The organism is Streptomyces sp. NPDC127106 (assembly GCF_042677605.1).
Classification (GTDB): Bacteria; Actinomycetota; Actinomycetes; order Streptomycetales; family Streptomycetaceae; genus Streptomyces.
Genome location: NZ_JBHXTC010000006.1, coordinates 34,715 through 89,537, shown reverse-complemented (window position 1 = coordinate 89,537; position 54,823 = coordinate 34,715). Strand labels below are relative to the sequence as shown.

Genomic DNA, 54,823 nt, shown 5'->3' with positions numbered 1-54,823 from the left:
CCGACCTGCTGCAGCGCGCCGCGTTCCAGCAGTTCGATCATCGGGTCGCCGGCGACCTGCTGGGAGAAGCGGGTGCAGCGGGCGCACAGCACGCAGCGCTCGCGGTCCAGCAGCACCTGCGTGGAGATCGGCACCGGCTTCTCGTAGGTGCGCTTCTTCCCCTCGAACCGGGAGTCGGCGTTGCCGTGCGACATCGCCTGGTTCTGCAGCGGGCACTCGCCGCCCTTGTCGCAGACCGGGCAGTCCAGCGGGTGGTTGATGAGCAGCAGCTCCATGACCCCGCGCTGGGCCTTCTCGGCGACCGGCGAGGTGAGCTGCGTGCGGACGACCATGCCGTCGGTGCAGGTGATGGTGCAGGAGGCCATCGGCTTGCGCTGGCCCTCGACCTCGACGATGCACTGCCGGCAGGCGCCGACCGGGTCGAGGAGGGGGTGGTCGCAGAACCGGGGGATCTCGATGCCGATCTGCTCGGCGGCCCGGATGACCAGGGTTCCCTTGGGCACCGACAGTTCGATGCCGTCGATGGTGAGGGAGACCGCGTCCTCGGGCGGCACCGCGGCCGCTCCGCCACCGGCGGGGGCGTTCGTGGCGACGGTCATGCGTTCACCTCCCTGTCGGCCCAGAGGGTCGACTTCCTGGGGTCGAAGGGGCAGCCCTTGCCCGTGATGTGCTGCTCGTACTCCTCGCGGAAGTACTTCAGCGAGGAGAAGATCGGGCTGGCGGCGCCGTCACCGAGCGCGCAGAACGACTTGCCGTTGATGTTGTCGGCGATGTCGTTCAGCTTGTCGAGGTCGGACATGACGCCCTTGCCGGCCTCGATGTCGCGCAGGAGCTGGACCAGCCAGTAGGTGCCCTCGCGGCAGGGGGTGCACTTGCCGCAGGACTCGTGGGCGTAGAACTCGGTCCACCGGGTCACGGCGCGCACGACGCAGGTCGTCTCGTCGAAGCACTGCAGCGCCTTGGTGCCGAGCATCGACCCGGCCGCACCGACGCCCTCGTAGTCGAGCGGCACGTCCAGGTGCTCGGCGGTGAACATGGGGGTGGAGGAGCCGCCGGGGGTCCAGAACTTCAGCCGGTGGCCGGGGCGCATCCCGCCGCTCATGTCGAGGAGCTGGCGCAGGGTGATGCCGAGCGGGGCCTCGTACTGGCCGGGGGCGGCGACGTGCCCGGAGAGCGAGTACAGGGTGAAGCCGGGGGACTTCTCGGTCCCCATCGCCTTGAACCAGTCCTTGCCCTTGGCGAGGATCGCGGGAACCGATGCGATGGACTCGACGTTGTTGACGACAGTGGGGCACGCGTAGAGCCCCTCGACGGCGGGGAAGGGGGGACGCAGCCGGGGCTGACCGCGCCGGCCTTCGAGGGAGTCGAGGAGGGCCGTCTCCTCGCCGCAGATGTACGCGCCCGCTCCCGCGTGCACGGTGATGTCCAGCTTCATCCCGCTCCCGAGGACGTCATCTCCGAGGTAGCCGGCCTCGTACGCCTCGCGCACCGCCTCGTGCAGGCGCCGCAGGACCGGCACGACCTCGCCGCGCAGGTAGATGAAGGCGTGCTCCGACCGGATCGCGTAGCAGGCGATGACCATTCCCTCGATGAGGGAGTGCGGGTTGGCGAAGAGGAGGGGGATGTCCTTGCAGGTTCCCGGCTCCGACTCGTCGGCGTTCACGACGAGGTAGTGCGGCTTTCCGTCGCCCTGCGGGATGAACTGCCACTTCATCCCGGTGGGGAAGCCCGCGCCGCCGCGTCCGCGCAGGCCGGAGTCCTTCACGTACGCGATGACCTCGTCCGGGGTCATGGCGAGGGCCTTGCGCAGGCCCTCGTAGCCCTCGTGGCGCCGGTAGGTCTCCAGCGTCCACGACCGCGGTTCGTCCCAGAACGCAGACAACACGGGGGCCAGCAGCTTCTCCGGGCTGGTGCCGTTCTCGTGCATGGCAGTGGTCAACGTCATCACTCCCCCTCCTCGCCGGTCGCCTCGCCGCGCGGGTGCACGACCTTGCCGTGGTGCGGGGTCTCGCCGCGCGCGATGCGCAGCCCGATGAGGGAGGCGGGGCCGGCGCCGCCGCTCGCCTCGACGGCGCCGGGCCGCTCGTCGGGGAAGCCGGCCAGGATCCGGGCGGTCTCCTTGTACGTGCACAGGGGCGCGCCCCGGGTCGGCTCGACGGGGCGGCCGGCGCGCAGGTCGTCGACGAGGGCCTTGGCGGACTCGGGGGTCTGGTTGTCGAAGAACTCCCAGTTGACCATCACGACGGGGGCGTAGTCGCAGGCCGCGTTGCACTCGATGTGTTCGAGGGTGACCTTGCCGTCGGCTGTGGTCATATCGGGCCCGTCGTTGCCGACCCCGAGGTGCTCCTTGAGCTCCTCGAAGATGGCGTCGCCGCCCATGACGGCGCACAGCGTGTTGGTGCAGACGCCGACCTGGTAGTCGCCGGAGGGCCGGCGGCGGTACATCGTGTAGAACGTGGCGACGGCGGTGACCTCGGCGGTGGTCAGGCCGAGCGTCTCGGCGCAGAACCGGATGCCGGTGGGCGAGACGTGGCCCTCCTCGGACTGGGTGAGGTGCAGCAGCGGCAGGAGGGCGGAGCGGCTGTCGGGGTAGCGGGCGATGACGTCCGCGGCGTCCGCCGCCAGCCGCGCGCGGACCTCCGCCGGGTAGTCGGGGGCGGGCAGCTGGGGCATGCCCAGGCTCACCTCTCGACGGGCGGGATTGGCTGTCATCGGTCGACGCCTCCCATCACGGGGTCGATGGAGGCGACGGCGACGATGACGTCGGCGACCTGGCCGCCCTCGCACATCGCGGCCATGGCCTGCAGGTTGGTGAAGGACGGGTCGCGGAAGTGGACCCGGTAGGGGCGGGTGCCGCCGTCGGAGACGACGTGGACGCCGAGTTCGCCCTTGGGGGACTCGACGGCCGCGTAGGCCTGCCCGGCGGGCACCCGGAAGCCTTCGGTCACCAACTTGAAGTGGTGGATGAGGGCCTCCATGGAGGTGCCCATGATGTTCTTGATGTGGTCGAGCGAGTTGCCGAGCCCGTCGGGGCCCATCGCGAGCTGCGCCGGCCAGGCGATCTTCTTGTCGGCGACCATGACGGGGCCGGGCTCCAGCCGGTCCAGGCACTGCTCGACGATCCGCAGGGACTGGCGCATCTCCTCCAGGCGGATCAGGAACCGCCCGTAGGAGTCGCAGGTCTCGGTGGTCGGCACGTCGAACTCGTAGGTCTCGTAGCCGCAGTACGGGTCCGCCTTGCGCAGGTCGTGCGGCAGGCCCGCGGAGCGCAGGATCGGGCCGGTGGCGCCGAGGGCCATGCAGCCGGTGAGGTCGAGGTAGCCGACGTCCTGCATGCGGGCCTTGAAGATGGGGTTGCCGGTGGCGAGCTTGTCGTACTCCGGCAGGTTCCTCTTCATGGTCTTGAGGAAGTCGCGCAGCTGGTCCACGGCGCCGGGGGGCAGGTCCTGGGCGAGGCCGCCGGGGCGGACGAACGCGTGGTTCATGCGCAGGCCGGTGATCAGCTCGAAGATGTCGAGGATCAGCTCGCGGTCCCGGAAGCCGTAGATCATGATCGTGGTGGCGCCGAGCTCCATGCCGCCGGTGGCGATGCACACCAGGTGGGAGGAGAGCCGGTTGAGCTCCATCAGCAGCACGCGGATGACGGTGGCGCGGTCGGGGACCTGGTCGGTGATGCCGAGCAGCTTCTCGACGCCGAGGCAGTACGCCGTCTCGTTGAAGAACGGCGTGAGGTAGTCCATGCGCGTGACGAAGGTGGTGCCTTGCGTCCAGTTCCGGAATTCGAGGTTCTTCTCGATGCCGGTGTGGAGGTAGCCGATGCCGCAGCGGGCCTCGGTGACCGTCTCGCCGTCAATCTCCAGGATGAGGCGGAGCACACCGTGGGTGGACGGGTGCTGGGGCCCCATGTTGACGACGATGCGCTCGTCGTCCGCCTTGGCCGCTGACTGGACGATCTCCCAGTCGCCGCCGGTGACCGTGTAGACGGTGCCCTCGGTGGTTTCGCGGGAGGCCGCATGGTTTGAGGTGTTGGACATCAGCTGTACGACCTCCGCTGGTCGGGAGCCGGGATCTGGGCGCCCTTGTACTCGACGGCGATGCCGCCGAGCGGGTAGTCCTTGCGCTGCGGGAAGCCCTGCCAGTCGTCCGGCATCATGATCCGGGTGAGGGCCGGGTGCCCGTCGAAGACCAGGCCGAAGAAGTCGTACGTCTCGCGCTCGTGCCAGTCGTTGGTCGGGTAGACGGGGACGAGCGAGGGGACGTGCGGGTCGCTGTCCGGGGCGGACACCTCCAGGCGCACGGTCCGGCCGTGGGTGATCGAGCGCAGGTGGTAGACGGCGTGCAGCTCGCGGCCCCGGTCCTCGGGGTAGTGGACGCCGCTGACGCCGGTGCACAGTTCGAAGCGCAGGGCGGGGTCGTCGCGGAGGGTCGAGGCCACCCGGACGAGGTGCTCGCGGGCGATGTGGAAGGTGAGCTCGCCGCGGTCGACGACCGTCTTCTCGATGGCGTTGGCGGGGAGCAGGTCCTGCTCCTCCAGGGCCCCTTCGAGCTCGTCGGCGACCTCGTCGAAGTAGGAGCCGTACGGGCGGTGGCTCGGGCCGGGCAGGGCGACGGTGCGGACCAGGCCGCCGTAGCCGCTGGTGTCGCCGCCGCCGCGGGCGCCGAACATGCCCTTGCGGACGCCGATCACCTCGGGGCCGCCGGCGGACTCCCGGGGGGCGGGAACGTTGTTCCCGTTGCCGTTGCCGTTCCCGTTCCCGTTCCCGTTGCCGTGGTCTGGGGTGGTCTCGCTCACCGGAGCAGCCCCTTCATCTCGATGGTGGGGAGGGCCTTGAGGGCCGCGGCCTCGGCCTCGCGGGCCGCCTCTTCCCGGTTCACCCCGAGCTTGGAGGTCTGGATCTTCTGGTGGAGCTTGAGGATCGCGTCCATCAGCATCTCGGGGCGCGGCGGGCAGCCGGGCAGGTAGATGTCCACCGGGACGATGTGGTCGACGCCCTGGACGATCGCGTAGTTGTTGAACATTCCGCCCGAAGATGCACAAACCCCCATGGAGATAACCCATTTGGGAGCGGGCATCTGGTCGTACACCTGCCGCAGCACCGGCGCCATCTTCTGGCTGACCCGGCCGGCCACGATCATCAGGTCGGCCTGGCGCGGGGAGCCGCGGAAGACCTCCATGCCGAAGCGGGCCAGGTCGTACCGCCCCGCACCGGTGGTCATCATCTCGATGGCACAGCAGGCCAGGCCGAAGGTGGCGGGGAAGACGGAGGCTTTGCGCACCCAGCCCGCGGCCTGTTCGACGGTGGTCAGCAGGAAGCCGCTCGGCAGCTTTTCTTCCAGTCCCATGGGAATTCAGTCCCTCAGTCCCATTCCAGGCCGCCGCGCCGCCAGACGTAGGCGTAGGCGACGAAGACGGTGAGCACGAAGAGCAGCATCTCGACGAGCCCGAAGATCCCCAGGGCGTCGAAGGTGACGGCCCAGGGGTAGAGGAAGACAACCTCGATGTCGAAGACGATGAAGAGCATCGCCGTCAGGTAGTACTTGATGGGGAAGCGGCCACCGCCGGCCGGCGTGGGGGTCGGCTCGATGCCGCACTCGTACGCTTCGAGCTTCGCCCGGTTGTACCGCTTCGGGCCGATCAGCGTGGCCATGACCACGGAGAAGATCGCAAACCCTGCGCCTAGGGCGCCGAGCACGAGGATGGGCGCGTAGGCATTCACGCTCCTCGCTCCTTCCAGTCGTCCTTGACCGTTGGACCGCTGCGCCGGCACCACTGCCCTGCCCCGCGAAGACCGCGCTTCTCGATCGAGCGCTTGCATGTGAGGCAGTTCACAAGCCGGGCTGCTGCGCATCCTATGCCCGCCGATCTGTGATCTGCGACACGGGTGACAACACCGAGTTTGTGATCTCCACCACCAGGCGAACGATCATGAAGTCCGATGAGTGGTGATCTTCATACGCAAGGCATCCACTTGATCACCAAACGTGACATCCGCCCCCGTTACCCCAGGTAGGAGGGGTCTCGCCCTATCAAACGATGAGGGGCGCAGGCAAATTTGGCTGAATTCAGATGTCCATGGTAAGGGGATTCGCGTCGCCCGGTCGGGGGAGCCCGCGGGGACGGAAGTGGACACGTGCATCCGTTCACGATCTCCAGCGGCTCCGGAAGGGGCCCTCGGGCGGCCCACCGACCATCACGCGGGCCGTCCGCGCCGGCGATCTTCCGACCGCTCGCGGCCGATCTTTCGACCGCTCGCCGCTGATCTTCCGACCGCTCGCCGCCGATCTTTCGATCCCTGCGTCGCCGATCTTCCGGTCCCTTCGCCGGCGATCTTCCGGCCACCTCCCGGCGGCATTCCGGCCATCCGCCCGCCCGCCGTTCCGGCCGTCCCGCGGACCGCCTCGGACGCGAGTCGCTCACGACGAGATCACGGACCGGCCACGAGGACCTCACGGCGCGCCCCTCGTGTGACCTGCGTCACCCCGAACCGACCCTTCCGAAGCGGGGCTTGGCCAACTGTCCGCGGGAATGGTAGGCGTGGGACCAAATAGGACTTATTGCGGAAACCCCATGATCACAGCCCTGTGAAGGGGTGTCCGATTCGTCCGTTACGGCGTCAATAAAAGCCGCGCCACGCCCGGTTGACTCACTTCCCGCGCAACTGTGGCGCACACCACGTTTCTTGAAGCGAGCCGCACCCCCCTGATAGCGGTTGTTCTCATGTCCCACACCGCTCACATACCCAGCCACCGGAAGCCCCGTCGCAGCGCCTCGAAGCTCGCGGTACGCGCCGGAGTCGCCGGTGGCGTTCTCGGCACCCTGGCGATGGCAGGCACGGCGAGCGCGTCCCCCGCCGCCGAGCCTGTGACCGAGACCCTCGAAATGCCGGTCCTCAACCTGGACCTGGCCTCCGAGGTCTCCTCCGCCGTCACCACCGCCGCGGAGAACAGCCGCGCGGCTGCCATCAACGGCGAGCTGCAGGCCGAGGAGGAGAGCGCCCGCAGCGGCGCCGCCGCCGAGGCGAAGCAGGCCAAGGAAGCCGCCGAGAAGAAGGCGAAGCAGGAGGCCGACCGCAAGGCCGAGGCCGAGCGCGCCACCCGCAACGCCGAGCGCACCTCGCTGAAGACGGCCTCCGCCGCCGGCTCTTCCACGGAGCAGGGTGTCGGAACCGTCACCGCCCCGAAGGGCTCCGCGGCCGCCATCGTCAACTTCGCCCGCGCGCAGGTCGGCAAGGCCTACGTCCTGGGCTCGACCGGCCCCTCCGCGTACGACTGCTCCGGCCTGGTCCAGGCCGCCTACCGGCAGGCCGGCATCACGCTGCCGCGCACCTCGCAGCCCCAGTCCTCGTACGGCACCTCCGTCTCGCTCAACGCCCTCCAGCCGGGCGACATCCTGTACTGGGGTGCCAAGGGCAGCGCCTACCACGTCGCGATCTACGTCGGCGGCGGCAAGTTCGTCGGCGCGCAGAACCCCAGCACCGGCATCGTCGAGCGCAACCTGAGCTACGACCGGCCGACGGGCGCCGTCCGCGTCCTCTGAGCCCCTGCCCCTCAGGGCACCCGGTTCGGCCGGAGGGCCGGTACTCCCCCGCTCGGGGTCGCAGTACCGGCCCTTCGCCGTGCGCCCGTACGGCGGCCCGGCCCGAAGTACCGCCCGTACGGGCGGGGCGCCTACCATCCCGGTGGAGGTGGGCGAGTGAACGCACCGCGGCTGCCGGAGCCGTACGAGGACCACGACGGCTGCGCGGACGGCCGCCCCGGTGGCGACGGTCCGGCCGGTGCCACCGCCCTCCCGGCCGCCGCCGGGCTCTTCCTCCTCGCCGCCGGCGGCCTGTTGCTGAACACCGCCCGCCCGTGGGACAAACCGGGACACCCCGCCCTGCTCGCGCTCGTGTGGGCCGCGGCCCTGGCGATGCTGGCGTACGGGGCCGCGCTGACGGCCCGCTGCGTGAGCGCCGTGCACGGGGCCGGCGCGCCGCCCGCGGAGCCCCCGAAACCCCCTCAGGCGCCCTCCGGGGCCCCGTCCCACGACGAAGCGGGCCGCACCGGGGGAACCCCGGCGCGACCCGCCTGACCCGCCTCACCGGGCCTGCATGCCCGTTGGGTCGGTTCGTCCGGTTGTCAGGCCCGGGGGGCCACCTTCGACAGGCCGTTGATGATGCGGTCCATCGCGTCACCGCCCGCCGGGTCGGTGAGGTTGGCCAGCATCTTCAGCGTGAACCGCATGAGCACCGGGTGGGTCAGGCCGCGCTGCGTGGCGACCTTCATGACCTTCGGGTTGCCGATCAGCTTCACGAAGGCGCGGCCGAGCGAGTAGTAGCCGCCGTAGGTCTCCTTGAGCACCTTCGGGTAGTTGTGCAGCGCCAGCTCGCGCTGCGCGCGCGTGGCCCGGGCGTTCGCCTGCACGATGACGTCGGCCGCGATCCGGCCCGACTCCATGGCGTACGCGATGCCCTCGCCGTTGAACGGGTTGACGAGCCCGCCCGCGTCGCCGACCAGCAGCAGGCCCTTGGTGTAGTGCGGCTGCCGGTTGAACGCCATCGGCAGGGCCGCGCCGCGGATCGGCTGCGTCATGTTCTCGGGGGTGTAGCCCCAGTCCTCCGGCATGGACGCGCACCACGCCTTGAGGACCTCGCGCCAGTCCAGCTCCCGGAAGGCGGAGGAGGAGTTGAGGATGCCGAGGCCGACGTTGGACGTGCCGTCGCCCATGCCGAAGATCCAGCCGTAGCCGGGCAGCAGCCGGTCCTGCGGGCCGCGCCGGTCCCACAGCTCCAGCCAGGACTCCAGGTAGTCGTCATCGTGCCGGGGCGAGGTGAAGTACGTGCGGACGGCCACGCCCATCGGGCGGTCCTCGCGCCGGTGCAGGCCCATCGCCAGCGACAGCCGGGAGGAGTTGCCGTCGGCCGCGACCACGAGCGGCGCGTGGAAGGTGACCGGGGTCTTCTCCTCGCCCAGCTTCGCGTGCACGCCCGTGATGTGGCCGGTGCGCGGGTCGCGGATCGGCTCGCCGACGTTGCAGCGCTCGTGCAGGCGGGCGCCGGCCTTCTGGGCCTGCCGGGCCAGGATCTCGTCGAAGTCGTCGCGCTTGCGGACGAGTCCGTATTCCGGGAAGGAGGCGAGTTCCGGCCAGTCCAGCTGGAGCCGCTGGCCGCCGCCGATGATCCGCAGGCCCTTGTTGCGCAGCCAGCCGGCCTCTTCGGAGATGTCGATGCCCATCGCGACCAGCTGCTTCGTGGCGCGCGGGGTCAGGCCGTCGCCGCAGACCTTCTCGCGCGGGAACGCCGTCTTCTCCAGCAGCAGGACGTCCAGTCCGGCCTTGGCGAGGTAGTAGGCGGTGGTCGAGCCGGCGGGCCCGGCCCCGACGACGATCACATCCGCGGAGTGTTCGGAGAGGGGCTCGGTCACTGCGGGGTCTCCCGAAGGCTCGATAGGGGGTGCCCATGGGCACGGGACGTGTGCAGTCTATGCAGCGAGAGAGATCGCGAATCCGAAGGGTTACCTGATGACAAGCTCGCCGACCTCGCCGACCTCGCCTTCCCGGCCGCTCCCCGCGGTCCGGCTGCGCGTTCCCACCGACGAGGACGCGCACGCCTGGCACGGCGTCTTCGCCGACCCGGACGTGATGGAGTTCCTCGGCGGCCCGGCCGAGCTGTCCGCGTACGAGGAGTTCACCGCGCGGCAGCGGATGCACGACGCACAGCTCGGCTACTGCCTGTGGACGCTCCTGGACGAGGACGGCGAGGTCCTCGGCTTCACCGGCGCACAGCCCTGGCCTGCGGAGAAGACCTGGGGGCCGGTCGGCGAGATAGAGATCGGCTGGCGCCTGGCACGGTCGGCCTGGGGCAAGGGGTACGCGTACGCCGCCGCGCTGACCACCCTGGAGCGGGTCCGCGCCGCCGGGGTGACCCGCGTCGTGGCGATGATCGACGACGCGAACGCGCGCTCGGTGGCGGTCGCCGAGCGCCTCGGCATGACCCTGGAGGAGGTCTTCCCGCTCCCGGGCGGCACCCGCACCGGCCGCCGCTACGCCCTCGCCCTTTGACCGCGGTCAGAAGACGGACAGTCCGGTCAGCGTGGTGAAACGGTCGAGGGCGGCCACGCCCGCCACCGAGTTGCCCCGGCTGTCCAGGCCGGGGCTCCACACGGCGAGGGTGCAGCGGCCGGGGACGACGGCGACGATGCCGCCGCCCACCCCGCTCTTGCCGGGCAGCCCGACGCGGTAGGCGAAGTCCCCCGCCGCGTCGTACGTCCCGCAGGTCATCATCACCGCGTTGATCTGCTTGGCCTCGCTGCGGGTCAGCAGCCGGGAGCCGTCGGCCCGGAGCCCGTGCCGCGCCAGGAAGCGCGCGGCACGGGCCAGGTCGGCGCAGCTCATCTCGATGGAGCACTGCCAGAAGTAGTGGTCGAGCAGGGCGGGCACCGGGTTGGCGATGTTCCCGTACGAGGCCATGAAGTGGGCGAGGGCGGCGTTGCGGTCGCCGTGCTCGTGCTCGGAGGCGGCGACCTCGGCGTCGAAGCCGATGTCCGGGTTGCCGCTCTCCCGGCGCAGGAACTCCAGCAGCTCGCTGCTCGCGTCGCCGGTCAGGGTCTGCAGCCGGTCGGTGACGACGAGGGCGCCCGCGTTGATGAACGGGTTGCGCGGGATGCCGTTCTCGTACTCCAGCTGCACCAGGGAGTTGAACGGGTTGCCGGAGGGCTCCCGGCCCACCCGCTCCCACAGGCTGTCGCCGCCCTCGGCCAGCGCCAGGGCCAGCGCGAAGACCTTGGTGATGGACTGGGCGGAGAAGGGGGTCTGCCAGTTCCCCACCCCGACGACGTTCCCGTCGAGGTCCGCCACGGCCATGCCGAACTGCGCCGGGTCCACCTCCGCCAGGGCGGGGATGTACTCGGCGGGAGTGCCGCTGCCGACCAGGGGTTCGACATCGGCCGCGATCCGCTCCAGCAGCTCCGCGTAGTCCAGGAACCCGGTGTCCACCGCCGCCGCCACCGCCGGCTAGGCCTTGAAGCCGCGGTGCAGTGCGACGATGCCGCCGGTGAGGTTGCGCCAGGCGACCTTGGACCAGCCGGCCTTCCGCAGCAGCGCCGCCAGTTCCGGCTGCTCCGGCCACTCGCGGATCGACTCGGCGAGGTACACGTAGGCGTCGGGGTTGGAGGACACGGCGCGGGCCACCGGCGGCAGGGCGCGCATCAGGTACTCCATGTAGACCGTGCGGAACGGCCCCCAGACGGGCTGGGAGAACTCGCAGATGACGACCTGGCCGCCGGGCTTGGTCACCCGGTACAGCTCGCGCAGCGCGGCGTCGGTGTCGTGGACGTTGCGCAGCCCGAAGGAGATCGTGACGGTGTCGAAGACGTCGTCCTTGAACGGCAGCTTCGTCGCGTCGCCGGCGGTCAGCGGCAGCCAGGAGTGGCGCTTCTTGCCCTCGCGGAGCATGCCGAGGGAGAAGTCGCAGGGCACCGTGTACGCACCGGTCGCGGCGAACGGCAGCGAGGAGGTCGCGGTCCCGGCGGCCAGGTCCAGCACCTTCTGCCCGGGGCGGGCGGCGACGGCCTTGGCGACCTCCTTGCGCCACAGGCGGGCCTGCCCGAGGGAGATCACGTCGTTGGTGAGGTCGTAGTTCGCCGCCACACCGTCGAACATGGAGGCGACTTCGTGCGGCTGCTTGTCCAGGGAAGCGCGGGTCACTGGCGTGGGCCCCTCAGGTGCGTCGTTGGTTCCGGTCCGTCTGCGTACGGGGCCATCCTCTCAGGCCCCGGGCGGTGGCCGGGCGGCGGCTCTGCCCGGCCGCCGCGGGGGCGCGTCCCCTCCGTTCCGGGGCCCCACCGGCCGGAATAAGCCATTCCGATTGGGTGTCGTCGGCAGCCCCAACCGAACTGGCCCCGAGGACAGTTATGCCCTGAGCGACAGAAGGGGTTAACTGGGCGGGCGCGGCCCGGTGACGGTCACCACCCGCCGGCTCCGGACCGCCCGGTGGCCGGATCTCGACGGGGGCCGCCCGAGCAAAGGGCTTCACCATGCCGGCAGGCCGTTCCACCGGTCGCTCCCCCCGCCAGTCCGCGAACCGCACCACCGCGGGAGGGACGGGCGCGCCCCGCGGTCCGCGGGCCCGCCGCCGGGCCGAACGGCGCCGCAGGCTGCGCCGCACCCTCCTCGCCTCGGCCACCGCCGTCGCCGCCGTCGCCGCCCTGTGGACGGCCTGGCCCGAACCGGAGACGACCACGGTCGCGGACCGGCTGACCGCCGACCCGCGCCCCTCCGACGCGTCCGAACGGGCCTCCCGGTCCGCCGGTGGCGCCCACGGCTCTCCCGTCCCCGGCCAGGCCGCCACCCCGTCCGCCCCCTCCCCCTCGGCCTCCTCGAAGCCGTCCGCCAGCCCCAAGGCACCGGTCCCGGCCGCCGGAAGCGGCGTGTTCACCGCCTCCAACCGCTCCGGCCAGCCACAGGGCAAGGGCACCGCGCGCCGCTGGCGCATCGAGGTCGAGGAGGGCAGCGGCATCGACCCGAACACCGCCGCCCAGGCCGTCGAGACGATCCTCGGGGACCCGCGCGGCTGGATAGCCGACCCGGCGTACGGCTTCCAGCTCGTCGGCGCCGGCAGCCCCGTGGACTTCACCGTGAAGATCGCCACCGCCACCACCACCGACAAGCTCTGCGAGGTGGTCACCCCCGAGCTCGTCGGCGAGACCAACTGCCGCGCCGGACACGACGTCGTCGTCAACCTCAAGCGCTGGCAGGAGGGATCACCGCAGTTCAAGGGACCCGTGGAGGAGTACCGGGCGCTGATCGTCAACCACGAGGTCGGCCACGAGATAGGCCGTGGGCACGAGACCTGCCCCGGCCCCGGCAAGCCCGCCCCCGCGATGATGCAGCAGATCAAGGGGCTGCTCGGCTGCGTCGCCAACGCCTGGCCGTACGACGGAAAGGGAACCTACCTGTCCGGTCCGCCCGTCCCTTAGGGCGGGGAGAGCCGGTGAGTCGACCGTCCGGGCCGTGAAGGCCGGGGGCGAGGAGTGGAAACGTGCGCGTCGTCAGCTTCAGCGTCCCTGCCTGGTTCCCGGCCTACAAGCCGGCGCAGAAGAAGGAGGGGCTGCGGCGCGCGGTGCAGCTCACCGAACAGGAATCCGCCGTGTTCCTGTGCCTGGCCACCGGGGCCTCCAACGCGGAACTCGCCGGCGAACTCCAACTGTCCGTCAGCACCGTCAAGTTCCACGTCCACAACATACGGACCAAGCTGGGCGGCATCAGCCGCCTCCAGGCCTGCCTGCTGGCCGCCCTGGCCCGCGAGGACGGCCGCCTCGGCGCCACCGGGCGCGGCCCGGGCGGGCTCAGCGCCGGCGGTGCAGCAGCCGCCCGCCGATGACGGTGGCCACACAGCTCGTCGCGCCCACCGCCGCCAGCTCCGGCAGGTCCGCCGCCGCGAACACCGCGAACCGGGCCGGAGCACCCGCCCGGAGCACCCCGTGGAAGGCCTCCTCGACCCGCTCCCGCCCCGCGAACGGGTCCAGCGAGACCGCAGGCCCGCCCGCACCCCCGGCCACCGGCGGCAGCAGCTCCAGCCCCGACCGGACCACGGCCGTGCGCACCGCCGGCACCGTCAGCCGTCCCGCCACCGCCACCACACCGCGGGCCAGCAGCCGCTGCGTCGCCCGCCGGGCGCTGTTGCCCCGACGGGCATCGGTCAGCCGCAGCGCGGCCAGCGCCGGCGCCCCGGTCACCGGCTCGGTGCCGAGCTCGGCGGTCTCGTACGGGTCGTCCGGGTAGTACGTGCCCTCCAGCAGCTCCTGCGCCCCGTGCACCAGCAGCCCCGGGGTCAGCACCCCGGGCCAGCGGCGGGTCCGCGCGTGCGGCCGGGCCGCGGCGAGCTCCTCGTACGGGCCGGTGCCCGCGATCCGGTCCCCCTCGACGAGGACGGCCCCGCCGGCCAGCGGCTCGGCCCCCCGCCCGACGACGAGGAGCCCGGCGACGTGCAACGTCAGCAAGGCCGGGTCACTCGGCCGGGATGAGCTTCAGCTCGGGGTGCGCCGTGCCGCCCTCCAGGGCGGTGGAGGAGATGTGCGAGACCACGCGGTCGTCGACCGGGTCGTTCGCCGGGTCGTCGTGCACGAGGAGGTGCTCGTACGTCGTCGCCCGCTGCGCCGGGGTGCGGCCCGCCTTGCGGATGAGGTCGATGATCTCCTGCCGGTTGGAGCGGTGCTTGGCACCGGCCGAGGAGACGACGTTCTCCTCCAGCATGACCGAGCCGAGGTCGTCCGCGCCGTAGTGCAGGGACAGCTGGCCCGCCTCCTTGCCGACGGTCAGCCAGGAGCCCTGGATGTGGGCGACGTTGTCGAGGAACAGGCGCGCGATGGCGATCATCCGCAGGTACTCGAAGACCGTCGCCTGGGTGCGGCCCTTGAGGCGGTTGTTCTCGGGCTGGTACGTGTACGGGATGAACGCGCGGAAGCCGCCCGTGCGGTCCTGCGTGTCGCGGATCATCGCGAGGTGCTCGATGCGCTCGGCGTTGGTCTCGCCGGTGCCCATGAGCATGGTGGAGGTGGATTCCACGCCCAGCCCGTGCGCGATCTCCATGATCTCCAGCCAGCGCTCGCCGGACTCCTTCAGCGGGGCGATCGCCTTGCGCGGCCGCTCCGGCAGCAGTTCGGCGCCGGCGCCCGCGAAGGAGTCCAGGCCGGCCGCGTGGATCCGCTTGATCGCTTCCTCGGCGGAGACCCCGGAGATCCGGGCCATGTGCTCGACCTCGGACGCGCCGAGGGAGTGGATGACCAGCTGCGGGAACGCCTTCTTGATGGCGGAGAAGTGTTCCTCGTAGTACTCCACGCCGTAGTCCGGGTGGTGGCCGCCCTGGAACATGATCTGCGTGCCGCCCAGTTCGACGGTCTCCGCGCAGCGGCGCAGGATGTCGTCGAGGTCGCGGGACCAGCCCTTCTTCGTGTCCTTGGGCGCCGCGTAGAACGCGCAGAACTTGCAGGCCGTGACGCACACGTTGGTGTAGTTGATGTTGCGCTCGATGATGTACGTCGCGATGTGCTCGGTGCCGGCGTAGCGGCGGCGGCGCACCGTGTCGGCGGCCTGGCCGAGGGCGTGCAGCGGAGCGTGCCGGTAGAGGTCGAGCGCCTCCTCCTTGGTGATCCGGCCCCCCGCGGCGGCACGGTCGAGGACAGACTGGAGAGCGGCCTGGTCGGTCACCGGTGCGTCACCCTTCGGCGGTGTGTCAAGAGATCCGGACCGATCCAGCCTACGCCAGGGCCCGGTGCCGGAATTCACCGGCTGCGGGTCAGGTCTCCCTCGGGGTTTCCGGCCGCGGCGTCCCCCGAGCGGTAGTGGAGCGTGCCGTTCGCGTTGAGGGCGAAACGCTCGTCGGAGGAGCCGTTGGAGCAGATTCCGGGGGCCGGGTTGGGGCCGCCGGAGGTGTCCAGGACCAGCGACCGGTCGGTGGCCGAGACGAGCTTCCAGTCTCCGGAGCAGTCGGTGCCCAGGAGGGGCAGGACCGACTTGTCGCGGCCGACGACCTCGCCGATCCGGCCGGCCTTGATCGTGATCTCGAACTCGCTCGGGACCCCCATGCGGGCCGTGGTGACCGTGCCCTTCCAGGTGCCGGTCAGCTCCTTCGGGACGTCGTCCCGGGCGGCGGGGGCCGGGCTCGGGGCCTTCGAGGCCGCTTCGGAGGGCTGGGACGCGTGGGACGGCGGTTCGGTGGCGTGGTTGCTCTGGCCCCCCGTCCCCGGCAGCAGGCCCAGCCCGTACAGCCCGCCGGACAGCGCCGCCGTCACCGCGGCCGCCGCGACCACCACCGTGCAGCTGAACCGGCGCCCGGCGGCGGTGACGGTGACCTTGCGGCCGGGGGCCGTGCCCTCGCCGCCGGGGGCGGTGCGCGGCTGCGGGACCCCGGCGCCACCGCTGCCGGCGCCGCTGCCGGCGGTCTCCGTCGGCGCGCCGTACGGTCCTGCCGGAGCGGCGGCGGCCCCGGTCCCGGCCGGACCCCCGTACGAGCCACCGTAAGAGGGGTCCGGCGCACCGAAGACACCGGCGCCGACACCGACGCCCGTGCCGCCGGCCGCCACCTGGCCCCCGTACGAGGGGGTGCTGAACGGAACCGGCCCCGAGGGGCCCTCCGGCTCCGCCGCCACGGCCTCCAGGTCGAGCAGCGCCACCGCGGCGCGGCTGGCCTCCTCCACCACGGGCGCGGGGAGCCAGCCGGGGGTGCGCAGGGCCCCGTCGAACGCGTCCGCGACGGCCCGGGGGGCCGGCCGGGCGTCGGGCGCCTTGGCGAGACAGGCCGCGACCAGGTCGCGCAGCTCGCCGGGCGGGAGGGCGTCCAGGTCCGGCGGCTCGTGGACCACCTTGTAGAGGAGGGTCGCCGAGTTGTCGCCCGTGAACGGGGGCCGCCCGGTCGCGGCGAAGGCCAGCACCGCGCCGAGGGAGAACACGTCGGCGGCGCCGGTGACGCCCTTGCCGAGGATCTGCTCGGGCGACATGTAGCCGGGCGAGCCGACGGAGACCCCGGTGGAGGTGAGGGAGGCGGTGCCGTCCGTGGCGCGGGCGATCCCGAAGTCGATCAGGCGGGGCCCGTCGAGGGTCAGCATCACGTTCGACGGCTTCACGTCGCGGTGGACGAGACCCAGTCCGTGCACCGCGGCCAGGGCGCGGGCCAGCCCCTCGCCCACCGCCCGCACGGCGGCCTGCGGCAGCGGCCCGTGCGCGGCCACGGCGCCGCCCAGCGAAGGGCCCGCCACGTACCCGGTCGCCACCCACGGCACTGGTGCCTCGGGGTCGGCGTCCAGGACGGGCGCGGTCCACTCGCCGCCGACCCGCCGGGCGGCCTCCACCTCGCGGCGGAACCGGGTGCGGAACTCGGCGTCGGCGGCGAAGTGCGGGTGCACGATCTTGACGGCGACCGTCCGGCCGCCCGCGCTGCGGCCCAGGTAGACCCGGCCCATGCCTCCCGCGCCGAGCCGGCCCAGCAGCCGGTACGCGCCGATGCTCCGCGGCTCACCGGACTCCAGCGGCTGCATCCCGTCCCCTCCCCCGTGGTCCCGACTGCGTGATCCACCTCGTGATCCACCTTAGGGCCGTCAGGGGGACGCCGGGGCCGTTCCCGCGGGCTCGACCCCAGCGCGCGCCCGGTGATCCCGACGGCCGGCGGCAGGTCCGTACGGGCCCCCGCACGCGCGGGGCGGGCGGGCGCGTCGGGAAATTCCCGGCAGCGGCCGCGCGAATTCACGGCGACGGCCGGACGGCGCCACGATGACGATAGGAAAAGCCCGGGAATTCCCGGGGAGGCCATGACCGGAACCCGGACCGCCGCCCGGTAATCCGATCAAGAAACCGAGCACGAAACGGAACGCGAACAGGCGCCCGAACGCACCGGGGAACCTTCAGGACCGCTTCAGCAGCTCCACCGCGACATCTGCCGGATAGCCCGTCGAGCGACCCGTGCGACGCGCGAATTCCCTTACGCCGGCGAGCTGTTCCGGCCCGAAGCGGAAGTCGAGGGTGGTGAAGTACCGCTCCAGCAGTTCGGCGTCGAAGGCCTCCCAACGGGCCGCCTGCTCGGCGACCTTGGTGACCTCCTCCAGGGAGATGTCCCGGGATTCGAGGAAGGCTTCGTGCACCTGCCGCACGACGGCCGGCTCACGGTCGAGATAGTCCTTGCGGGTGGCCCATACCGCGAACACGAACGGCAGTCCGGTCCACTCCTTCCACATCAACCCCAGGTCGTGGACGTCGAGGCCGAGCCGCGGCGCGTCGTGCAGCGAGGCGCGCAGCGCGGCGTCACCGATCAGTACGGCCGCGTCGGCCTCCTGCATCATCAGCCCCAGGTCGGGAGGGCAGGTGAAGTAGTCGGGGCGGACCCCGTACTGCTCGGCGAGCAGCAACTCGGCCAGGCGTACGGAGGTGCGGGACGTCGAGCCGAGGGCGACGCGGGCGCCGTCCAGCCGGTCCAGCGGCACCTGGGACACGATCACGCAGGACATCACCGGGCCGTCGCAGCCGACCGCGAGATCGGGGAAGGCGACGAGCTGATCGGCATTGCGGAGGAACTCGACCAGGGTGATCGGGGCGATGTCGAGACGGCCCTGGACGAGGTGCTCACTGAGCTTCTCGGGGGTGTCCTTGGTCAGCTCCAGGTCCAGCAGGGTGCCGGTTCTGGCCAGTCCCCAGTAGAGGGGAAGGCAGTTCAGGAACTGAATGTGGCCGACCCGGGGCCGGCTGCGATAGACGTCCACATCGCGAGACTAGCTGGCGGCCCCGCGTCAGCCTTCGAGCGGGTCTCAAACGTCCGGGTGACGTGATCTTTCCCTCTGGTCTCGGCCGCGGGGTGCGTGCTACGCTCAGACGCAAGTTGCAGTTTGGTTTCCCTTGCAGTACGAAGCCTGCGGAGAATGTGACCCGCGGGCTTTAGTAGTTTTCAGACTTCTTAGCAGGTTCTGGAGCAGGGCGACCCTTTGGCCCATAGGAGGGCTCATGGCTACCGGAACCGTCAAGTGGTTCAACGCTGAAAAGGGCTTCGGCTTCATCGCCCAGGACGGCGGCGGCCCGGATGTCTTCGTCCACTACTCCGCGATCAACGCCTCTGGCTTCCGCTCCCTCGAGGAGAACCAGACCGTGAACTTCGACGTCACGCAGGGCCCGAAGGGCCCGCAGGCGGAGAACGTCACCCCGGCCTAATCGCCAGGGCCAACCCCAACCGGTTGGATCGCAGTACCTGAGAGCAGTACCCAAGGAGCCCTGCCTCCCCGTTCGCCCTGCGAACGGCGGACGGCGGGGCTCCTGCCTTTTTGCCGCGCGGCAGGGCGGGTCGGGGCTGGACCGGCCGTGCGGCGACGGCACAACGGGGCCGAACGTGTGAAACGGGCCGGCCCCCCCCCCTCGGCGGGGGGGGGGGGCGGCGGGGGGGTCGGCCCGCGGGCGGGGTGTGGGGGGTTCGGGGCCGGCCCGGGGGGCGGGGGGGCGGGCGGGGAGCGCCGGGCGCCGCGCGGGGCGCCCCGCTCGCGGCGCACGGCGCGGGGGCCGCGGCCCCCCCCCCCGGGGGCGCGCCCCCCCCCCCCCCCTCGTCTCGGAGCCGGCCGGGCCGTTTACGGCTTGACGGCGGACTGCGTCGGGGACGGGGCGGGGGACGGCGTCTGCGGAGCCGGGGTCTCCGCCTTGGCGGTGACCTTCACCTCCAGGATCAGGACGACCTTCTCCTTGGTGATCAGCTGCAGGTGGTACGTGCCCGGGGCGACGTCCGCGGTCAGCAGCTCCGGCAGGGCGATCAGGCCCTCGGCACTGGAGGGGGCCAGCTCCAGGCTGAACAGCTTCTCGCCGTCCTTGGCCCCCTTGAAGTACGGGCCCTTCGCCTTCGCCGGGTCCACCGGAACCCACTGGCCGTCCTTCTGCTCCACCATCCCGGCGGTCGCCTGCGTACCGGCCACCGCCTTGCCGCCGGCGGTCGCCTTCACCTGGATGCCCGTGACGGCGGTCCCTGCGGCGACCTCCAGCGGCTTGCCCGCTCCCGCGTCCGCGCGCGTCAGCAGGTCGGCCACGGCCGGGGCGGGCTTCGCCGCGACGACGCCGTTGAAGTTCACCGTGAACTGGGTCGCCGTGCCGTAGCCGGAGGCCCGCAGCGTGAAGGTGCCCGGCTTGGCGCCGGCCACGAGGCCCGGCGCGGCGGCGATGCCCTGGGCGTCGGTCTGCACCACCAGGTGGGACCGGCCCTGGACGCCGAAGTACGTGCCCGTCGTGTCGTCCTCCACGGCGAACAGGACGGCCTGCCCCTTGGCCGGCTTGCCGTCGCTGAGCACCGCCTTGACCCGCGGCACCGCGGTGAACGCGGCCCCGGCCTCCGCCTTGAGCTCGGTGCTGCCGAGCACCTCCACCTTGGCCAGGTGCGGCGCGGGCTTCTCCGGCTCGGCCGGCTTGGACGGCTCGGCCGGCTTGGACGGGTTGCCGGGGTTCGTCGACGGCTTCGTGGTCGTCCCCGTGCTGGTGGACGGCTTCGGCTGCGTGGTCGTGGTGGGGCGCGGGGTCGGCAGCACCGGGTTGGTGGGCGTCGGGTAGGTCCCGGTGGGCGGGTTGGGCACCTCGCTCGTACCGCTCTGGTACTGCTTCATGAACCCGAGCACGGTGTTCACGTACTCGCGGGAGTTGTTGTAGCTGAGGATCGCCTTGTCCAGCTGTGCCTGGTCGGAGAGGTTGCGGTCGCCCGCACACAGGTACAGGCCGGCACCGAGGGCGGCGTCGTAGATGTTGTTCGGGTCGCGCTTGGAGTCTCCGTTGCCGTCGGCGCCCCAGGTGGCCCATGTGGAGGGGATGAACTGCATCGGGCCGACGGCCCGGTCGTAGGCCGCGTCGCCGTCGAACTCGCCCTTGTCGGTGTCCTTGATCTCGGCGAAGCCCTGGCCGTTCAGCTGCGGGCCGCGGATCGGCTTCTCGGTGTACCCGTCGGACTTGAGCCCGTAGCCGGAGGCGTGGACGGACTCGACCCGGCCGATGCCCGCGAGGAGCTGCCAGGGCAGCTGGCATTTCGGGAGCGCGGCGGCCACCGCGGTCTGCGCGCGCTTGTAGGCGTCGAGGGCGGTCGCGGGGATACCGCTGGCCCCCTCGCCCGCGCCGGCGGTCGGCGGCACCGCCGGGTCGGCGACGTCGCCGGGCAGATCCAGGCGGGCGTCGCCGCGGTCGGTGGCCTGGGGGCTGTCCGGGGTGGGCTCGGACTCGCCCGCGTCGGCCGTGGGCGGGTTGGTCACCACGGCGGCGGTCGTGAGGCTGGCCGCGAGCGCGGCCGTACACAGAACCTTGCGCGAGGTGTTGACGAGGTGGCGGTGAAGCGGCTTCACAGTGCGGCGATCCCCCCAAGGCGGCCGGCAAGTTGTACGGCGGGTCGAGCCGTGAATATTCACTGTCTATCAGGTATTCGGAGGCGACTCACCGGCGCCCCAGGAGATGTGACACACCATTCGTCTCGGCTTAAACCTGCACGACGACAGAACGCCCAAAGGGTGCCCGAATGTTGGGGTTATGCACCGATGAGTCGCCATTTGGCTGCTCTTGCCGGTTCTTTGATGGATTGAGATGAATAAAGGAGCAGCCGTCGTCGCACGCGTTCGACTAGATTCGGCGTTCATGACAGCAGAGGCACACGAGACGACCTTCCGCGAACGCGCGGACCGCAAGCGCACCCTGGGCGTGTTCCTGCTCATCGCGGCAGGCGCCATCTGGCTCTGGCTCGCCTACCAGTTGCTGGCCCCCTTCACCGTCAACTACGGCTCCAGCCGGAGCATCGACTGCGCCTCCCCCGTCTTCTACGACGAGGGCGACGGCAAGCGGCGCTCGTACGCCGCCACCGAGGGCGAACGCTGCGCCACCGAACGGGACCCGGCCGACCTGCTCGTCCTCCTCACCCTCTCCGTCCCGCTGGCCGCCGCCGGCACCTTCCACTACGCCCGGGGGACGGTGGCCCTGGACCTGCGACGGCACGAGGACGAGCTGGCGCAGCTCAGGGCGGAGCGCAAGGGCTAACGGCGGGGGCCCGACGGGTCTCCCGCGCCGCCCGGGTGCATTCCGCCCGTCCCCGACGACAGCCCGGCCAACATCCCCGCCAGTTCCGCCGGTCGGGAGAACATGGGCCAGTGGCCCGTGTCCAGGGTCAGCAGGGACCAGCTGTCGTTCTTGAGCAGTTCGGCCGCCGCGGGCGGTGGTTCCGGCCCGTCCAGCAGGCACTTCACGTACACCGCCGGGAGCTCGCCCAGCGGGCGGGCGAGTGCTGCCGGTTCCGTCAGGGCGGCGCCCGGGTGCGGGGTAGCGCCGGCCACGAAGCGGGCGATCTGCTCCTCGTCCAGGTCCTGGCCCGCGCAGTCGGCCGCCGTCAGCGCCGGCCAGAGGCCGCCGTTCGCCTCGATGGCCGCCGCCACCTCGACCCCGCCCGGCCAGCCGGAGACGAACGACTCCCCGTCCACGGGAACGTCGGCGTCGACGAAGACCACCCGGGCGAGCCGGTCACCGATCAGTTCGGCCGCCTGGCCCACCGGAATTCCGGAGTAGCTGTGGCCGACCAGGACGACGTCGCGCAGGTCCAGGCGCTCGACCGCGTCGACGATGTCGTACACGTGCGTCTGCTGGCCCGCCCACGACGCAGCCCCGTGCCGCTCGGCGAGCCCGGACAGCGTCAGCGCATGGGCGTCGTGGCCCGCCGCGCGCAGCTCCGCCGCCACCGCGTCCCAGGCCCATGCCCCGAGCCAGGCGCCGGGTACGAGTACGAAGTTCCCCATGAGGGGCACCGTATACGAATAAATGTTCGATCGCATGGTCGAACAGGGGCTCCACCTGCGGTCATTCGTCGGCGGGGCAGGACCGCGTGCCGGACGGCAGGCGGCCGTCTATCAGGAAGTGGTTGACGTAGCCGCGCACGCAGGGCGAGGCGGTGTAACCGGTGTGTCCGTCGCCCTTGTAGTCGAGGACGACGGCGGAGCCGAGGCGTTCGGCGGTCTCCTCGGTCCACCGGTACGGCGTGGCGGGGTCGCCGCGGGTCCCGACGAGGAGCATGCGCGGGGCGCCGGGCCGGTCGATCCTGCGGATGAAGTCGGTGCCCGCGGGGCGTCCGTAGCAGGCCAGGACGGTCAGGAGCTGCCGCGGTCCGAAGATCGGCGAGACCTGGCGGAACTGCTCCCGCAGGCCGTCGATCCGCTTCAGCACGACGGCCGGACTCGCCTTGTCCGCGCTGCGGTCCGGGTCGTCGGCACAGTTCACGGCAGTCATCGCGGCGACCGCGTTGTCGGCGGGGACGAGGCCGGGCGGCGGCTTGGCGCCGTCCTGGTCCGGGTCGGCGGGGGCGCCGAGGCCGAGCAGCCCGCGCGGGTCGCGCTTCCGCTCGGCCAGGTCGAGGGCGGCGGCGAGGTCGGGCCACAGCTCGCGGGAGTACAGGGCGATGGCGATGGCGGTGACGGCGTCGCCTCCGGTGAACACGCTGCCGCCCTTGTCGACGAGGGGGGCGGCTTCGAGCCGGGTGACCAGGGCCGCCACGTCTTCCTTGGCGGTGCGGGTGTTCGTCCCGTACACGCAGCCCGGCTGGCGGGCGCACCAGGACAGGAAGTTGTCCAGGGCCTGCTGCTGGCCCTGCGCGGAGACGAGGGCCTGCTCGACGAGGGGGTCACCGAGGGTGTCGACACCATCGAGGGCCATCCGGCCGACCCGGCGGGGGAATTGGGCGGCGTACACGGCACCGAGGCGGGTGCCGTAGGAGAAGCCGAGGTAGTTGAGCTTGTCCTCGCCGAGCGCCTGGCGGATGAGGTCCATGTCGCGGGCGACGTGCACGGTGCCGATGTACGGCAGGACCGGCCCGGAGGCCCGTTCGCAGCGGGCGACGACGGCCCGGAGGGCGGCGAGCGCCTCCGCGGGGTCGTCGGAGCCGACGGGCTCGGGCTCCATGGAGCCTCCGCAGCTGACGGGGGCGCTGTGGCCCACCCCGCGGGGGTCGAAGGCGACGAGGTCGTAGCGCTCGCCGAGCTCGGCGAAGGCCTTGGCGTGGGCGGCGAGGTCCCCGACGCCGGAACCGCCGGGCCCGCCGAAGTTCAGCAGCAGCGAGCCGCGGCGCCCGGCGCGGGGGCCGTTGGCCGGTATCTCGGCGAGGGCGATGCGGACGGTGCCCTTGGCGGGGGCGGAGTGGTCGAGCGGCACGGTGAGGGTGCCGCACCGCATCCCGGCGGGCACGGGCTGCTGCGGGCAGGCGCCCCACCGTATGCGGGGCCGGGCGGGCGACGGGGTCGCGGACACGGCGGCGGATGCCACGGCGGACGCGGTCGCGGCGGCAGGTGCGGTCCCCCGGGCGAGCACGGGCCCGGTCTCCGGGCCGGCGCCGGGTACGGCGGCGACGGCGGTGGACACGAGCAGGCAGGCTGCGCCGACCGCGGCTCCGGTGCGGGAACGGTGCACTGCACCCTCCTCGGGGCGGCCCCCCGATCCGTCTGCGCCCACGATAAGCGCCCGCGCCCACCCCCGCCGCCCGAGAACCCGGGAGCCACCCGCACCCCGCCCCGGACCTGCACGAACGCACCGCACGCTCCGCACGCCCCGCACCTCACTCCCCGCGGTACAGCTCCTCGATCTCGCCTTCGTAGTCCCGGGCGACGGCCGCCCGCCTCAGCTTCAGCGAGGGGGTCAGATGGCCCCGGGCTTCGGTGAACTCCCCCGGCAGGACCGTGAACCCGCGGATCGACTCGGAGCGGGAGACCAGCAGGTTGGCCTCGTCCACCGCCCGCTGGAGCTCGGCCCGCAGTTGCTCGTCGCGGACCAGTTCCCGCATCGGCACGCCCTCCTTCCTCCGCATCGCCCGCCAGTGCGCCAGCCCCTCCGGTTCGAGGGTGATCAGCGCGGTGACGTACGGCCGGTTGTCGCCGACGACCATGCACTGGCCGACGAGCGGGTGGGCCCGCAGCCAGTCCTCCAGCGGGGCCGGGGCCACGTTCTTGCCGGCGGAGGTGATGATCAGGTCCTTCTTGCGCCCGGTGATCGTGAGGTACCCCTCGGCGTCGAGCTCGCCGATGTCCCCGGTGGCGAGCCAGCCGCCGGCGGCGGCGAAGGGTGCGTACCCCGCGGCCGTGTTCCAGTAGCCGGCGAAGACGTGCCGACCCCGGAGCAGCACCTCGCCGTCCTCCGCGATCCGCACCGCCGTGCCGGGAAGCGGCCAGCCGACGGTCCCGAGCCGTGGTTTCTGCGGCGGGGTGACGGTGCTGGCTCCGGTCGTCTCGGTGAGCCCGTAGCCTTCGAAGACCTCGATGCCCGCCCCGGTGTAGAAGGCGGCGAGCCGCCGCCCCAGGGGCGATCCGCCGCTGATCACGTACCGCACGCTCCCGCCGAGCGCGGCGCGGATGCGCCGGTAGACGAGCGGGTCGTACAGGGCCCGGGCCGCCCGCAGGCCCAGCCCCGGGGTGCGGTCTTCGACGGTTTCGCCGTAGCGCTGCGCGATGCGCGCGGCCCGGTCGAAGGAGGCGGCCCGGCCCATGCGCTCGGCGGTGGCCCGGGCGGTGTTGTAGACCTTCTCCAGGACGTACGGGATGGCGAGCAGGAACGTGGGGCGGAAGCCGGCCAGGTCGGCGAGCAGGTCTTCGGTGCGCAGGCTCGGCGCGTGCCCGAGTCTGACCCGGGCGCGCAGGCATCCGACGGCGACCATGCGGCCGAACACGTGGCTGAGCGGCAGGAACAGCAGGGTGGAGGCGGGCTCCTTGCTCACGGATTTGAAGACGGGGTGCAGCAGTTCCACCGCGTTGTCGGCTTCGGCGAAGAAGTTGGCGTGGGTGATGACGCAGCCCTTGGGCTGGCCGGTGGTGCCGGAGGTGTAGATGAGGGTGGCGACCGAGTCGGGTGTACGGGCGGCCCGGCGGGCGTGCACGACGGCGTCGGGCACCTGCTCGCCGGCCTTGACCAGCCGTGCCACGGCGCCGGTGTCGAGCTCCCACAGATGGGTCAGCCAGGGCAGGTGGGGCCGTTCGGCGCTGACGAGGCGGGCCTGCGCGGTGTCCTCGACGGCGCAGGCCACGGCGCCGGAGTCCTGGATGATCCAGCGGGCCTGGAGGGCGGAGGAGGTGGGGTAGACGGGCACGGTGACCAGCCCGGCGGCCCAGGCGGCGAAGTCCAGCAGGGTCCACTCGTAGGTGGTGCGGGCCATGATCGCGAGCCGGTCGCCTTCCCGCAGCCCCTCCGCGATGAGTCCCTTGGCGACGGCGAGCACCTCGGCGGCGAACTCGGCGGCGGTGACGTCGCGCCAGGTGCCGTCCTGCGCCTTGCGGGAGAGGACGGCGGCGCGGGGGGCCTCGCGGGCGTTGCGGAACGGGATGTCGCCGAGCGATCCGCTGTCCGGGACCCCGGCGAGCGCGGGCACCTCGACCTCCCGGACCATCCCGTCGACGACGGTCTTGACGGGTTCGACCAGCTTCGGGACGGTCTGCAGTTCCACGGCGCTCTCCTCGACTCACCACGGGGACGTGCGGTTACCGCCGGTAATGTACGCACGGGTATCCGCGTCGAACACCCCCCGCGCGAACCCGCACGGAACCGCCACCGAACCCGCACCCGCCCCGCCCCGGCTGTCTCCGCCAACCCCTCAGGTCCGGGGCCGGGTCCGGGGCCGGCAGGGGCGGCCCGGGCAGGGCCTGATCGCCCTACCCGAGGGCGCCCGGTGGCGGGCAGTCGCGGCAGCGGCCCGGCGCGGGGGCGCGGAAGGCGCGCTCGCAGCCGTCGCACGTCTGGAACGGGTCCGGCCGCGGGGCCGGTCGCGGCCCCGGGGCTGCGGGCAGGTGCGGCGGCACGAGCGCGGCCAGCCGGTAGGCCAGCACGCCCGCGGGATTGCGGAGGCCGTCGGGGAGGTCCCTGGACAGCAGCAGCGCGACGGCTTCGGGCGCAGCCCCCCGCTCCAGCCAGACCGAGACGCCGGCCGCGAGCCGGTGCACGTCCCGTTCGGAGAGCAGCAGCCGGGGGTCGTGCCGGCACAGGCCGGCGAGCAGCTCGAACGCGGCGGGATCGACCCGGGCACGAACCGGCGAGGGGCGCCCGCGCCCGCCTCCGGGCCCGGGTCGCGGCCCGGGCTCCGACCCCGACTGCCACCCGGGCTCGGGCGCCGGCTCGGACCTGGACTCCGGCCCGGACTTGGACTCCGGCTCGGACTTGGACTCCGGCTCGGACCTGGACTCCGACTCGGACCTGGACTCCGACTCGGGCTCCGGCTCCCACTCGGGCTCCGGCTCCCACTCGGGCTCGGGCTCCCACTCCAGCTCGGCCCCGGGTTCCTGCCCTGGCTCCCACTCGGGCTCCCACTCGGGCTCCCGTACGGGTTCACGGCCCGGCGAGGGCAGCGGCGGCGGAGCCGGGGTCAGGGGCGGCGGCGGGGACTGGGGCGGCGGCGGGGACTGGGGCCACTGCTGCCGGTACGTGGCCTCCGGCGTGTTGTACGAGTAGGTGCGGGTGACGAGTTGCCCGCCGGGCAGCCGCTCGACCCGCCGCTCCAGGTACCCGTACTGCTCCAGCTCCCGCAGGGCGGTGGCGATCCTGGCCTCGCCCTCCGGGGACCGCTTGGCGAGCTCCTTGACGCCGACCAGGGAGCCGGGAGGGAGCGACTGGATGTACACGGCGACACCACGTGCGGTGTACGAGAGTTCGTGGTGCCGGGCGAGACTGTTGCCGACCACCGTGAAGTGCGCCGTGTGCCGGATGTTGACGTGAACGACACCGGATCGGGGGGTCCCGGCGTGATTGCGGGACGATGCGCGCGGGGCAGCGCTAAGCTTCGAAAGAGCCATGGGAAGTGGGATGACTTCCTACTTGGTCAGGCCCCCGCCCGGGATTGCAGTCCCGCCGGGGGCCGTCTCATGTCTGCTGTTGTCGGCCCGAGCATATGCCCGGCAACGGGCGGCAAATCCAGCCCAGTTGCCACAGTTCACCCATCCGGGCGACGCGCCTCGCGCGCGCCTCGCGCGCCCCCGCGCAGGGTCAGACGAGGTGGGTCGGGTCGGTTGGTTCTTCTCCCAGGTCCTTGGCTTTATGCGTCCCGGATCACGGGTTCCCGGCGGACCGCGATCCGGTCCGAGCGGCACGGTGCGACGGGAGTGCGGCTCGGCACGGGTTCAGATGCCGGCCTTGGCCATCGCCGCGCCGAGCTCCGCTTCGCGGTCGCCGTCGGGGCACTCCAGGCCGAACTGGATGACCTGCGCGACCATCTCGGTGGTCCCCGCGAGGAAGATCGAACCGCTGTCCGCCCGGTAGAACCACGCCTCGTAGACGGATGTCCCGTCGGCCACCACGTCCCAGAGCTCGCAACCGTGCAGTACCGATTCTTCGTCGGACGTCTCCGAGGGGAGACGCTGCCCGGGCGACAGGTCCTCGCCGTCGTACGCCTCGCCGCACCGCCGGAGCTGTTCGATCTGGACGGGGGTGAGCTGGGCGAGGGAGGTGATCTCCCGCCGGTTGGTGAAATCTGCCATGCGCGGAAGCTAGCAGGGACCGCCGACAGGGCAGCAGCGGGCTGCGGCACGCGCGCTCACGACGAACACGCACGGTCACGACGGAGAAGGACGCACTGCGATGACGTACGGCCGCGAGAAAATCGACCTGCCTGAGGACCGGGGGTGCCTGCGCTGGGTGCTGGGGGTCCCGCTCGGGATCGTGCACCTGCTGAACGCCTTCTGCGTCTTCTCGGCGCTGGCCTTCGGCCCGCAGGGCGAGTGGGACGACCGCGGTTACACCCGGATCGCCGCCGCCTGCTTCATCGCCCTCTGCCTGAGCGTGATCGGGCTGCTGATCACCGCCGTGCCGTCGGTGCACCGGGCCATGGGGCTGTGGTGGTTCGCCCCGCCGCTGCTGCTCGGGGTGGCCGCGTACGCCCGCATGGCGACCCTGGAGTAGTCCTGCGGCGGCAAGGCCGCAGCCCCCTCCCGGACGTCGGACCGGGCGGGGGCTGCGGCGGGTGCGGGGGTGGCGCCTGTCAGGCGGCGGCCACCACCGGGGCGCGCTCGTCCAGAGGCGAGGACGACGCGCTGTCGTAGGCCTTCTTGTCCAGGATTCCCTCGCGGGCCGCGACCACGACCGGGACCAGGGACTGGCCGGCGACGTTGGTGGCGGTGCGGATCATGTCCAGGATCGGATCGATCGCCATGAGCAGGCCGACGCCCTCCAGGGGCAGGCCCAGGGTGGAGAGGGTCAGGGTCAGCATGACGGTGGCGCCGGTGAGGCCGGCGGTGGCGGCCGAGCCGACGACCGAGACGAAGGCGATCAGCAGGTAGTCGGTGATCGTCAGCTGCACGTCGAAGATCTGCGCGATGAAGATCGCGGCGAGCGCCGGGTAGATGGCGGCGCAGCCGTCCATCTTGGTGGTCGCGCCGAACGGGACGGCGAAGGAGGCGTACTCGCGGGGGACGCCGAGGCGCTCGGTGACCTTCTGGGTGACCGGCATGGTGCCGACGGAGGAGCGGGAGACGAAGGCCAGCTGGATCGCGGGCCAGGCGCCCTTGAAGAACTGGATCGGGTTGACCTTGGCGACGGTGAGGAGCAGCAGCGGGTAGACGCCGAACATCACGAGCGCGGAGCCGATGTAGACGTCGGCGGTGAAGGTCGCGTACTTGCCGATGAGCTCCCAGCCGTACGAGGCGATCGCGGTGCCGATGAGGCCGACGGTGCCGATGGGGGCGAGGCGGATGACCCACCACAGGGCCTTCTGCAGCAGCTGCAGGATCGATTCGGCAACGTTCAGGACCGGCTGGGCCTTGTCGCCGAGCTGGAGGGCGGCGATGCCGGCGACGGCGGCGAGGAAGACGATCTGAAGGACGTTCAGCTCGGTGAACGGGGTGACGATGTCCTTCGGCACGATGCCGGTGAGGAAGTCGATCCAGGAGCCGGTGCGCTTGGGCAGCTTGCCGTCCTGCGGGGTCAGGCCGGTGCCCGCGCCGGGGTTGGTGAGCAGACCGATCGCGAGGCCGATGCCGACGGCGACCAGCGAGGTGATCATGAACCACAGCAGCGTGCGCGAGGCGAGGCGGGCGGCGTTGTTCACCTTCCGCAGGTTGGTGATGGACACCAGGATCGCGAAGAACACGAGCGGGGCGACGGCCAGCTTCAGCAGCTGGACGAAGATGTCGCCCACCTTCTCCAGGGTGGTGGCGAGCCAGCTGACGTCCTGGGTGCGGGCGAGCCAGCCGAACAGGACGCCGAGCACGAGACCGGTGACGATCTGGGCCCAGAAGGGGAACTTGAAGGAGGCCTTGGCGGGGGCCTGAGGGGTCGCGGACACGAACACTCTCCGGGTGGGGGTAACGCGCAAGAGAAGAGGGGAAACGAGGGGGGTGCTGGACTCAGCGACAGCCGCAACAGGCCGCGGACGCGCGGCGGCAGAGGTCGACGTGCAGGCGCGCCACGAGCAGGATGCTCGCGGTCAGGTGGGGCGCAACTGTGGTCAACATGTTGAGCACGCTAACACTTTCCCTTTGAGAACCTCAAAGATGCACTTTGAGACAGAGTCGCACCGAACCCCTTCCCCCGCCTCCGGAAAACACCAAGCGCCCCTGCACTCGGGGGTGTTCCCGGTACAGGGGCGCTTCGGTGTGTGAGGAAGGTAACCGCGGGACCGCGGGACCGCGGACCGACGGCCGTCGGGTCCGGCGGTCGGCCGGAGGCGGCGGTGCTACTGGCTGACGCGCGCGGCGTCGTCGGCCGCGTCCTCCTGCGAGCGGTTCGCGGCGAGCCGCTCCTTCGCGCCCGCGACGCGCCCGGCGATCTGCGCGGACATCTCGTCGCGCTGCTTGCGCAGCAGGACGAAGGACAGCGGCGCGGAGAGCACCAGGGCGAGCAGGACGACCCAGGCGGCGTTGGCGTCCCCGAGCCCCGCGGGCACCCAGCCCAGGTTGACCAGGACGGCAACGAGGACGAGGCATCCGACGAAGACGCCCAGGCGCATCGCGGTGTAGCGGATCGTCGCGCTCGGCTTGAAGGACACGGTGACCCCTTCTTGTGTCGTCGGTACGTCGTCAGCGTGCCCGTCCAGTGAAGCACGTCCCCCACGGGCCCGGTGCCGCCGGGGTCATCGGCTCAGTGCAGCGGCAGCAGCATGGTGATGTCGTCGCGGTCGTCGCCGGGAGCCACCCGGATGGCGTCCGGGACCCGGCCGACCTCCTTGTAGCCGCAGGCCGCGTAGAAGTGCTCCAGCCCCAGGCCGCCCCGGCAGCCGAGCCGGACGGCCTCGATGCCGTCGAGGCTGCGCGCGGCGTCGGCGACGGCCTCCATCAGGGCGCGCCCGGCGCCCCGGCCCTGGAGGTCGGGGGCGACCATGACGGTGTAGGCCCAGACCCAGTGGGTCATCAGCCGGTGGGTGTTGAGCGCGAGGAAGGCGCAGGCGCGGACCCTCCCGTCCGGGTCGCGGCCGACGATCAGGCGGTGGCGCCCCTCGGCCATGGCCACGAGGTGCTTGACCAGCTCGGGGCGGATGTCGTCCACCGTGACGGGTGGTACGAATCCGACGGCTCCGCCGGCGTTGGACACCTCGGTCCAGAGCTCGGCGATGCCGTTGCGCAGGGCGGGGTCGACGACGGGATCGAAGGTGAAGGTAAGAGGCACACCCGGAGGGTATCCATTACAAGCATCCTCGGGCAACGACGAAGCCCCGGTCCCGCACACGGGACCGGGGCCGTCGGCCGGCAAGCGCCTCAGACGCGCATCGCCTGCGGCGTCTCGCGCAGGTTCGCGTCCGGGCCGGGGTACTCCCGGATGACCTCGTACCGGGTGTTGCGCTCGACCGGCCGGAAGCCGGCCTCGCGGATCAGCTCCAGCAGGTCGTCACGGCTCAGCTTGTTCGGGGTGCCGTAGTTGTCCGCGTCGTGCGTGATCTTGTACTCGACGACCGAGCCGTCCATGTCGTCCGCGCCGTGCTGGAGCGCCAGCTGGGCGGTCTGCACGCCGTGCATCACCCAGAACACCTTCACGTGCTGCACGTTGTCGAAGAGCAGCCGCGAGACCGCGAAGGTCTTCAGCGCCTCGGCCCCCGTGGCCATCGTCGTCCGCGCCTGGAGGGTGTTGCGGATCTTGCCGTCCTTCATGTCCACGAAGTCGTGCTGGTACCGCAGCGGGATGAAGACCTGGAAGCCGCCGGTCTCGTCCTGGAGCTCGCGCAGCCGCAGCACGTGGTCCACGCGGTGGCGCGGTTCCTCGATGTGCCCGTAGAGCATCGTGCTCGGGGTCTTGAGGCCCTTCTCGTGCGCGAGCCGGTGGATGCGCGACCAGTCCTCCCAGTGGGTGCGGTGGTCGACGATGTGCTGGCGGACCTCCCAGTCGAAGATCTCCGCGCCGCCGCCGGTGAGGGACTCCAGGCCGGCCTCGATCAGCTCGTCCAGGATGTCGGAGGCCGACAGCCGGGAGATCGTCTCGAAGTGGTGGATCTCGGTCGCCGTGAACGCCTTCAGCGAGACGTTCGGCAGCGCCTCCTTCAGCGCGGACAGCGAGCGCGGGTAGTAGCGCCACGGGAGGCTCGGGTGCAGGCCGTTGACGATGTGCAGCTCGGTGAGGTTGTCGCTCTCCATGGCCTTGGCCAGGCGCACGGCCTCCTCGATGCGCATCGTGTACGCGTCCTTCTCGCCCGGCTTGCGCTGGAACGAGCAGTAGGCGCACGAGGCGGTGCACACGTTCGTCATGTTGAGGTGGCGGTTGACGTTGAAGTGGACGACGTCGCCGTTCTTCCGCGTGCGCACCTCGTGGGCGAGCGCCCCGAGCCAGGCCAGGTCGTCGGACTCGTAGAGGGCGATGCCGTCCTCACGGGTCAGCCGCTCGCCGGAGCGAACCTTCTCCTCCAGCTCACGCTTGAGCCCAGCGTCCATCGGCCGGTCGCCTCCTTGTGTGTCCTGTGCCCTGTAGCGCTCTGCGCACTTTCGCCCCGTACGGGAGCGCTCCTTGCCCAACCCCGCAACCGTACTCTTAGCGCTCTTCGGGCAGATCCCCGACCCGGTTCTCCCACTTCGTGGAGAGCACGATCGTGGTACGGGTGCGCGAGACGCCCTTGGTTCCCGAGAGCTTCCGGATGATCTTCTCCAGGCCGTCCACGTCGCTGGCGCGCACCTTGAGCATGTACGAGTCGTCGCCGGCGATGAACCAGCAGTCCTCGATCTCCGCGAAGTCGCGCAGCCGCCGGGCCACGTCCTCGTGGTCGGCGGCGTCGGAGAGGGAGATACCGATGAGCGCGGTGACGCCGAGGCCGAGGGAGGCCGCGTCGACGGTCGCGCGGTAGCCGGTGATGACGCCGGCCGACTCCAGCCGGTTGATCCGGTCGGTGACGCTCGGGCCGGACAGGCCGACGAGCCGGCCCAGCTCCGCGTACGAGGCGCGTCCGTTCTCCCGGAGTGCCTGGATGAGCTGCCTGTCCACCGCGTCCATATACCTGGAGCCTTCCATTGTTCGGCGATCCTGCGATCTTACGTATAGAATCAAAGGCGCACAGGGGTCAACACCCTGTGAATCTTTCAACAGATCAATGACGATCTTCAGGAGTGGTTCACCCGTGTACACGATCGAGATGGCCTACGCGCACATGCGACAGCTCCAGGAGCTGGCCAACCGATCCCGCACCGACCAGCCCGCCGCCGCCTACCGCGTCGACCAGACCCGCAAGCCGCACACGCGCACCGCGAAGAAGCGCTAGTCACCGCTTGCCTCCCGGGGGCGGGAGCCTCCCCCGGCCACCGCTGCGCGGTGCCCCCTTCCGAGCTCCCCCTCCCACCGGCGGTACAGCTGGTGCGGCACCCCTGCCGCATCCAGCACCCGCCCCGCGACGAAGTCCACCAGGTCCTGGATGTGCGTCGCCCCCGCGTAGAACGCCGGAGAGGCGGGCAGTACGACCGCGCCCGCCTCGTCCAGCTCCACCAGGGCCTTGAGCGTCTGCCCGTTCAGCGGGGTCTCCCGCACCGCGACCACCAGCCGCCGCCGCTCCTTGAGCATCACGCTCGCGGCCCGCTGGAGCAGGTCCTTCGACAGCCCGAGCGCCACTCCCGCCACACAGGCCGTGGACGCCGGAACGATCAGCATCCCCTTGGCGGGGTACGAACCCGAGCTCGGGCCGGCCGCCAGGTCACCGGCGGACCAGTACCGCAGGTCGCCCTCCGGCACCTCGAACGTGTCCGGCTTCCCGTCGGCCCCGCGGGCCAGCCACTCCCGCAGGTCCTCGCGCCAGTGCGCGTCGCGGAAGGCGATCCCGGTCTCGTCCAACAGGGTGAGCCGTGAGGCCCGGCTCACCACGAGGTCCACACTCTCGCCCGCCGCCAGCAGTCCTCGGATCACCGAGGCCGCGTACGGCGTCCCGGAAGCCCCGGAAACCCCGACCACCCACGGGGTGCGCTTGCGCTCTGTCATAGCTCCGAGACTATCCGGCCACACCGGGCGGGCACTCGTTAAGGTGTGCCGGACGTTCCCCGAGGGAACGACGCACGACACACGGGGGGCGAAGCAGATGAGCAGCAACACGATCGAGCCGAAACGGACCCGGGTCTACCGGGCCAGGACCGCGGCCAAACTGATGCTGGGCTGGGTGGCGCTGCTGTGGGTCCTGGAGGCGGTCGACTACGCCACCGGGCACGCCCTCGACCAGTACGGGGTCGTGGCCCGCGACCCGGAGGGCCTGACCGGCATCGTCACCGGGTCCTTCCTCCACTTCGGCTTCGACCACGTCGCCTCCAACAGCGTCCCGCTGCTGGTCCTCGGCTTCATCGCGGCCCTGTCCGGGATCCGCCGCTTCCTCGCGGTGTGCGGGATCATCATCCTGGCCGAGGGCGTCGGCACCTGGCTGATCTCCCCGCCGAACACCATGACCCTGGGCGCCTCCGGGGTCGTCTTCGGCCTCTTCGGCTACCTGCTGGTCCGCGGCTTCGTGGAGCGCCGGGTCCTCGGCATCGCCGTGTCCCTGGGTGTGGCCGCCGTCTGGGGCAGCACCATGCTCACCGGCATCCTCCCGATCCACGAGGGCGTCAGCTGGCAGGGCCACCTGTGCGGCCTCGCCGCCGGCATCGCCACGGCGGTCTACCACCGCCGCCCGGCCCCGGCCCGCCCGACGGGTCCTCAGCTGATCAGCTGACGGGTCCCCGGGCTACAGCGTCAGGCCTCGGGCGAAGAGGTCCGCGAGGGTGGCCACGAACAGGCAGATGCCGATCACGCCGTTCACCGTGAAGAAGGCGCGGTTCAGGCGGGACAGGTCGTGCGGGGTGACGATGGTGTGCTCGTAGAGGAACGCCGCCACGACGATCACCAGGCCGATCCAGAACAGCACGCCCGCGCCGGTGGCCACCGCGTACCAGGCCAGCAGGGCCGTCGTGACCACGTGGGCGCCGCGGGCGCCCCACAGCGCCGCCGGGACGCCGAAGCGGGCCGGGACGGACTTGACGCCCTCCGCCCGGTCGGCGGCCACGTCCTGGCAGGCGAAGATCAGGTCGAAGCCGCCGATCCACACGCCGACCGCGAGGCCGAGGACCACCGCGTCCCAGGACCAGCTCCCGGTGACCGCGAGCCAGGCCCCGACCGGGCCCATCGCCTGGGCCAGGCCCAGGATGGCGTGCGGGAAGTTCGTGAACCGCTTGCCGTACGGGTAGACCACCATCGGCACCACCGCGACGGGCGCCAGCATCAGGCACAGCGGGTTCAGCAGCGCCGCCGACCCGAGGAACACCACCAGCGCGATCCCGGCCCCGGTCCACGCCGAGCGCACCGACACCGCGCCGGTGACCAGCTCCCGGCCGGCGGTGCGCGGGTTGCGGGCGTCGATCTCGCGGTCGATGATCCGGTTCGCGGCCATCGCGAAGGTCCGCAGCCCCACCATGCACACGGTGACGAGCAGCAGCTCCGTCCAGTGCATGCGGCGGTCGAGCTGGAACATCGCGGTCAGCGAGGCGATGTAGGCGAAGGGCAGCGCGAAGACCGAGTGCTCGATCATGACGAGCCGCAGGAACGACTTCACCCTGCCGGGGGCCTGCGGCGCGGCGGGGCCGGGTCCGACGACCCCGTCGGCGGTGGTCATCATGCGAGGTTCCTCCGGAAGTTCTCGAAGTCGGCACGCAGTTCGTCCGCGCCCAGATTGCCGACCTCCATGTCGAGGTGGACCACCGCGTCGTCGCCGTTCGGGGTGAGCCGGGCGAGGAACTCGAACCCGTCCTCCACCGGGACGGCCCGCAGGGTCAGCGGGTTGTTCCGGCCCGGTGTCAGCCGGACCGAGAACGACTCCGCGTCGGCCATGCCGGTGATCAGCCGGTCCACGAAGGCGACGACGTACTCGCGCTCGACGTGCTCGACCTCGAACCGGGCGGACAGCTCCTTGTACGAATCGGCCGTCAGCAGCCAGCCGTCCTCCAGCTCGGGGCGGGACTCGATCGTGAGCCAGGCGCGGCCGTACCCCAGGGTGAGTGCCGCGACTGCGGCACCCTGTGCGTCGGTGGTCATGCCAGGCTCCCTCGGAAGGCCGCGAGGTCGGCCAACAGGTCCGCGGTGACGACCGGGCCGGCGGTGAGGGTCCGGGCGGGGGTGTCGTGGCCCTCGGGCGGGGTCACGTGGGCGGTGAGGGCCCAGCCGTCCCCGGCCGGGGTGCCGTCGAGCCGCAGCACGGCCCCGGCCTCCACGGTGAACGGCTCGGCGGCGGCGACGGCGGCCTGGAGCTGCTCGGCGAAGCCGTCGGCCTCGACGTCGCGCAGGCCCGGCAGTTCGAAGCCGTCGCCCTCGGCGCCGTCCTCGACGAGCAGGGCCCAGACGTCACCCGGGCCCGCGAACTCCTCCGGGGAGACCCCGGCCTCGCCCGCGGCCCGGACCACGTCCGGGTCGGACGGGTCGAGCTGCGGGCGCACCAGGGCCACGTACGCGGTGTCGTCACCGATGAAGAGGGCCGGCCCGGCCACGGCGTCGGCGCTCACAGCCCGTATTCCTTCCAGCGGCGGTCGACCAGGGCGGCGGTGGCCGGGTCGGACTCGACCATGTCGGGCCAACCGCCGTCGCGGGTGTAGCCCTCCTCGGGCAGCTTCTTCGTGGCGTCGATCCCGGCCTTGCCACCCCAGAACTGCTGGTACGAGGCGTGGTCCAGGTGGTCCACCGGGCCCTCGACCACCGTCAGGTCGCGCGCGTAGTCGGTGTTGCCGAGGGCCCGCCAGGACACCTCGTGCAGGTCGTGGACGTCGCAGTCGGCGTCGACCACGATGATCAGCTTGGTCAGCGACATCATGTGGGCGCCCCAGATGGCATGCATGACCTTCTGGGCGTGCTTGGGGTACTTCTTGTCGATCGAGACGATCGCGCAGTTGTGGAAGCCACCCGACTCGGGCAGGTGGTAGTCCACGATGTCCGGCACGATGATCTTCAGCAGCGGCAGGAAGAACCGCTCGGTCGCCCGCCCCAGCGGCCCGTCCTCGGTCGGCGGCCGGCCGACCACGATCGACTGGAGCAGCGGCCGCTTCCGCATCGTGATGCAGTCGATCTTCAGCGCGGGGAACGGCTCCTGCGGCGTGTAGAAGCCGGTGTGGTCGCCGAACGGGCCCTCCGGGAGCATCTCCCCCGGCTCCAGCCAGCCCTCGATCACGACCTCGGCGTTGGCCGGGACCTGGAGCGGGACCGTCTTGCAGTCCACCATCTCGATCCGCTTGCCCGCGACGAAGCCGGCGAAGAGGTACTCGTCGATGTCGCCCGGCAGCGGCGCGGTCGACGCGTACGTCACGGCCGGCGGGCAGCCGAACGCGATCGCGACCGGGAGCCGCTCGCCGCGCTGGGCGGCGACGGCGTAGTGGTTGCGGCTGTCCTTGTGGATCTGCCAGTGCATGCCGATGGTGCGCTTGTCGTGGCGCTGGAGGCGGTAGAGGCCCAGGTTGCGCACACCCGTCTCCGGGTGCTTCGTGTGCGTGAGACCGAGGTTGAAGAAGGAGCCGCCGTCCTTGGGCCAGGTGAACAGCGCCGGCAGCCGGTCCAGGTCGACGTCGTCGCCGGTGAGGACGACCTCCTGGACGGGCGCGGCGCCGCCCTTCACCTTCTTCGGCGGGACGTGCACCATCGAGCCGAGCTTGCCGAAGGCCTCGCGGACGCCGATGAAGCCCTGCGGCAGCTCCGGCTTGAGCAGGCCGCCGATCTTGTCGCAGATCTCGCCGTACGACTTCAGGCCGAGGGCCTTGAGCAGGCGGCGGTCGGTACCGAAGACGTTCATCGCCAGGGGCGTGTCCGAGCCCTTGACGTTCTCGAACAGCAGGGCCGGACCGCCCGCTTTGTTCACTCTGTCGACGATCTCCCCGACTTCCAGGAACGGGTCGACTTCGGCCTTGATGCGCTTGAGGTCGCCCTCCCGCTCCAGAGCCCGGAGCAGCGAGCGGAGATCGTCGTAAGCCATAGGGGCCAGTATCCGTCACCGACTAACCTGGACCCGTCACCGGGGCCCCGCGCGGGTCCCCCGTCAACGTCGGGGAGTCGGTCCCACACCGTGCTGCGCTATCTGCCGTTCCTGCTGATCATCGCGCTGACCATCTACGCCTTCATCGACTGCCTGAACACGCCGGAGGAGGAGGTCAAGCACCTCCCCAAGCCGGTCTGGGTGCTCATCATCCTGCTCTTCTCGATCGTCGGCCCCGTCGTGTGGCTGGCCGCCGGCAAGCAGCGGTCCACGGTGGGCGGCGGCGGCCGGGCGCGCCGGACGCAGTGGGTGGCGCCCGACGACAACCCGGAGTTCCTGCGGTCGCTCGGCGAGGAGCAGCAGCAGAAGAAGAACGGGGACGCGGACGGGAACACCGACAAGGACGCCGGCAAGGACCCCGACAAGGACTGACCGGCTCCCGGCCGCCCGGGCGGGGCCGGGGCGGCCGGGCTACGTGTGGGAGAAGGCCGCGTACGAGGCGCGGAGCTCCGCCCAGCGGGCGTCGGTCCACTGCGACCAGTCGGCCGGGTGGCCGTGGAGCGCGGCCTCCAGCAGTTCGAAGTGGTGGTGCCAGCCGGCCAGGGCGTCGAGCCGGTCCTCCTCGGAGCCGCTGCGTTCCGCCAGGAAGCGGATCACCGTGGAATCCGTGCCGACGGGGTCCAGATGGAAGCGGAGCCGGCCGTGTTCGGCGACGGTGTACTCCACGACCCGTTCCACGTCCCAGGCCGTGACCCGGCCGGAGACGGCGGTTCCGGTGTTCAGCCAGCGCAGGGTGACCGCCCCGCCGAGTCGGCGCTCCAGGACGTCCGCGGCGGCCAGCCAGCCGCGCAGTCCGGCCGCCGTGCTCAGCGCGGGCCACAGGTCCTCGTACGCGCAGGGCAGGTGCACCTCGAAGCGCAGGAGCCAGTGGTTCTCGCCCCGGTTCTCGCTGGTGGCATGAGTCACAGGGGTCATGCCACCAGCGTGCCACCGTCGCGGCTCAGACGCCCGCGTACGAGTGCTTGCCGCTGAGCAGGATGTTCACGCCGTAGTAGTTCCAGATCCAGCAGGCGAAGGCGAAAAGGGCCAGGTAGGCGGCCTTGCGACCCTTCCAGCCGGCGGTCGCGCGGGCGTGCAGGTAGCAGGCGTACGCCACCCAGGTGACGAAGGACCAGACCTCCTTCGGGTCCCAGCCCCAGTAGCGGCCCCACGCGTCGCCCGCCCAGATGGCGCCCGCGATGATCGTGAACGTCCACAGCGGGAAGACGGCCGCGTTGATGCGGTACGAGAACTTGTCCAGCGAAGCCGCTGACGGGAAGCGCTCCAGGATCGAGGTGGCGATCTTCGAGGGGGTGCCGCCGGAGGCGAGCTTGGCCTCGTACGAGTCGCGCAGCAGGTACAGGACCGCACCGGCCGCGCCGATGTAGAAGACCGCGCCGCAGAAGATCGCGGTGGAGACGTGGATCCACAGCCAGTACGAGTGCAGGGCCGGGACCAGCTGGTCGCTTTCGGTGTACAGCCAGGTGGTGGCGATGCCGAGGTCGAGCAGGACGGTGGTGACCAGGATCAGACCGAGCCAGCGCACGTTCTTCTTCAGCGCGAGGAGCACCAGGTACGCGCCGACGGCCACCGTGGAGAAGGTGATCGAGAACTCGTACATGTTGCCCCAGGGGGCCCGCTGCACGGACAGCGCGCGGGCGACCACGCCGGCCGCTTCGAGCAGGAAGCCGAGGACGGTCAGCGAGACCGCGATCCGGCCGTACAGGTCGCCCTCGGCGGTGCCGCCGGCGGCGCCGGGGCCGTCGGGGACGTCGCGGGTGCCGGGCGCGGACCGGGTGACGACCTTCGGCTTGTCGAGGACCGCGGTGCCTCCCTGGGAGCGGACCTGCACGGCGGGCGCGGCGGCAGCACCGCCCGACTGGGCGGTCAGCGCGGCGGCCGTACGGGCCACCTTGCTGCGGCTGCCGAACGTCCACTCGGCGATGTGCGCGAGGAAGGCGAGCGTGTAGACCGCCATGGACGAATAGATCAGGTAGTTGCTGATCTGCGCCAGGTTCTCGTTGACTTCGGCTGCGAGCGGCGTCATCCGCGCTCTCCTTCGACGGTTTCCTTGACGGGTCGGTCGGGCGCGGTGGGCGCCTGGTCGTGCAGGGCGGCGGCCAGCTGTCCCAGCTCCTGCGGGACCTTCGCCGACTCGCTGCGGCCGAGGCCGGCCATCTCGACGACGGTGGTGCCGTCCTCGCCGCGCACCGCGCGGACCCAGACGCGGCGGCGCTGGATGAACAGCGACGCGGCCAGGCCGCCGATGGCGGCGACGGCGCCCGCGAGCGCGAGCCCGCTGCCGGGCTGGCGGGTGACGGAGAACGTCGCCCAGCGTTCGATGCCCTCGAACTTCACCACGCCCGCCCCGCCGGGCAGCTCCATGGCCTCCCCGGGCAGCAGGCGCTTCTTGAACAGCTGCCCGTTCTCGTCCTTGAACTCCTGCATCTTGGAGGTGTTCAGCTGGTACACGTTCTGCGGCAGGCCCGAGTCCACGCCCAGGCTGCCGTGGTAGGCGCTCAGGGCGAGGACGGGGAAGTCCAGTTCCGGGAACTGGGACAGCATCGTGCCCTTGCCCTCGCCGGCGAAGGTCGGCACGAACATGGCGTTGAAGCCGAGCTGCTCCTGCTTGCCGTCCTTGTCGCGGTAGCCGTCGTTGACCTTGACGGCGCCGGAGGAGCTGAGGTTGTTGTCGAACGGCAGCATCGGCACGGCGTCCCGGAAGATCACCTTCCCGGTGGGGTCGGTGACCGAGACGACCGGCGCGTAGCCGTGGCCGAGGAGGTAGACCTTGGCGCCGTCGACCTCCAGCGGCTTGTTGACCTGGATCTCGCGCTTCTCCGGCGCGCCGTCGACGCCCTTGCTGAAAGTGACGTGCGCCTTGAAGTCGCGGGCCGTGCCCTTCTGCGGGCCGGACCTCTCGAACGAGGCGTCGAACCTGTCGAGGGTGAACGAGAACGGCGGCAGGTCGTCGGGGGTGAAGAAGCTGCCCGACTTGAAGTCGTCGTACTGGGTGAGCGTGTTCGCGAAGCCCTTGCCGCGCAGCACCAGCTTGCCGCCCTCGGACTTGAACAGCTGCCCCCAGGCGAAGGCCACCAGCATCACGATCAGCGCGACGTGGAAGGCCAGGTTGCCGGCCTCGCGCAGGTAGCCCTTCTCGGCGGCGACCGAGGACGAGCCCGCCTCGGTACGGAACCGCCGCCCGCCCAGCAGCTTCCGGGCATGCGCCAGGACCTCGTCGGGGGACGTCTCGGTCCGCCAGGTCGCGTACGCGGGCATCCGGTCCAGGCGGCGGGGCGCGCCCGGCGGGCGACCGGTGAGCTGGCCGACGAACTGCCAGCTGCGCGGCACGATGCAGCCGATCAGCGAGATGAACAGCAGCAGGTAGATCGCGGAGAACCACACCGAGCTGTACACGTCGAACAGCTGGAGCTTCTCGGCGACCGGAACCCAGAACTCGTTGTTCCGCTTCCACTCGGCCACCTTCATCGCGTCGACCTGGGTCTGCGGGATGAGGGAGCCCGGGATGGAGCCCAGGGACAGCATGAAGAGCAGGATCAGCGCCACCCGCATCGAGGTGAGCTGCCGCCAGAACCAGCGGACCCAGCCGACCACGCCGATGCCGACGGGCCCGCCGGACTCCTCCTCGGGCGCGGTGGACAGCTGCGCGCCGGCCGCGGCGGCCTCGACGGAGTCCGCGGCGCCGGGGTCCGGGGTGTCCTCGGACGGGTTGGGCGCCTCCGTGGACGCCTTGTCGGTCGTACTCATATGCGTGTAGTCCTCAGATCCCCACCGTGAAGCTTTGGGTCCAGCTCTGCATCTCGCTGACGATGCTGCTCCACACACCTGTGACGAGCAGCAGACCGGTCAGGATCAGCATGCCGCCGCCGATGCGCATCACCCAGGCGTAGTGCTTCTTCACCCAGCCGAACGCACCCAGCGCCTTGCGGAACGCGACCGCGGCGAGGATGAACGGCAGCCCCAGGCCCAGGCAGTACGCGACCGTCAGCAGCGCGCCCCGGCCGGCACTGGCCTGGTCCAGGGAGAGCGTGTTGACGGCGGCCAGCGTCGGCCCCATGCACGGCGTCCAGCCGACCCCGAACAGCACCCCCAGCAGGGGTGCGCCCAGCAGGCCGCTCGCCGGCTTCCGGTGGAACCGGAACTCCCGCATCGTCAGGCCGGGGATCGCCCCCATGAAGAACAGGCCGAGCACGATCACCAGCCCGCCCATGACCCGGGAGATGATCTCCTTGTTGCCGAGCAGGACGTTGCCGAACTGCCCGAACAGCGCACCCGACGAGACGAACACCGCCGTGAACCCGAGGACGAACAGACCCGCACCGGCGACCATGCGCCCGCGCCGCGCCTCCGCGAGGTCGGCGCCGCTGACCCCGGTCACGTACGAGAGGTAGCCCGGCACCAGCGGCAGCACGCACGGCGAGAAGAACGAGACCAGGCCGGCCAGCACCGAGATGGGCAGGGCCAGCAGCAGGGCACCGCTGAGGACCGTGCTGTTCACGCCGGCCTGCTCGGCCGCCAGGGTCAAAAGAGGGGGGACCACGCGGTCACTGCTCCGCGAGCAGCGGGTCGATCATCGAGCGCAGCTTCTCCTCGCTGACCGCGGCCAGCGTGCGGGCGGCGATCCGACCCTCCTTGTCGAGGACGATCGTCGAGGGGATGGCCTGCGGGTTGAGCGTGCCGGCGGGGAAGCGGAGCATCAGCTTGCCGTCCGGGTCGTACAGGCTCGGGAAGGTGATCCCGAAGTTCTCCTCGAACGCGGCCGCGTTCTGCTTGCTGTTGTCGCGGGTGTTGATCCCGACGAAGGCGACCGGCTGGCCGGCGTCGGCGAGCTCCTTGGACACCTTCGCGAAGGACGGGGCCTCCGCCCGGCAGGGCGGGCACCAGGAGCCCCACACGTTGAGGACGACGACCTTGCCCTTGAGGGCGGTGGTGTCGAGGCTCTGCCCGTCGATGGTCTCCCCGTCGAGCTTCGGCGCGGCCGCCCGCTCGCCCCGGGCGACGGTGGAGATGCCGCTCGACCCCGTCACGTAGTTGCCGCCGCCGGATCCGGACGGCTTGCCGTCGGAGTCGGTGCACGCCGTGAGGGTCAGGGCGCCCACGGCGGTCACCGCGGTCAGCAGGAGGGCGCGGCCGCTGGTCGAGCGGCGGCGGGAGGCGCGGCCAATTCTCATGTGAAAAGTTTCGCATGAGCGATTTGCCGATCTTTCGCGCCCCCCGCAGCCACTGACAAGCCGCTGGTCAGACCAGCTCGGCCCGGCGGCGGCCGCCACCAGGCGGCCGGCGCCAGGCGTCAGGCGTCAGGCGTCAGGCGTCAGGCGCCGAACGCCTTCGACTTGCCCTTCACCGGCTTCGCCCCGGCCAGCAGGTGCGGCGGAACCAGGTCCCGGGCCGGCTCGCTGTAGCCCACCGACACCAGCCTGTCGTCCTGGAACGTGAACGACGTCAGCGAGGCCAGCGTGCACTGGCGGCGCCGCGGGTCGTGCCACAGCCGGCGCTTCTCCGCGAAGCTGCGCACGATCCAGATCGGCAGCTGGTGCGAGACCGCGACGGCCTCGTGGCCGCGCGCCGCGTCCCGCGCCGCCTCGATCGCGCTCATCATCCGGACGACCTGGTCCACGTACGGCTCGCCCCAGGACGGCTTGAACGGGTTCGTCAGGTGCTTCCAGTTGCCCGGCTTGCGCAGCGCGCCGTCGCCGACGCCGAAGGTCTTGCCCTCGAAGACGTTCTCCGCCTCCAGCAGCCGCGCATCGGTCGCCAGGTGCAGGCCGTGGCTCTCGGCGACCGGCGTCGCCGTCTCCTGCGCCCGCTCCAGCGGCGAGGACACGACGTACGTGACGTCCCGCTCCTTCAGGTGGTCCGCGACCCGCTCCGCCATGCGGCGGCCCAGCTCGGACAGGTGGTAGCCGGGGCGGCGCCCGTAGAGGACCCCGTCCGGGTTGTCCACCTCGCCGTGGCGCATCAGGTGGACGACGGTGATGTCGCTCATGCGCCGGCCTCCGACTGCGCCTGCGCGGCGGCGCGGGCCGCTGCGGGCAGCGCGGCCGCGATCCGCTCGACGGCCGCCTCGTCGTGGGCGGTGGAGACGAACCACGACTCGAAGGCCGACGGCGGCAGGTAGACGCCCTGCGACAGCATCGAGTGGAAGAACGCGTTGAAGCGGAAGGCGTCCTGCGTCTTCGCGTCGTCGTAGTTCCGGACCGGCTCCTCGGTGAAGAAGACGGAGAACATGTTGGACGCCGTCTGCAGCCGGTGGGCGACGCCCTCCTTGGCGAGCGCGCCCGTGACCAGGCCCTGGATCTCCGCGGACACCGCGTCGACCTTGTCGTACGCGGCCTCGTCGAGCAGCCGCAGCTGCGCCAGGCCCGCCGCCGTGGCGACGGGGTTCCCGGAGAGCGTGCCCGCCTGGTAGACCGGGCCGGCCGGGGCCAGGTGCCCCATCACGTCGGCGCGGCCACCGAACGCCGCGGCTGGGAAGCCACCGCCCATGACCTTGCCGAACGTCATCAGGTCGGGCTTGACGCCGTCGACCCCGTACCAACCGGCGCGGCTCGTCCGGAAGCCGGTCATGACCTCGTCGGAGATGTACAGGGCGCCGTTCTCCCGGCACACGTCGGCCAGCCCCTGGTTGAAGCCCTCGGCGGGCGTGACGACACCCATGTTGCCGGGCGCGGCCTCGGTGATCACGCAGGCGATCTCGCCGGGGTGCGCGGCGAACGCCGCCCGGACCGCTTCGAGGTCGTTGTAGGGGAGCACGATCGTGTCGCCGGCCTGCGCGCCGGTGACGCCGGGCGTGTCCGGCAGCGCGAAGGTTGCCAAACCGGAACCGGCGGCGGCCAGCAGAGCGTCCACGTGCCCGTGGTAGCAGCCGGCGAACTTCACGACCTTCGACCGACCCGTGAACCCGCGGGCCAGGCGGATCGCCGACATGGTCGCCTCCGTACCGGAGGAGACCAGGCGGACCTGCTCGACCGGCTCGATACGGGCGACGATCTCCTCGGCGAGCGCGACCTCGCCCTCGCCGGGCGTACCGAACGAGGTACCGCGGGCGACGGCGGCCTGGATCGCCTCGACGACGGCCGGGTGGGCGTGGCCGAGAATCATCGGCCCCCACGAACAGACGAGGTCGACGTACTCGCGGCCGTCGGCATCGGTCAGGTACGGACCGGTACCGGACACCATGAACCTGGGCGTTCCCCCCACGGCGCGGAAGGCACGCACCGGAGAGTTCACGCCGCCAGGCGTCACGAGGGACGCACGGTCAAAGAGAGTCTGCGAGACTTTGGCTTCATACGGGTACGGGTAGCTCACACCAGCCATGGTCTCATCAGGCCGCGACCGACTTGCGGACGGGCGTTTCACCGCGCCGCCCCGGGGGAGGTCACTGCCATGATGATCGGGCTGCGGGGCGGGTCCCGCGCGGCCGTGACAGGCAAGACCAGTCGGGTGGAGATATGCAACGCGGTGGTGGACCGGGCGAGGGTACGGACGACCTCGACCCGAAGCGCGCCCGCGAGGCCCGCGAAGCCCGCCGCCGGGGCAGGCACCGCCGCCGGGCCGCGGACGCTGCCGAACCCGTGCCGGCCCTGCCGGAGGATGCGGAAGACGACACCCTGCCCAAGGGCCGCGGCATGGGCGTGACCTACAAGTACTTCGGCGCTCCGGACGGGGCGACCGCCGCCCGGGTCCCGGTCACGATGCGCCCGGAGGAGCTCGGCGGCGACGAGCTCGGCATGGGCGGCATGTTCACCAAGATCAAGCCGGAGACCATGGCCGCCATGGTTCTGACCGGCATCCAGGGAATACCCCTGCACAAGGTGCCGCCGCTGGAGCTGGTCGTGCTCCACCCCGACTACGCCGTGGTGAAGCTGCCGATGACGGTGGTCGACCCGCTGCGCGACGTCGGCGAGGAATCCGTCGGCGCGGCGGCGTTCATCTGGTCGACGGTCCCGGACCGCGGCGGCCCGCGGGACGCGTTCAACGTGTACCAGTTGCTCCACGAATGGCAGGATTTCAGCCAACGCCTCCACGAAGCGGGACACCAGCCGTACTGCCTCGTCTGGCCCTGACCCGCCCCCGCCGCCCGCGGCGGGCCCCGCACGGGAGCCCGCCCGGCCCCCTCCCGACCCCGTAAATCCGCCGCACGCGCCGGCCCCGCAATGGCATGCTGGCATGCGTGAACGGACCCGGCATTCACCTCACCCTCGCCCCCGAACTGCGCCTGTTCGCGCCGCCCAGCCGGCGCGCGGACCGCGTACCGACCCCGACGGACGGGGCCTCCAGCCTCGGCCACGTCGTCGAATCCGCCGGAGTCCCGCTCACCGAGGTCGGCCGGCTCCTCGTCGACGGCGACGAGGTACCCGTCTCCTACGTGCCCCGGGCCGGACAGACCGTCGAGGTGTTCGGCGTGGACCGCCCGCAACAGATCGCCGGCGCGCCCCTCCGCTTCCTCCTCGACGTACACCTGGGCACGCTCGCCCGCCGCCTGCGCCTGCTGGGCGTGGACGCCGCGTACGAGAACGAGGACATCGGCGACCCCGCCCTCGCCACCCGCTCCGCCGACGAGCACCGCGTCCTGCTCTCCCGCGACCGCGGCCTCCTGCGGCGCCGCGAGATCTTCGCCGGGGCGTACGTCTACAGCGACAACCCCGACGAGCAGCTGCGCGACGTCCTCGGCCGCTTCGCCCCGGCCCTGGCCCCGTGGACGCGCTGCACCGCGTGCAACGGCCCCTTGCGGGAGGCCGACAAGGACAGCGTCGGCGACCGCCTGGAGAGCGGCACGCACCGCTCGTACGACGTCTTCGCACAGTGCACGGAGTGCGACCGCGTCTACTGGCGCGGCGCCCACCACGCCCGCCTGGAACGCATCGTGACGAACGCGGTCGAAGAATTCGGCGGCGTCACCGCCTCCTGACCCCGCCCTGCCCGTTCCCGACGGTCGGCCGCTGATCGGGGCGAGCCACGTAGCGATCTGTTGCGCTCAGCAACCCCAGGGGACGGCTGGCCGCTGCTCGGGGCGAGCCATGTAGCGATCTGTTGCGCTCCCCAGGCTTCAGACGGCGGTCGGACGCCGAGAAAAGGGGAGCGCGTAGCGATCTGGGGCGTTTGCGGTGCGCGGACGGGCTTGTGGTCGACATTTGGTACGGGTTGAGTCCCGAGGTGGGCCGGGGCCTTGCCGGGCGAGGCCGGGGCCGCCGGGGCCCTGCCGGGGCCGGGGTCGGGGTCGGGCCCGGGCGTTGGTGGTCCTGGGCGCACAGCGCCGGGGCGATGCGTAGCCGGGGCCTGCGGCTCTGATGGGGCCGTTTCTGCCTCTTGTGCCCCCTGGCCATCCTTCGGGGGCTTCCCGGCAGTCTGTTGGCATTCCGGGGCGGGTCGGCCTGTCAAGGGTGGAGCGGAGCGACATCGCGCAAGCGACGCGACGAAGGAGCGCCCTTTACAGGCCGGCCCGAACCGGAAGGACAATGGGCTGCCGGGAACCCTCGGACACCCCTCCGACCCCGGTCGACGCGCACCCCGCCGCGCGGCTCCCGCCCAGCAGCTCAGCGCCGCTTCGCGCGCCTCCACCGTCCCCGCAGCCACTGCCCAGCAGTCCGCCTCAGAACGTGTAAGCGTCGCCCGTGTCCAGTGCCAGCACCATGTGCTCGTTGTTCGACAGGTTCCGGTCGGCCGCACCGCCGTTCCACCCTGTGTCGACCCGGACCACCACCTCCGCCACCCGCTCCCGCAGGTCCAGCACGAGCCCGATGTGGCGGCCCTGCCCGTGCATCGGCAGCGGTCCGGTTTCACACACCACCTCGCGCATTCCTGCGCGTACGCAGCCGTCCGCGAGTTCTTGCTGGTCCGCGAGCTCGGCCGATAGGCGCAACCGCACGGTTGCGTCGGGGAGGGCGGCAGGCCCTTCGTTCTCGGGGACCATCCACACCCGCAGGTTGCCATGCGACAGGGTCACCTGTCCGTGGTAGGCCACATCGGCCTCGGGACCGCTGCCTTGGGCCTGCGCGGCCCCGGCAACACCGAGCACCAGCAAACCCGCAACCACCACACTGCGAACGGCGCCAGGGCGCACCGCCACCACCTCCTCCACGCGCGGAGGCTAATCGGCAGCGACCACGACCAGTCGGACCATCACACGAACGAGGGCGAGCCGTGCTCCGGCCGGCGGGCGGTGAGGTGTGATCGGTGCGTCGATCGGGATGTGCTGGAGGCGCGCGAAGCGGCGCTGAGCTGCTGGGCGGGAGCCGCGCGGCGGGGTGCGCGTCGACCGGGGTCGGAGGGGTGTCCGAGGGTTCCCGGCAGCCCATTGTCCTTCCGGTTCGGGCCGGCCTGTAAAGGGCGCTCCTTCGTCGCGTCGCTTGCGCGATGTCGCTGCGCTCCACCCTTGACAGGCCGACCCGCCCCGGAATGCCAACAGACTGCCGGGAAGCCCCCGAAGGACGGCCAGGGGGCACAAGAGGCAGAAACGGCCCCATCAGAGCCGCAGGCCCCGGCTACGCATCACCCCGGCGCTGTGCGCCCAGGACCACCAACGCCCTGCCCCGACCGCGCGGGCCCGGGCGGGGCAGGGCTCCGGCGGCCCCGACCCCGGCAAGGCCCCGGCCCCGCCCGGCAAGGCCCCGGCCCAGCCCGGGACTCAACCCGTACCAACTGTCGACCACAAGCCCATCCACTCACCGCAAACGCCCCAGATCGCTACGCGCTCCCCTTTCTCGGCGTCCGACCGCCGTCTGAAGCCTGGGGAGCGCAACAGATCGCTACACGGCTCCCTCGGATCAGCGGCCGACCGTCGGGAACGGGCAGGTCGGGGGCGGACGGCGGCTGCGTGGGGTGGGGACGCTTGCCGTGGTCGTGTACGCCCCGCGGGGGTGCTGGGGTCCTGCTTATGCTGGCGGATATTCGCCCGTACGAACGAGGAGCCCGTACATGAGCACCCGGACCGCCGTAGTCACCGGCGCCAGCAGCGGCATCGGCGCGGCCACCGCCCGGCAGCTCGCCGAGGCCGGCTACCACGTCGTCCTCACCGCGCGCCGCAAGGACCGCATCGAGGCCCTTGCGGACGAGATCGCCGCCGGCGGCGGGTCTGCCGTGGCGCATGCGCTGGACGTCACCGACCGGGGCGCGGTCGACGCCTTTGCGGCCTCCCTCGCACGCTGCGACGTGCTGGTGAACAACGCCGGCGGGGCGCTCGGCGCCGATCCGGTCGCGACCGGTGACCCCGGTGACTGGCGCACCATGTACGAGGTCAACGTGATCGGGACGCTGCACATGACCCAGGCGCTGCTGCCGGCGCTCGTCGCGTCCGGCGACGGGACCGTCGTGGTGCTGTCCTCCACGGCCGGGCACGGCACGTACGAAGGCGGCGCCGGATACGTCGCCGCGAAGAACGGGGCCCGGGTGCTGGCCGAGACGCTGCGGCTGGAGATCGTCGGGCAGCCCGTGCGGGTCATCGAGATCGCGCCGGGCATGGTCAAGACCGAGGAGTTCGCCACGACGAGGTTCCGTGGCGATGCCGAGAAGGCCGCGAAGGTGTACGCGGGCGTGGCCGAGCCGCTGACCGCGGAGGACGTGGCGGAGACGGTCGCCTGGGCGGTGACCCGGCCCAGTCACGTCAACATCGACCTGCTGGTGGTACGGCCCCGGGCCCAGGCCTCGAACACGAAGGTGCACCGGGCGCTCTGAGGTGTGCGGCAGGGCCCGGACCGTCGGGGTCCGGGCCCTGCCCCCTGATCAGCCCTTGACGCAGATGACCTGCTTGAGCTTGGCCACGACCTCGACCAGGTCGGTCTGCTGGTCGATGACCTGCTCGATCGACTTGTACGCGCCCGGGATCTCGTCGACCACGCCCGCGTCCTTGCGGCACTCCACGCCCCTGGTCTGGTCCGCCAGGTCCCGCGCCGAGAAGCGCTTCTTCGCTGCCGTACGGCTCATCTTCCGGCCCGCTCCGTGCGAGGCCGAGTTGAAGGACTTCTCGTTGCCGAGGCCCTTCACGATGTACGAGCCGGTGCCCATCGAGCCCGGGATGATCCCGTAGTCGCCGCTGCCGGCGCGGATCGCGCCCTTGCGGGTGACCAGCAGGTCCATGCCCTCGTACCGCTCCTCCGCCACGTAGTTGTGGTGGCAGCTGATCTCCTGGTCGAAGGAGACCTTCGCCTTGCGGAACTCCTTGCGGAAGACCTCCTTGAGGAGGCTCATCATCACGGCCCGGTTGTACTTGGCGTACTCCTGCGCCCAGAAGAGGTCGTTGCGGTACGCGTCCATCTCGGGCGTGGCGGCGAGGAAGACCGCGAGGTCGCGGTCGACCAGGTTCTGGTTGTGGTCGAGGCCGCGGGCCACGTTGATGTGGAAGTCGGCCAGCTCGTTGCCGATGTTCCGGGAGCCGGAGTGCAGCATGAGCCACACGGAACCGGAGGTGTCGATGCACACCTCGCAGAAGTGGTTACCGCTGCCCAGGGTGCCCATCTGCCGCAGCGCCCGGTCCCGGCGGTACTTCACCGCGTCCGCGATGTAGTCGAAGCGTTCCCACAGGTCGCCGAAGCCCGAGTCCCGGAAGCCGTACAGGCGTGCCGGGTCCAGGGCCTCCCTGTGCATGCCCGCGCCCACCGGGATCGCCCGCTCGATCTTGGAGCGGAGCGCCGACAGGTCACCGGGGAGGTCGCCCGCCGTGAGGGAGGTCCTGACCGCGGACATGCCGCAGCCGATGTCCACGCCCACCGCCGCCGGGCAGACCGCGTCCTGCATGGCGATCACGGAGCCGACGGTGGCGCCCTTGCCGTAGTGGACGTCCGGCATGACGGCCAGGCCCTTGATCCACGGGAGGGTCGCGACGTTCTTCAGCTGCTGCATCGCGCCCTGCTCGACCGACGCCGGATCGGTCCACATCCGGATCGGAACCTTCGCGCCCGGAACCTCTACGTACGACATAACGTCTTAATCCCCCGAAACCCACGGAAAAATCTGATGAGGCAAAAACCCTCGCTTCTGGCCCCAAAACAGACAGGGGACCGGCGCCGGTACCGGCGTGTGCGATAGACATTGTGTCCAGCCGCGTCCGAAGCGCGGCAACGCATTTTTCCTGACCGCCGGGCGGCCGGCCGGTCGAAGGGAGCCAGTGGACGTGCAGCGCAAAGCGGTACGGCGGATCCTGCCGGGCATCGCGATGCTCACCGCGCTCGTCGCCGGGGTGGCCGGCCTGACCGGGTGCACGAGCGGGACCGGCGGCGCCGGCACCACCGACTCGAAGGCCGGCGACAGCTCCCCCACACCTGCGCCCGCCGGCAAATACCGCAGCCTGCCCGCCCCCTGCAAGGCCGCCGACGGCAAGCGCCTGAAGGCCATGCTCCCGGCCGCGCCCACCCTCACCGAGGAGCAGCGCACCCAGTTGTACGCGGGCACGGCGGACACCTCCTACGACGCCGACCGGCACGTCGGCTGCCGGTGGACGGCGACGACCCCGGAGGAGACCCGGCTGCTGGCGGTCCGCTTCGAGCGGGTCGTCTCGTACGACCGGACCGCGATGAGCGACGACGACAAGGCCAAGCAGGTCTACGTCCGCCGCCTGACCGACGCGCACCTGCCCTTCCCGGGCCCCCCGGCGACCCCCACCGGCGCGACCCCCACCGGCGCGGCGCCCACCGCCGCGGCCCCGAGCGGCCCGGCTCCCTCGGCGAGCCCGTTGCCGTCCGGCACCCCGACCGCCCCGGCCGCCCCGCCCGCGGGCGCCTCCGGCACCCCTTCGCCCGGCGGCAGCACCGGCGCCACGCCAGCGCCCGAGCTCGGCTCCCGCGTCCTCGAAGGGCTCGGCACCGAGGCCTTCATCGAGGACAAGCTGAGCGCGGCAGGCGCCAGCACCGTCCAGGCGCGGAACGTGCGGATCGTCCTGCGCACCGCGAACGTCATCGTCACCGTCGAGTACAGCGTGCAGCCCGCACTGCCCGGCACGATCCCCTCAAGCCCCGAAACCCAGGACAAGGCGCGGCAGTTGGCCGCCGCCCTCGTCGAGAGGTTCAACGACTGAACGCGGCCGCGGCCACCCCTGAGGTGACCGCGCGCACAGCAGGCGTCCTCCGGATCGGGCTACCGTTGCTCGGGTCCCGCGCCCGCACCGCGTTCACCACGACGCGCCCACAACGTACTGAAGGAACCATGCACCGATCTGCTTCGCGTCTCACCCGCGTGCTCGCCTGCGCAGCCGTCATACCGGTGATCCTCGCCGCCGCCGGATGCTCCTCCGACTCGGACAAGGGCAAGGGCAAGGGCTCCGACAGCGGCAAGGGCAACGCCTCCGCCTCGGCCTCTGCCAAGCCGAACGGCAAGCCGTCGACGGCCCTGGAGAAGGCGGCGTTCGCGACGCTGCCGGAGCCCTGCAAGACCGTTCAGGAAAAGACCGTCGACACCCTGGTCCCCGAGGCCAAGGACAAGAACGGCACGGCCACCAAGTCCAACGACCTGGCCACCCGTGCCAGCTGCTCCTGGAACGGCCTCGACGAGGACGGTCTGAAGGGCTCGCAGTACCGCTGGCTGTCGGTCTCCCTGGTCCGCTACGAGTCGCACGCCTCGCTCGGCAGCGCGAACAAGCGCGCCGAGGAGCAGTACACCAAGCAGATCGAGGCCGCGAAGGCCACCGAGGGCGCGAAGGACGTGAAGGCCGAGCAGGCCGGCGGTGTCGGCGACCAGGCCACCTCCGTCATCTTCGGCGTGAAGAAGGACGTGGAGTTCTTCAACACCACGATCGTCGCCCGCACCCAGAACGTGGTCGTCACCCTCGACTACAACGGTGCCGCGTACGAGGGCGCCGGGGCACCGGATCACGCCAAGCTCCTTGAGAACGCGATCAACGCGGCCAAGGAGGTCGTCGCATCGGTCGGCTCCGCCGGCCAGCAGCCGAAGCAGCCTGACCAGCAGGCTTCCCCGTCGGCCCAGTAGGCATCGGCCCATTCGCGGGAGATCCGCAGCGGATCGGCGGGACCGAGTGGAGGGTGACATTCAGTCACCCGTACAGTCGGCCGTACGCTGTGCCTGCCGTAGCTCGACAAGGGGAGGGGATCGCGGGTGGCCGCGATGCAGCTGACTCGAACGCACCGGATACTCATCGGCGTCGTGGTCGCGGGAGCCGTCGTCATCGCGGGCATCGGCTTCGCGGGCTCGTACGCCGCCGTCCGCGAGCTCGCGCTGAAGAAGGGGTTCGGCAGCTTCTCGCTGGTGTTCCCGATCGGCATCGACGCGGGCATCTGCGTGCTGCTGGCGCTGGACCTCCTGCTGACGTGGATCCGGATCCCCTTCCCGCTGCTGCGGCAGACGGCCTGGCTGCTGACCGCGGCGACGATCGCGTTCAACGGCGCCGCGGCCTGGCCGGACCCGCTGGGCGTGGGCATGCACGCCGTGATCCCGATCCTGTTCGTGGTCACCGTGGAGGCGGCGCGGCACGCCGTGGGCCGGATCGCGGACATCACCGCGGACCGGCACATGGAGGGCGTCCGCATGACCCGCTGGCTGCTCTCGCCCGTCCCCACGTTCAAGCTGTGGCGCCGGATGAAGCTGTGGGAGCTGCGTTCGTACGAGCAGGCGGTCGGCATGGAGCAGGACCGGCTGATCTACCAGGCGCGGCTCCAGGCCCGGTACGGGCGCGCCTGGCGGCGCAAGGCGCCGGTGGAGGCGCTGATGCCGCTGCGGCTGGCCCGGATCGGCGTACCGCTGTCGCAGACGGCCCCGGAGGGGCTGGCGGCGGCGGGCATCGACCCGGCGCTGCTGCCTCCGGTGGCCGCGGCGACGCGGACGCCGGCCCTGGCGGCGGGCGAGGCGGCCGCGCCCGTACAGGGGCAGGGGCAGGCCCAGGCCCCGGTTCCGGGGCAGGCCCAGGTCCAGGCCCCGGTTCCGGGGCAGGCGCAGGCGCTGGTGCAGGCGCCGGGCCAGCCGCAGCAGATGCTCCCGGGGCAGCTGCCGGGCCAGGCCCCGGGGCCGGACCGGGCGCAGGACCCGGTACCGCAGCACTACGCGCACGCGGCGTTCGCGGTGGACCCGACCGCCATGCCCGCGGCTCACGACAGCGCCTGGTTCGCGGGGCCGAAGGCCCCGCAGGCGGCGTACGAGGGCGGCTACAACCCGCAGTACGTGGAGGGCCTGGAGCCCACCCCGGTGATGGCCCCGGCCGGCCCCGAGCTCCCGGAGGCGGAGCAGGCGGCCGCCGCCCAGCAGGCGCTGGCCGTCCAGCGGCAGGCACGGGCCGCCCAGCAGGCGCTGGACGCCCAGGCGCAGCCCGAGGGCCAGGACGCCCAGGACGCCCTGTTCCCGGCCCCGTCGGACGGAGCGGAGCCGCAGGAGCCCGGGCAGCAGGGGCCGGAAGCCGTCGACGAGGCGAAGTTCGAGGAGGCCGCGTACGAGGTCTTCCGGGCGTACATCGACGAGTACGGCGAGTTCCCGAACCCGGAGCAGGTGGACATACACCTCGCCGACCGCCTCGGGATCGTGCACCCGCGCAGCGCGTCCATGCTCCGCCGTCTGGTGCCGGAGCTGAAGCAGCGCTACCAGCGCGAGCTGGAGAACGAGCACATCGCGTAGGGCGCACCGCCACCGGCGCGTCCGGCCGCAGCACTAGGGAGCCGGAGCGCTCCAGCCCCGCCGCGTAGTCGGGCCACAGCGGCAGCCGGTACCGGGTGAGCTCGACGGGCCTGGGCAGCTCGGCGCCGGCCCGCTTCCCGGAGGCCTCCAGCTCCTCCTCGGTCGCCCGAGCGCGGCCAGCGCCGGCTCCCGCAGGTGCGGCGGCGCCTGCATCCCGCGCAGCAGGTCCAGCTGGCGCAGCCGCTGGTCCTCCCGGCGCTCGCCCTCCTGGCCCTCCGGATCGCCGCCCGAAAAAACGGGAGGGGGGGGCGCCGCGGGAGCGCGGGGCGCCCCCCCCGCCCCCGGCGCTGGGGCCCCCCCGGCGGCCCGCGGCCCGGAAC

57 protein-coding genes (1 of these 57 only partly in view) are annotated in these 54,823 nt (G+C 71.7%); 17 read left to right on the top strand and 40 right to left on the bottom strand.

Features of this window, described 5'->3' with window-relative positions:
* The 7 genes in view from ACFVGY_RS08625 to ACFVGY_RS08595 are tightly spaced (at most 14 nt apart) and all read right to left on the bottom strand, a layout consistent with a single transcriptional unit that may run on beyond the window.
* Nucleotides 1-599 carry the start of an NADH-quinone oxidoreductase subunit G gene (locus tag ACFVGY_RS08625; protein WP_385673105.1) on the bottom strand. Its footprint begins 1,885 nt before the window's first position, so 599 of the gene's 2,484 nt are visible here — the first part of the coding sequence; the start codon lies at nt 597-599; its stop codon lies off the left edge, out of view.
* Nucleotides 596-1,945 (bottom strand): NADH-quinone oxidoreductase subunit NuoF, encoded by a 1,350-nt coding sequence (gene nuoF / locus ACFVGY_RS08620; protein WP_385673102.1) that lies wholly within the window; start codon nt 1,943-1,945, stop codon nt 596-598. The genes ACFVGY_RS08625 and nuoF overlap by 4 nt, the downstream gene beginning before the upstream one ends.
* Nucleotides 1,945-2,712 carry an NADH-quinone oxidoreductase subunit NuoE gene (gene nuoE, locus ACFVGY_RS08615; protein ID WP_385673099.1) on the bottom strand — a complete coding sequence of 256 codons (768 nt, stop codon included), beginning with the start codon at nt 2,710-2,712 and terminating at the stop codon, nt 1,945-1,947. Before nuoE ends, nuoF begins: the two co-directional genes overlap by 1 nt.
* Nucleotides 2,709-4,034: an NADH-quinone oxidoreductase subunit D gene (locus ACFVGY_RS08610; protein ID WP_385673096.1), complete on the bottom strand. Its 1,326-nt coding sequence runs from the start codon at nt 4,032-4,034 to the stop codon at nt 2,709-2,711. Before ACFVGY_RS08610 ends, nuoE begins: the two co-directional genes overlap by 4 nt.
* Nucleotides 4,034-4,792, bottom strand: coding sequence for an NADH-quinone oxidoreductase subunit C (locus ACFVGY_RS08605; protein WP_385673093.1), 759 nt, complete (start codon nt 4,790-4,792; stop codon nt 4,034-4,036). The genes ACFVGY_RS08610 and ACFVGY_RS08605 overlap by 1 nt, the downstream gene beginning before the upstream one ends.
* Nucleotides 4,789-5,343 carry an NADH-quinone oxidoreductase subunit B family protein gene (locus ACFVGY_RS08600; RefSeq protein ID WP_360624040.1) on the bottom strand — a complete coding sequence of 185 codons (555 nt, stop codon included), beginning with the start codon at nt 5,341-5,343 and terminating at the stop codon, nt 4,789-4,791. The genes ACFVGY_RS08605 and ACFVGY_RS08600 overlap by 4 nt, the downstream gene beginning before the upstream one ends.
* A 14-nt stretch (nt 5,344-5,357) precedes the next feature.
* Nucleotides 5,358-5,717: an NADH-quinone oxidoreductase subunit A gene (locus ACFVGY_RS08595; protein ID WP_114053663.1), complete on the bottom strand. Its 360-nt coding sequence runs from the start codon at nt 5,715-5,717 to the stop codon at nt 5,358-5,360.
* A gap of 1,001 nt (nt 5,718-6,718) precedes the next feature.
* On the opposite strand from ACFVGY_RS08595, the gene ACFVGY_RS08590 reads away from it, so the two are divergent.
* Complete coding sequence (locus ACFVGY_RS08590; RefSeq protein ID WP_385673089.1) at nt 6,719-7,537, top strand: C40 family peptidase; 819 nt, start codon at nt 6,719-6,721, stop codon at nt 7,535-7,537.
* A gap of 156 nt (nt 7,538-7,693) precedes the next feature.
* The gene (locus ACFVGY_RS08585) at nt 7,694-8,071 is read left to right on the top strand and encodes a hypothetical protein (RefSeq protein WP_385673086.1); all 378 of its coding nucleotides are present in this window, start codon (nt 7,694-7,696) and stop codon (nt 8,069-8,071) included.
* A 47-nt stretch (nt 8,072-8,118) separates the two neighbouring features.
* Here the strand turns inward: ACFVGY_RS08585 and ACFVGY_RS08580 are convergent, their stop codons facing one another.
* On the bottom strand, nt 8,119-9,402 hold the full coding sequence (locus tag ACFVGY_RS08580) for a geranylgeranyl reductase family protein (RefSeq protein WP_385673083.1): 1,284 nt from the start codon (nt 9,400-9,402) through the stop codon (nt 8,119-8,121).
* A gap of 97 nt (nt 9,403-9,499) precedes the next feature.
* On the opposite strand from ACFVGY_RS08580, the gene ACFVGY_RS08575 reads away from it, so the two are divergent.
* Complete coding sequence (locus ACFVGY_RS08575; RefSeq protein WP_385673080.1) at nt 9,500-10,039, top strand: GNAT family N-acetyltransferase; 540 nt, start codon at nt 9,500-9,502, stop codon at nt 10,037-10,039.
* Between the two features lie 6 nt (nt 10,040-10,045).
* On the opposite strand, the gene ACFVGY_RS08570 is transcribed toward ACFVGY_RS08575, so the two are convergent.
* Together ACFVGY_RS08570 and ACFVGY_RS08565 are read right to left on the bottom strand one after the other, a co-directional pair.
* Complete coding sequence (locus ACFVGY_RS08570) at nt 10,046-10,957, bottom strand: glutaminase (protein WP_385673419.1); 912 nt, start codon at nt 10,955-10,957, stop codon at nt 10,046-10,048.
* Between the two features lie 33 nt (nt 10,958-10,990).
* The gene (locus tag ACFVGY_RS08565; RefSeq protein ID WP_385673077.1) at nt 10,991-11,683 is read right to left on the bottom strand and encodes a demethylmenaquinone methyltransferase; all 693 of its coding nucleotides are present in this window, start codon (nt 11,681-11,683) and stop codon (nt 10,991-10,993) included.
* A 329-nt stretch (nt 11,684-12,012) separates the two neighbouring features.
* On the opposite strand from ACFVGY_RS08565, the gene ACFVGY_RS08560 reads away from it, so the two are divergent.
* Nucleotides 12,013-12,954, top strand: a complete 942-nt coding sequence (locus ACFVGY_RS08560; RefSeq protein ID WP_385673074.1) for a DUF3152 domain-containing protein — start codon at nt 12,013-12,015, stop codon at nt 12,952-12,954.
* A 62-nt stretch (nt 12,955-13,016) separates the two neighbouring features.
* Entirely contained in the window at nt 13,017-13,358 is a 342-nt protein-coding gene (locus ACFVGY_RS08555) for a response regulator transcription factor (RefSeq protein ID WP_385673071.1), read from the top strand.
* On the opposite strand, the gene ACFVGY_RS08550 is transcribed toward ACFVGY_RS08555, so the two are convergent.
* From ACFVGY_RS08550 to ACFVGY_RS08535, 4 genes are all read right to left on the bottom strand, one after another.
* The gene (locus tag ACFVGY_RS08550; protein WP_385673068.1) at nt 13,324-13,977 is read right to left on the bottom strand and encodes a hypothetical protein; all 654 of its coding nucleotides are present in this window, start codon (nt 13,975-13,977) and stop codon (nt 13,324-13,326) included. The two genes, ACFVGY_RS08555 and ACFVGY_RS08550, sit on opposite strands and share 35 nt — an antisense overlap.
* Before the next feature lie 7 nt (nt 13,978-13,984).
* Nucleotides 13,985-15,184 carry a cyclic dehypoxanthinyl futalosine synthase gene (mqnC, locus tag ACFVGY_RS08545; protein ID WP_385673065.1) on the bottom strand — a complete coding sequence of 400 codons (1,200 nt, stop codon included), beginning with the start codon at nt 15,182-15,184 and terminating at the stop codon, nt 13,985-13,987.
* Between the two features lie 74 nt (nt 15,185-15,258).
* Entirely contained in the window at nt 15,259-17,010 is a 1,752-nt protein-coding gene (locus tag ACFVGY_RS08540) for a serine/threonine-protein kinase (RefSeq protein ID WP_385673062.1), read from the bottom strand.
* 363 nt (nt 17,011-17,373) lie between these two features.
* On the bottom strand, nt 17,374-18,225 hold the full coding sequence (locus ACFVGY_RS08535; RefSeq protein WP_385673059.1) for a menaquinone biosynthetic enzyme MqnA/MqnD family protein: 852 nt from the start codon (nt 18,223-18,225) through the stop codon (nt 17,374-17,376).
* A gap of 238 nt (nt 18,226-18,463) precedes the next feature.
* Here ACFVGY_RS08535 and ACFVGY_RS08530 point away from each other — a divergent pair, with 238 nt between their 5' ends.
* Nucleotides 18,464-18,667 carry a cold-shock protein gene (locus ACFVGY_RS08530; RefSeq protein ID WP_030012116.1) on the top strand — a complete coding sequence of 68 codons (204 nt, stop codon included), beginning with the start codon at nt 18,464-18,466 and terminating at the stop codon, nt 18,665-18,667.
* A gap of 407 nt (nt 18,668-19,074) precedes the next feature.
* On the opposite strand, the gene ACFVGY_RS08525 is transcribed toward ACFVGY_RS08530, so the two are convergent.
* On the bottom strand, nt 19,075-20,814 hold the full coding sequence (locus ACFVGY_RS08525) for a hypothetical protein (RefSeq protein ID WP_385673056.1): 1,740 nt from the start codon (nt 20,812-20,814) through the stop codon (nt 19,075-19,077).
* A 286-nt stretch (nt 20,815-21,100) separates the two neighbouring features.
* On the opposite strand from ACFVGY_RS08525, the gene ACFVGY_RS08520 reads away from it, so the two are divergent.
* Complete coding sequence (locus ACFVGY_RS08520; RefSeq protein WP_385673053.1) at nt 21,101-21,496, top strand: hypothetical protein; 396 nt, start codon at nt 21,101-21,103, stop codon at nt 21,494-21,496.
* Here ACFVGY_RS08520 and ACFVGY_RS08515 read toward each other — a convergent pair.
* From ACFVGY_RS08515 to ACFVGY_RS08495, 5 genes are all read right to left on the bottom strand, one after another.
* The gene (locus ACFVGY_RS08515; RefSeq protein ID WP_385673050.1) at nt 21,493-22,245 is read right to left on the bottom strand and encodes an alpha/beta fold hydrolase; all 753 of its coding nucleotides are present in this window, start codon (nt 22,243-22,245) and stop codon (nt 21,493-21,495) included. The two genes, ACFVGY_RS08520 and ACFVGY_RS08515, sit on opposite strands and share 4 nt — an antisense overlap.
* A gap of 61 nt (nt 22,246-22,306) precedes the next feature.
* Nucleotides 22,307-23,905, bottom strand: coding sequence for an alpha/beta hydrolase (locus ACFVGY_RS08510; RefSeq protein WP_385673047.1), 1,599 nt, complete (start codon nt 23,903-23,905; stop codon nt 22,307-22,309).
* Nucleotides 23,906-24,050: 145 nt separating this feature from the next.
* On the bottom strand, nt 24,051-25,868 hold the full coding sequence (locus ACFVGY_RS08505) for an AMP-dependent synthetase/ligase (RefSeq protein WP_385673416.1): 1,818 nt from the start codon (nt 25,866-25,868) through the stop codon (nt 24,051-24,053).
* A gap of 262 nt (nt 25,869-26,130) precedes the next feature.
* A complete protein-coding gene (locus tag ACFVGY_RS08500; RefSeq protein WP_385673044.1) occupies nt 26,131-27,153 on the bottom strand; it encodes a helix-turn-helix domain-containing protein in 1,023 nt (340 codons plus the stop codon).
* Between the two features lie 435 nt (nt 27,154-27,588).
* Nucleotides 27,589-27,945, bottom strand: coding sequence for a hypothetical protein (locus ACFVGY_RS08495; RefSeq protein WP_385673042.1), 357 nt, complete (start codon nt 27,943-27,945; stop codon nt 27,589-27,591).
* Between the two features lie 100 nt (nt 27,946-28,045).
* Here ACFVGY_RS08495 and ACFVGY_RS08490 point away from each other — a divergent pair, with 100 nt between their 5' ends.
* Nucleotides 28,046-28,366 (top strand): hypothetical protein, encoded by a 321-nt coding sequence (locus ACFVGY_RS08490; RefSeq protein WP_385673040.1) that lies wholly within the window; start codon nt 28,046-28,048, stop codon nt 28,364-28,366.
* Nucleotides 28,367-28,445: 79 nt separating this feature from the next.
* On the opposite strand, the gene ACFVGY_RS08485 is transcribed toward ACFVGY_RS08490, so the two are convergent.
* The 6 genes from ACFVGY_RS08485 to ACFVGY_RS08460 all read right to left on the bottom strand — a co-directional run bounded on the left by ACFVGY_RS08485 (nt 28,446) and on the right by ACFVGY_RS08460 (nt 32,872).
* Nucleotides 28,446-29,753, bottom strand: coding sequence for a dicarboxylate/amino acid:cation symporter (locus ACFVGY_RS08485; protein WP_385673037.1), 1,308 nt, complete (start codon nt 29,751-29,753; stop codon nt 28,446-28,448).
* Nucleotides 29,754-29,808: 55 nt separating this feature from the next.
* Nucleotides 29,809-29,916 carry a putative leader peptide gene (locus ACFVGY_RS08480; protein WP_385673034.1) on the bottom strand — a complete coding sequence of 36 codons (108 nt, stop codon included), beginning with the start codon at nt 29,914-29,916 and terminating at the stop codon, nt 29,809-29,811.
* Nucleotides 29,917-30,137: 221 nt separating this feature from the next.
* On the bottom strand, nt 30,138-30,410 hold the full coding sequence (locus ACFVGY_RS08475; RefSeq protein WP_385673413.1) for a DUF4229 domain-containing protein: 273 nt from the start codon (nt 30,408-30,410) through the stop codon (nt 30,138-30,140).
* A 131-nt stretch (nt 30,411-30,541) separates the two neighbouring features.
* Complete coding sequence (locus tag ACFVGY_RS08470) at nt 30,542-31,066, bottom strand: GNAT family N-acetyltransferase (RefSeq protein ID WP_385673031.1); 525 nt, start codon at nt 31,064-31,066, stop codon at nt 30,542-30,544.
* 89 nt (nt 31,067-31,155) lie between these two features.
* Nucleotides 31,156-32,319: an aminofutalosine synthase MqnE gene (gene mqnE, locus ACFVGY_RS08465; protein ID WP_385673028.1), complete on the bottom strand. Its 1,164-nt coding sequence runs from the start codon at nt 32,317-32,319 to the stop codon at nt 31,156-31,158.
* Between the two features lie 97 nt (nt 32,320-32,416).
* Nucleotides 32,417-32,872, bottom strand: a complete 456-nt coding sequence (locus tag ACFVGY_RS08460; RefSeq protein WP_360623994.1) for an Lrp/AsnC family transcriptional regulator — start codon at nt 32,870-32,872, stop codon at nt 32,417-32,419.
* Between the two features lie 124 nt (nt 32,873-32,996).
* Here ACFVGY_RS08460 and ACFVGY_RS08455 point away from each other — a divergent pair, with 124 nt between their 5' ends.
* Nucleotides 32,997-33,137, top strand: a complete 141-nt coding sequence (locus ACFVGY_RS08455) for a hypothetical protein (RefSeq protein ID WP_360623992.1) — start codon at nt 32,997-32,999, stop codon at nt 33,135-33,137.
* Here the strand turns inward: ACFVGY_RS08455 and ACFVGY_RS08450 are convergent.
* Nucleotides 33,134-33,844: a UbiX family flavin prenyltransferase gene (locus ACFVGY_RS08450; RefSeq protein ID WP_385673025.1), complete on the bottom strand. Its 711-nt coding sequence runs from the start codon at nt 33,842-33,844 to the stop codon at nt 33,134-33,136. The two genes, ACFVGY_RS08455 and ACFVGY_RS08450, sit on opposite strands and share 4 nt — an antisense overlap.
* Before the next feature lie 97 nt (nt 33,845-33,941).
* Here ACFVGY_RS08450 and ACFVGY_RS08445 point away from each other — a divergent pair, with 97 nt between their 5' ends.
* Entirely contained in the window at nt 33,942-34,562 is a 621-nt protein-coding gene (locus ACFVGY_RS08445; RefSeq protein WP_385673022.1) for a rhomboid family intramembrane serine protease, read from the top strand.
* 12 nt (nt 34,563-34,574) lie between these two features.
* Here the strand turns inward: ACFVGY_RS08445 and mqnP are convergent, their stop codons facing one another.
* From mqnP to ACFVGY_RS08425, 4 genes are read right to left on the bottom strand one after another with little or no spacing between them, the layout of a single operon-like run.
* Nucleotides 34,575-35,498 carry a menaquinone biosynthesis prenyltransferase MqnP gene (gene mqnP, locus ACFVGY_RS08440; protein WP_385673411.1) on the bottom strand — a complete coding sequence of 308 codons (924 nt, stop codon included), beginning with the start codon at nt 35,496-35,498 and terminating at the stop codon, nt 34,575-34,577.
* Nucleotides 35,498-35,917, bottom strand: a complete 420-nt coding sequence (locus tag ACFVGY_RS08435) for a hypothetical protein (RefSeq protein WP_385673019.1) — start codon at nt 35,915-35,917, stop codon at nt 35,498-35,500. Before ACFVGY_RS08435 ends, mqnP begins: the two co-directional genes overlap by 1 nt.
* Nucleotides 35,914-36,381 (bottom strand): hypothetical protein, encoded by a 468-nt coding sequence (locus tag ACFVGY_RS08430; protein ID WP_385673016.1) that lies wholly within the window; start codon nt 36,379-36,381, stop codon nt 35,914-35,916. The genes ACFVGY_RS08435 and ACFVGY_RS08430 overlap by 4 nt, the downstream gene beginning before the upstream one ends.
* Nucleotides 36,378-37,835 (bottom strand): menaquinone biosynthesis decarboxylase, encoded by a 1,458-nt coding sequence (locus ACFVGY_RS08425; RefSeq protein WP_385673013.1) that lies wholly within the window; start codon nt 37,833-37,835, stop codon nt 36,378-36,380. Before ACFVGY_RS08425 ends, ACFVGY_RS08430 begins: the two co-directional genes overlap by 4 nt.
* A 90-nt stretch (nt 37,836-37,925) precedes the next feature.
* Between ACFVGY_RS08425 and ACFVGY_RS08420 the strand changes: the two genes are divergently transcribed.
* On the top strand, nt 37,926-38,267 hold the full coding sequence (locus tag ACFVGY_RS08420) for a PLD nuclease N-terminal domain-containing protein (protein WP_385673011.1): 342 nt from the start codon (nt 37,926-37,928) through the stop codon (nt 38,265-38,267).
* Between the two features lie 39 nt (nt 38,268-38,306).
* Here the strand turns inward: ACFVGY_RS08420 and ACFVGY_RS08415 are convergent, their stop codons facing one another.
* The 7 genes from ACFVGY_RS08415 to hemL all read right to left on the bottom strand — a co-directional run bounded on the left by ACFVGY_RS08415 (nt 38,307) and on the right by hemL (nt 45,212).
* Entirely contained in the window at nt 38,307-38,810 is a 504-nt protein-coding gene (locus tag ACFVGY_RS08415) for an SRPBCC domain-containing protein (RefSeq protein WP_385673008.1), read from the bottom strand.
* 25 nt (nt 38,811-38,835) lie between these two features.
* Nucleotides 38,836-39,921, bottom strand: a complete 1,086-nt coding sequence (gene ccsB / locus ACFVGY_RS08410) for a c-type cytochrome biogenesis protein CcsB (protein ID WP_385673005.1) — start codon at nt 39,919-39,921, stop codon at nt 38,836-38,838.
* Nucleotides 39,918-41,642: a cytochrome c biogenesis protein ResB gene (locus ACFVGY_RS08405; RefSeq protein ID WP_385673002.1), complete on the bottom strand. Its 1,725-nt coding sequence runs from the start codon at nt 41,640-41,642 to the stop codon at nt 39,918-39,920. The genes ccsB and ACFVGY_RS08405 overlap by 4 nt, the downstream gene beginning before the upstream one ends.
* 13 nt (nt 41,643-41,655) lie before the next feature.
* Entirely contained in the window at nt 41,656-42,420 is a 765-nt protein-coding gene (locus ACFVGY_RS08400; protein ID WP_385673409.1) for a cytochrome c biogenesis CcdA family protein, read from the bottom strand.
* Between the two features lie 19 nt (nt 42,421-42,439).
* On the bottom strand, nt 42,440-43,066 hold the full coding sequence (locus ACFVGY_RS08395; protein WP_385672999.1) for a TlpA family protein disulfide reductase: 627 nt from the start codon (nt 43,064-43,066) through the stop codon (nt 42,440-42,442).
* A 140-nt stretch (nt 43,067-43,206) separates the two neighbouring features.
* Complete coding sequence (locus tag ACFVGY_RS08390; RefSeq protein WP_385672996.1) at nt 43,207-43,881, bottom strand: histidine phosphatase family protein; 675 nt, start codon at nt 43,879-43,881, stop codon at nt 43,207-43,209.
* Complete coding sequence (gene hemL, locus ACFVGY_RS08385) at nt 43,878-45,212, bottom strand: glutamate-1-semialdehyde 2,1-aminomutase (RefSeq protein ID WP_385672993.1); 1,335 nt, start codon at nt 45,210-45,212, stop codon at nt 43,878-43,880. Before hemL ends, ACFVGY_RS08390 begins: the two co-directional genes overlap by 4 nt.
* Before the next feature lie 134 nt (nt 45,213-45,346).
* On the opposite strand from hemL, the gene ACFVGY_RS08380 reads away from it, so the two are divergent.
* Complete coding sequence (locus tag ACFVGY_RS08380) at nt 45,347-45,961, top strand: hypothetical protein (RefSeq protein WP_385672990.1); 615 nt, start codon at nt 45,347-45,349, stop codon at nt 45,959-45,961.
* A gap of 107 nt (nt 45,962-46,068) precedes the next feature.
* Nucleotides 46,069-46,806 (top strand): Mut7-C RNAse domain-containing protein, encoded by a 738-nt coding sequence (locus ACFVGY_RS08375; protein ID WP_385672987.1) that lies wholly within the window; start codon nt 46,069-46,071, stop codon nt 46,804-46,806.
* 681 nt (nt 46,807-47,487) lie between these two features.
* Here the strand turns inward: ACFVGY_RS08375 and ACFVGY_RS08370 are convergent.
* The gene (locus ACFVGY_RS08370) at nt 47,488-47,976 is read right to left on the bottom strand and encodes a hypothetical protein (protein ID WP_385672984.1); all 489 of its coding nucleotides are present in this window, start codon (nt 47,974-47,976) and stop codon (nt 47,488-47,490) included.
* A gap of 836 nt (nt 47,977-48,812) precedes the next feature.
* Here ACFVGY_RS08370 and ACFVGY_RS08365 point away from each other — a divergent pair.
* Complete coding sequence (locus ACFVGY_RS08365) at nt 48,813-49,568, top strand: SDR family NAD(P)-dependent oxidoreductase (RefSeq protein WP_385672981.1); 756 nt, start codon at nt 48,813-48,815, stop codon at nt 49,566-49,568.
* Nucleotides 49,569-49,616: 48 nt separating this feature from the next.
* Here ACFVGY_RS08365 and ACFVGY_RS08360 read toward each other — a convergent pair whose 3' ends face one another.
* Complete coding sequence (locus ACFVGY_RS08360; protein ID WP_385672978.1) at nt 49,617-50,810, bottom strand: RtcB family protein; 1,194 nt, start codon at nt 50,808-50,810, stop codon at nt 49,617-49,619.
* 193 nt (nt 50,811-51,003) lie between these two features.
* Here ACFVGY_RS08360 and ACFVGY_RS08355 point away from each other — a divergent pair, with 193 nt between their 5' ends.
* The 3 genes from ACFVGY_RS08355 to ACFVGY_RS08345 all read left to right on the top strand — a co-directional run bounded on the left by ACFVGY_RS08355 (nt 51,004) and on the right by ACFVGY_RS08345 (nt 54,443).
* The gene (locus ACFVGY_RS08355) at nt 51,004-51,903 is read left to right on the top strand and encodes a DUF3558 domain-containing protein (RefSeq protein WP_385672975.1); all 900 of its coding nucleotides are present in this window, start codon (nt 51,004-51,006) and stop codon (nt 51,901-51,903) included.
* 128 nt (nt 51,904-52,031) lie between these two features.
* Nucleotides 52,032-52,811 carry a DUF3558 domain-containing protein gene (locus tag ACFVGY_RS08350; protein ID WP_385672972.1) on the top strand — a complete coding sequence of 260 codons (780 nt, stop codon included), beginning with the start codon at nt 52,032-52,034 and terminating at the stop codon, nt 52,809-52,811.
* A 126-nt stretch (nt 52,812-52,937) separates the two neighbouring features.
* Nucleotides 52,938-54,443, top strand: a complete 1,506-nt coding sequence (locus ACFVGY_RS08345) for a DUF2637 domain-containing protein (RefSeq protein ID WP_385672969.1) — start codon at nt 52,938-52,940, stop codon at nt 54,441-54,443.
* Nucleotides 54,444-54,823: the final 380 nt, after the last annotated feature.

Coding starts and splice junctions, on each gene's coding strand:
- nuoF (WP_385673102.1), bottom strand. CDS start 1,945: ATGACGTTGACCACTGCCATGCACGAGAACGGCACCAGCCCGGAGAAG.
- nuoE (WP_385673099.1), bottom strand. CDS start 2,712: ATGACAGCCAATCCCGCCCGTCGAGAGGTGAGCCTGGGCATGCCCCAG.
- ACFVGY_RS08610 (WP_385673096.1), bottom strand. CDS start 4,034: ATGTCCAACACCTCAAACCATGCGGCCTCCCGCGAAACCACCGAGGGC.
- ACFVGY_RS08600 (WP_360624040.1), bottom strand. CDS start 5,343: ATGGGACTGGAAGAAAAGCTGCCGAGCGGCTTCCTGCTGACCACCGTC.
- ACFVGY_RS08590 (WP_385673089.1), top strand. CDS start 6,719: ATGTCCCACACCGCTCACATACCCAGCCACCGGAAGCCCCGTCGCAGC.
- ACFVGY_RS08575 (WP_385673080.1), top strand. CDS start 9,500: ATGACAAGCTCGCCGACCTCGCCGACCTCGCCTTCCCGGCCGCTCCCC.
- ACFVGY_RS08560 (WP_385673074.1), top strand. CDS start 12,013: ATGCCGGCAGGCCGTTCCACCGGTCGCTCCCCCCGCCAGTCCGCGAAC.
- ACFVGY_RS08540 (WP_385673062.1), bottom strand. CDS start 17,010: ATGCAGCCGCTGGAGTCCGGTGAGCCGCGGAGCATCGGCGCGTACCGG.
- ACFVGY_RS08530 (WP_030012116.1), top strand. CDS start 18,464: ATGGCTACCGGAACCGTCAAGTGGTTCAACGCTGAAAAGGGCTTCGGC.
- ACFVGY_RS08520 (WP_385673053.1), top strand. CDS start 21,101: ATGACAGCAGAGGCACACGAGACGACCTTCCGCGAACGCGCGGACCGC.
- ACFVGY_RS08515 (WP_385673050.1), bottom strand. CDS start 22,245: ATGGGGAACTTCGTACTCGTACCCGGCGCCTGGCTCGGGGCATGGGCC.
- ACFVGY_RS08505 (WP_385673416.1), bottom strand. CDS start 25,868: ATGGTCCGGGAGGTCGAGGTGCCCGCGCTCGCCGGGGTCCCGGACAGC.
- ACFVGY_RS08495 (WP_385673042.1), bottom strand. CDS start 27,945: ATGGCAGATTTCACCAACCGGCGGGAGATCACCTCCCTCGCCCAGCTC.
- ACFVGY_RS08490 (WP_385673040.1), top strand. CDS start 28,046: ATGACGTACGGCCGCGAGAAAATCGACCTGCCTGAGGACCGGGGGTGC.
- ACFVGY_RS08480 (WP_385673034.1), bottom strand. CDS start 29,916: ATGTTGACCACAGTTGCGCCCCACCTGACCGCGAGCATCCTGCTCGTG.
- ACFVGY_RS08475 (WP_385673413.1), bottom strand. CDS start 30,410: ATGCGCCTGGGCGTCTTCGTCGGATGCCTCGTCCTCGTTGCCGTCCTG.
- mqnE (WP_385673028.1), bottom strand. CDS start 32,319: ATGGACGCTGGGCTCAAGCGTGAGCTGGAGGAGAAGGTTCGCTCCGGC.
- ACFVGY_RS08460 (WP_360623994.1), bottom strand. CDS start 32,872: ATGGACGCGGTGGACAGGCAGCTCATCCAGGCACTCCGGGAGAACGGA.
- ACFVGY_RS08450 (WP_385673025.1), bottom strand. CDS start 33,844: ATGACAGAGCGCAAGCGCACCCCGTGGGTGGTCGGGGTTTCCGGGGCT.
- ACFVGY_RS08445 (WP_385673022.1), top strand. CDS start 33,942: ATGAGCAGCAACACGATCGAGCCGAAACGGACCCGGGTCTACCGGGCC.
- mqnP (WP_385673411.1), bottom strand. CDS start 35,498: ATGACCACCGCCGACGGGGTCGTCGGACCCGGCCCCGCCGCGCCGCAG.
- ACFVGY_RS08435 (WP_385673019.1), bottom strand. CDS start 35,917: ATGACCACCGACGCACAGGGTGCCGCAGTCGCGGCACTCACCCTGGGG.
- ACFVGY_RS08425 (WP_385673013.1), bottom strand. CDS start 37,835: ATGGCTTACGACGATCTCCGCTCGCTGCTCCGGGCTCTGGAGCGGGAG.
- ACFVGY_RS08415 (WP_385673008.1), bottom strand. CDS start 38,810: ATGACCCCTGTGACTCATGCCACCAGCGAGAACCGGGGCGAGAACCAC.
- ccsB (WP_385673005.1), bottom strand. CDS start 39,921: ATGACGCCGCTCGCAGCCGAAGTCAACGAGAACCTGGCGCAGATCAGC.
- ACFVGY_RS08405 (WP_385673002.1), bottom strand. CDS start 41,642: ATGAGTACGACCGACAAGGCGTCCACGGAGGCGCCCAACCCGTCCGAG.
- ACFVGY_RS08395 (WP_385672999.1), bottom strand. CDS start 43,066: ATGAGAATTGGCCGCGCCTCCCGCCGCCGCTCGACCAGCGGCCGCGCC.
- ACFVGY_RS08390 (WP_385672996.1), bottom strand. CDS start 43,881: ATGAGCGACATCACCGTCGTCCACCTGATGCGCCACGGCGAGGTGGAC.
- hemL (WP_385672993.1), bottom strand. CDS start 45,212: ATGGCTGGTGTGAGCTACCCGTACCCGTATGAAGCCAAAGTCTCGCAG.
- ACFVGY_RS08380 (WP_385672990.1), top strand. CDS start 45,347: ATGCAACGCGGTGGTGGACCGGGCGAGGGTACGGACGACCTCGACCCG.
- ACFVGY_RS08365 (WP_385672981.1), top strand. CDS start 48,813: ATGAGCACCCGGACCGCCGTAGTCACCGGCGCCAGCAGCGGCATCGGC.
- ACFVGY_RS08360 (WP_385672978.1), bottom strand. CDS start 50,810: ATGTCGTACGTAGAGGTTCCGGGCGCGAAGGTTCCGATCCGGATGTGG.
- ACFVGY_RS08350 (WP_385672972.1), top strand. CDS start 52,032: ATGCACCGATCTGCTTCGCGTCTCACCCGCGTGCTCGCCTGCGCAGCC.